Here is a 55,697-nt window from a genome sequence, read left to right on the forward strand (position 1 = left end):
TGTGGATTTTAAGGATGTCTGACGGTCCAGCTAGGCCCGGGGCCTAGTTCCTCCGCGCGTGGGTTTCCCTCCCCGGCGGGGCCCGGGTGCAGATAACCCTCCTGCGTGAACGGCTCCGCCTGCCCGGGTGCCTCGTCCAGACGGCCTGCGGCACGGTAAGGATTCCTGTAAGGGCCGTATAAACACGCCGGTCCTTAGGCTGCGTCCTTTGCAGCCTTAGTACCGCTGCGTGTTTATCCGAGCGAAAGCGTGCCCTATAAGGAACCTTACCGTGCCGCAGGCCGTCCGGAAGAGGCACCCGGGCAGACGGAGCCGTTCACGCAGTAGGTTTATCTGCACGCGGTCCCCGCCGGGAAGGGAATCCGAAGCGGGAAGGTGCGCTCCACAAAGAATAGCTGAACTGCAACATATATGGTATAATTTTTAATGTTATTTTCATATTTCTTCCGTAAAATGAAAAATATAAAGGAGAAGCCTGTTATGCGACTGCTTATTGCCGAGGACGAAAAAGACTTGAACCAGGTCATTACAAAGACCCTGCAGAAAAACCATTATTCCGTGGATTCCTGCCTGGACGGGCAGGAAGCGCTGGATTGTCTGGATATGGCCGAATATGATGCCATAATCCTGGATATCATGATGCCCCGTGTGAGCGGGCTTGAGGTGCTGAAAAAGCTGCGTTCTGCCGGGAATAAGACTCCCGTTCTTCTGCTTACCGCAAGGGACAGCGTCCAGGACAGGGTTGCCGGCCTGGATACCGGCGCCGATGATTATCTTGTGAAGCCTTTCGATTTTGAAGAACTGCTGGCGCGCATCCGCGTGATGCTGCGCAGGGAAGGCGGCCGGGTTGATAACTGTTACCGGATTGCCAATCTGAAGGTGGACTGTGATGCAAGATGCGTTTTCCGGGATGACATCCCCATTGCTCTGTCCTCCAAAGAATTTTCCATTCTGGAATACTTAATCTGCAACCAGGGGATTGTCCTGTCCCGTGAAAAAATAGAACAGCATATCTGGAACTACGATTATGAAGGCGGTTCCAATGTGGTGGACGTTTATATCCGGTATCTCAGGAAAAAAATCGATGACGGCTTTACCCCAAAACTGATCCACACGGTACGCGGCGCAGGCTATGTGCTGAAAGAGGCCTGAACGTATGAAAAATATGTCTATCAAACTGAAAATCACCTTATGGTACACTTTATTCATGACACTGCTTGTTGTGGGAATCCTCTGGCTGCTTCTTTTTATCACCAACAGCCGGCTGCTTTCCAATGCCCGGCTGCGCCTGAAGGATACCGTTACCAGAAGCTTTCACGAAATCGATTATGAAGACGGTGTGCTGGAATTTGATAATGATATTAATTTTCTTGGAGAAGGCATCTATATTTCCGTATATGACGCCCATGGCAAGCTGCTTTACGGAAGGATTCCTTCCCTTTTCAACGGTGCCCCCGTGCTTGTCATGGATGAAATCCAGCAGGTGGATTCCGGCCAGACGCTCTGGTATGTTTACGATTATTGCCAGAAAATCGAAAGCTACGGCAATCTGTGGGTGCGTGGCATCGCTTCCCAGACCCAGACAGACGCCGCCCTCCAAATCGTCGTGAACCTGGCTTTGGTTTTTCTGCCTTTCTTTGTCCTCTGTATCGCTGCAGGCGGTTATTTCATTATCCGCCGGACACTCTCCCCCTTAGCCGACATGACGGAAACCGCCCAGAAAATCAGCAGCGGAAACGACTTATCCCGCCGGATCCGTCTGGGGGCCGGAAATGACGAGGTCCATAAAATGGCCCATACCTTTGATAAAATGATGGATAAGCTGGAGGATTCCTTTGAAAATGAAAAGCAATTTACCTCCGACGTGTCTCATGAACTGCGTACTCCGGTCACAGTCATTCTTTCCCAATGTGAATATGCCCTGCAGGAAGATACTCCTGCTCAGGAAATTAAGGACTGTATCCGTTCCATTGCCGCCCAGGCACGGAAAATGTCCAACCTCATCTCACAGCTGCTCACCCTTGCCCGGGCGGATAAAGGGACACAGAAGCTACATTATGAGCTGCTGAACTTAAGCGAACTGGCGGAAATCATAACGGAAGAACAGAAAGGACTTGCCTCTGAAAAAGGGATTACACTGGAAACCTGCATTCAGCCTGATATCCTTTTCCGCGGGGATGAAACAATGCTGATGCGGCTCTTCATCAATCTGATTTCCAACAGCATCACCTATGGGAAGGAAAATGGCCTGACCCGTATCTCCCTGTCCAGTGACGGAAATCTAATAACCGGTTCCGTCTCCGATAACGGCATCGGCATTGAAAAAGATAAACTGGATAAAATATGGAAACGTTTTTATCAGGTTAATCCTGCCCGGAGCTCCGGCGAGCGGGAAGGCGCAGGCCTTGGGCTTCCTATGGTCAAATGGATTACCGAAGCACACGGAGGGACTGTCTGCGCCGAAAGCACTCCCGGCTCAGGGACCGTCTTTACATTCACCTTTCCTCAAAACAAGTGAATTTCCTTTACATCACTTTCTTCCGGAAGTATAATAAAGAAGCAGGGGAAGACACCCATTACACAAAACGAAGCATAACAATATTACAGCATCATTCAGAGGGGAGGACACCCATTATAAAAAACATTTCTGTGATTGATGCGCAGGGTAACGAATATGAAGCGACCTGGCCCAAACGTGCCAAAGGTCTTGTCAAAAACGGCAGGGCACGCTTCGTCAATGAAACTACTATCTGCCTTGCGTGCCCTCCGGAAAATACGGAGGTTGATTTTATGAATATGGAAAATACTTTTAACCAGACGTCTCAGCCGGATGCTGAACCCGCCGCTGTGCATAATACTATTTTCTCCCCGACTGCTGCAGAACCGGACATGTCTTACATCATCCGGAAAATCGACCAGATAATGGCCGATTCCCAGTATATCAGGGATGCGCTGGCACAGCTTGAGCATGCGGAAGGAGCCGCCGCCATGGCGATTGGCAACATTGTTGAAAACAGAGAGAATACCAACCAACGGATGATTGAGCTGCTGCAGAAATTATTGGACAACCTGAAACCTCAGCAATTGGATACCGATGTGGCAAAGCTGGATCGTATTCAGCAGATATTGGCTGCTGTCGATATGGATGAGGATTATAAATTCGATATACTCAATCAGGTAATCCAGCGGCTCTTCTAAGTTTCATAACAAAAAAGACTGCCGGCCCTAATCATTTTCTGTGATTAGGGCCGGTATTTTAATTTTATCATTAAATTTAATCTTTCTTTAATCTTGACACGTTATGCTTAGTTTATCAAAAGGAAATCACCGAAAGGAGAAACAAATAATGAAAAGAAATTTATATATCCTGCTTCCCGCACTTGGCTTATCAGCCGCCCTTCTGGCCGCCTGCGGCAGCCAGAGCACTCCGGATTCCGTAACACAGCAAATCACCTCCAACCAGGATGCCCTTGCTGCAGGCGCGTCTTCCTCCACTGTCCAGATAACGGAAAACAAAGACGATGATGCCTCGCTGCCCGCAGCAGGTGAGACAGTCCCCCTTGCTGCGAACGCTTCCCTGCAGGCTGCGGCAGACAGCGGACAGACGGCTTACATCAGTGAAGCAGATGCGAAAAAAATAGCTATGGAGCATGCCGGAGTCAAGGAAGAAGATATTTCCTACTTCAAGCTGAAGCTGGATACGGATGACGGGATCGTGGAATACGATATAAAGTTCTATGTGGGGAACACGGAATACGAATATGATATTGACGCCGTTACCGGCACCATCCGCAGCTTTGATACGGAGCTGTCTGAAGAGCACCATCAGAATGGCACCCAGGGCAGCAGTAATGCCGCCGCTCCCGCGGGCTCCATCAGTGAAGCCGATGCAAAGAAAATTGCCCTGGAACAGGTACCCGGAGCCACCGAAAACAATCTTCGGCTCAAAACCGATTATGATGACGGAAGGATGAAATACGAAATAAAGATTGTCTATAATGAAATAAAATATGAATTTGATATTGATGCGGCCACCGGAAAGATACTGGAATGGGAATCAGAATCCATATATGACTGATTCCTCTATACCCTTACTTCTTTGCCGCCGCCCCAAAAATCCCCCTGCCTGCATTTTTCCGCAGACAGGGGGATTTTCTTTTCTCTCCTCTTGTGTTATTGCTTCTGCAAATATGGTAACATAAGCCTGATGACCACATAACAAATATTTCTGCACCATCAAAAAGACATTTCATAACACAGTCCTTGCCCGGAAAGAGGAAATTTATTATGATAAATTTTTACGAAAAGAGGCGGCGCCATGATCAATATAGCAATTTGTGATGATGAAAAATTCATGTCTGATGAATTATCCGGTTTACTTTATGAGTTTTTTTCTCCCAAAAATATAGAAATTAAAATCTGTCAATTTACAAACGGCAGCGCCCTGCTGAAGTCCAATAAACCTTTGGATCTCATTTTTCTTGATATCCGGATGAACGGGACAAACGGCATGGATGTGGCGAGGATATTACGCAGCAGAAATTATAAAGGCTATTTTATATTTGTTACCGTTATGGAGGAGCTTGTATTCGATTCCTTTGAAGTACAGGCATTTGATTATTTTGTAAAGCCGGTTAACCATGAGCGGTTCCATAAAACCATGGAGCGCTTACTTTCCGTTATGCAGAATTCTTCTGAAACAAACCTTTTTATACAAAGAGGAAATGAATGGAGTATTGTTCCCTTTGATGACATTATGTATTGTGAAATTATCAACCGGAAAATTTATCTGCATTTAGAACGGCAGGAGGTTATTGATTTTTATGAAAAGATTGAAAACATGGAAAAAAAATTAGACAATCGTTTTTTCAAGTGTCACAGAAGCTATATAATCAATTTAAAGTATGTAAGGAATTATAAAAAAGATACGGCCTACTTATGCAATGGGGAAGAAATTCCTGTCTCCAGATTACGGAACGAAGAATTTACCAATGCTATATTGCAGTACATGAAAGAATGGAGATTTTGAATGCCTATCTTAATTGATTTTTTCAATATTTTCATAGTTGGTATCGCTGAAAATATCATAGAACTTTATTTTTTTGCAAAATTAAATGGTAAGAAAGCAAAGCTTTCCCATTACATACTGTTATCCGCTATAAACAATTCTTTCGTAAATTTGGTGCCTGCAGCCCTTCCTGCAAAATTGTTGATTAACGCTGTATTACTGGTGTTTTTCGGTGTTTTTATTTATAAGGCGGGCATCAAAACTGCTGTCCTGTATACTATTATCATCGTTGAAGTTATGGAATTATGCTTTGGTATTTTCAACTCCTTAGCCGGAATTTTATCACCATTGCTTTATCCGGTAAATCCGAAGGCTGTCGGCCTGATTTTTATGATTATAAACAGTTTTTGCTCATTGCTGCTGTCCTGCCTTTGCTATTCTGTTATTCATAAATATTTTGTATATTCGGAAACCGAAAAAAACCGGTATATACTTATGCTTTTCATGCCGCTGCTAATGATACTCATGTTAAGTGAATTTATAAGCAATTCCGTTTACAGCAACACAATTGTACTCAGCCGAAGAGGGGAAATGAACAATACAAACCATCTACAGATGCTTGTCATTCAAGGCTTCGGTATTTTAAGCCTGTTCTGCATTATCTATGTCTTCCAAAAATTGATTCACAGCTTCAAAATCAGTATGCAGCTGTCTATGCTGGAGCGGGAAAACCACCATCAGAAGCAGTATGTATCAGAAGCAAAATCAAGGTATGAAAAGACACAATCCTTCCGGCATGATATAAAAAATCATCTGTCTGTCATTCACGGTCTTTTAGAAAAAGGAGAGATTAAAAAAGCAGAAGAATATTTGGAAAATATGGAACCCTTGATGGATGGTTTATCCTTCCCCTGCCATACCAATAATCCGGTTCTTGATATTCTTATCGGCAACAAACTGGGAATCGCAGAAGATAAGGGAATTGCTGTTTCCTGCTCCTTAAAACTTCCTTATCCATGTACCATAACAGACATAGACCTATGTATTATATTGTCTAACGCATTAGACAATGCGATTCACGGATGTGAGAAAGCAACAGCAAATCCCGACAAATGTATTGAGCTTTCAGGACATATGCAGGGAGACTTCCTTTTACTTGAAATAAAGAACAGTTACTACGGAAAAGCTCCATTGAAAAAAGGAATTGGTTTATCCAATATCAAATCCATTGCTGATAAATATAACGGGGCCATGAGTATAAACACCCAAAAAGAATCCTTTTGTCTGAATGTGCTGCTCATCATTCCACAACAGGAAGAAAACATTTCACGTCAAAGGTATTGAATCATCCGTTCTGAGGCTTAAAATACAGGAAAAGGAGGTAATCGCCATGGAAACAGGTGTAATACAGAACAGTACAGTCTTTCAAAAAAATCCATCGGAGCCGGCTATGGCATCCCCTGTCCGCTCTCTTGAGGACAGGGATATTACAGATAAACCGGCTTCCCTCCCATCACCGCATGATGAATATATCAAAAGTGAAAACTCTTCAGATACAGCAAGCGGCCTATACAAGGTTGTTCCGGACGAGAATGGCAGCTATAAAATTTTATATGATGATCCCAAAGCGGAAGCTTCAAAAAGTTCAGAAGAGGAATGTACTGTTAATACCGATAAGGCTGACCGAGAAATAAAAAAAATAAAAGAAAAGAAGGAACAATTGGAACAGCAAATCAACTCCGCTTCCAGTGACGAGGGTAAGGTAAGGGAACTGGAGAAGAAACTGGCTGCCGTAGAAAAAGAACTGGCCCAAAAAGATAATGACGCATACAGACGTCAAAATGCCGTAATTTCATAAAACAATACTTTCCCCGGAAATATAAAAATCATGTATCCCGGGAAAAGGAAGGCCCCTGCCCGCATTCTGCCTGCGGACAGGAGCCTTTTTTCTGTTATTTTCCGATATTCTCTTATTTTTCCGGAGAAATAATATATTTCCCCTTCGCCCGCAGCTGAGGCTGGCTCAGGATATCACCCAGCCGGTCCAGCCCGCAGACATCATAGATCATGCTGCTCACATCCAGACGTCCGGAATCAATCAAATCCAGCGCTCTTTTCTGTGTATAAGGATTAATATAGGAAGCCTTGAGTACAAGCTCCTTCTGGAAAATCTGAAAAGGCTTAACAGCAATGGTTTCTTCCGGTTTGGTAAGCCCGAACATCATCACCACCGCTTTCTTCCCCGCAATTTCAATTGCCTGTTCAATGGTTGACGGACGGCCCACGCATTCAATCACCGTCTGCACCCAATTCATCCCTGCACCAGCCAGAGCCGCCTTTACATCTTCATTGACAGGATCGATGCAGATATCCGCACCCAGCTTCTTTCCCACCTCGCGCTTTCCTTCCACAGGCTCCAGCAGCGCCACCTTAGCCGCTCCGGCAAGCTTGGCAAGCTGCACCATGAGAAGCCCGATCATGCCTCCGCCGATTACCACCACCTGATGTCCCGGCCGGATTTCACACATATCCAGGCCATGCAGACAGCATGCCACAGGCTCGGCCATAGCCCCCTGTTCAAAGGTTGTATTTTCTCCCAGCCGGTAAACCTGCTTGTAATTAACCGCGCAATACTCAGCAAAGCCGCCGTTTACCGTCGTGCCATAGCCCATCATATGTTCACAGAAATGAGCCTCCCCGTTCCGGCAGGCATCACAGGCGCCGCAGTAACAGTTGGGATCAATGCAAACCCTGTCACCGGCCCTGTACTCCGTGACCTTGCCGCCTGTCTTCACCACCACGCCGGAAAATTCATGCCCCAGAATGGTCGGCGGCGTCACCTCCGCGGCCCCCTTGTCCCCTTCATAAATGTGTACGTCCGTTCCGCATATGCCGCAGGCCTTCACCTGAATCAATACGTCCTCCGGCCCCACTTCGGGCTGCGCATACTCTTCCACTCTTAAATCATGTTTTCCATAAAACACTGCACTTTTCATGCTTATCCCCTTTCCTGTCCCTTCTACATTTACTCCTGTAAATTAATCCCACCGCTCCGGAAGAAGCTCATCCAGCGTAAGCACTTTTCCCTTCAGCCGTATCCGGCAGGATAAATTATCATGGTTGATCTGATACATAAACTCCCGGCATCTTCCGCAGGGCGGAACAATTCCCGCATCCTGGCTTACCGCCACAAGCTTCACAATCCGGCTTTCCCCTGCAGTAACCATGGCCGCAATTGCTGCATGCTCCGCACAAAAGCCCATGGAACAGGGCGTATCAATGCATACTCCCCTGTATACATTTCCCAGATCTGTGAGAAGGGCCGCAGCCACACTTCCTGCATAAGAGCTGTCCGACAGTTCCCTTGGATTTAACGTACGGTATGCAATGTCCGTTAACTCATCAAATTCCATTTGTTTTCCTTCCTCCACGCCTTTCCTTTTCCGTCCCCGGTACTTCATAAAACCTGGCTTTTCAGGAACTCCATCAGCTTTTGGTTGACGGAATCGTTCCTTTTTACCGCCTCCAGGCCTTTTCCCAGAATATCGGGACATTCGCCGCAGATATCAATACCGATAATGGTGTGACAGCGGATCAGCAGCCGCAGAATCGCTTCCAGCATGGCAATACTCATATTTCCCTGATCCCAGTCCGTGATCTCCTCCTGGGGCCGAAGCACGTCTTTGTCAATGGATATGTATATGGGCAGCTTCACATGCTCCCCGGCAAAAGCCTGCCAGTCCTTTGTCATTCCCAGGAAATCCGTGGTAAAGCACAGCAGGCGATCGCGGTAGTCTTCCCCGATAGCTTCCAGGGCATGCTTATCCATGCCAATCATGACTACCTTCCGCAGAAAAGGGTTCGTGTCCAGCGCATCCTTTACCCAGGAACCGCAGGACAGCAGCTCCCCGAAGCGGGACGGCTGCATATCTGTATGATGATCAAACAGAACCAATACAAAATCCTCCCGGATTTTGTCCGTCCAGAACTTGCTTATATAGTGGAAATTACCGGAATCGATAAAATGCACTCCCATCGGAGACAGATTCTCTATCCGCTCCCGGATTTCCCTGCCGGCCTCTTCATCACAATACCCGTTCACTCCCTTAAGCCCCGTGAAATCCATCCACAGATGAGGTTCCTTCCGGTAAAAATACTCCTGTTCATAAACATGGGTAAAATTCATCATCACCACAGGCGCAGCTGACTGCTGCCATTTCTTATCCTTATTCCGCATTTTCACTCCTGTCCGGCTCACACATCCCTTCCCGGCCGCACATACATAAGGCTATCCGGCAAGGGGATCCTTCCTGTTGAAAATTTCCACGTTCACCGCATTATCCTGTTTCGCCACAATGGTGGTGCATACTGCGTCCCCTGTAATGTTCACCGCAGTCCTCGTCATATCCAGGATCCTGTCAATCCCCATAATCAGCCCGATTGCCTCAACCGGCAGCCCTACAGAATTGAAAACCATGGATAAGGTTATCAGGCCGACGCTTGGCACGCCTGCCGTTCCTATGGAAGCGAGCGTGGCTGTGGCTATTACCGTGAGAAAATCTGCCGCAGACAGATGGATATGGAATGCCTGTGCCGCAAATACCACAGCCACTCCCTGCATGATCGCCGTTCCGTCCATATTGATCGTAGCCCCCAGGGGAATCGTAAAGGAGGATATTTTCTTACTCACCCCCATTTTCTTATGAAGGGTATCAATAGAAAGGGGAATGGTCGCATTGGAGGTCGCGGTGGAAAAGGCAAACGCCATGACCGGGGCAAATTTTTTCAGGAACTTCACCGGGCTGAGCCCTGTGAACAGCTTCAGAAGCACCTGATATACCACGAGCCCCTGTACCGCCAGTGCCAGGAATACGGCAAACATATATTTCAGCAGGGGAACGAAAGCATCGAGCCCCAGGCCTGCAAAGGTTCTGGCGATTAGGCAGAACACCCCCACAGGTGCCAGCTTCATGACTCCCATCGTCATATCCATCATTATATCATTAAACTGGCTGAAAAAGGAAGAAACCGTATCCGCTTTTTCTCCCCTGTGGGCCAGAATGACACCAAGGATCAGGGCAAAAAGAATAATGGGCAGCATTTCCCCCTCTGCCAGTGCCCCCAGAGGGTTGGTCGGAATGATATTCAATATTGTATCCACGATGCTCGTTTTTTCCGCAATCACCGTTTCCGTCCCCTGGATTTTCCCCAAATCAAGCCCCAGCCCCGGATTGATCAGGCCGGCGAGGAAAATCGCCACACTGATGGCCACCGCCGTGGTCAGCAGGTAAAATCCGATGGTTTTCACGCCCACCCTGCCCAGTCTTTTCGTATCGCCGATAGCCATACTGCCGCAGACCAGGGAACAGAAAACCAGAGGAACCACCAGCATCTGCATCAGCCGGATGAACCCCTGCCCGATCACATAAAAAATGCCGTTCACGATGACGGTATCCCTGAAATACCCCTCAGGAACCCACAGATTTAATACCAGGCCGGTAAACGCCCCGCATAATAATGCAATAAAAATAACCGTAGTGAGGTTCTTTTTCTTTTTTTTCATTTATCCCCATTCCTTTAAAGCATTTTTCATATATTCTTCCAGCGCTGTTTCCCAGGAAACCGGAAGCTCTATCCCATCGAGACGGAGCATCAGATTATCCAGCACCGCATACGAAGGCCTGCCGTTCTCCATATCCTCATCTCCCGCCGCGATTTCCGTATTATTTCCCGCAAGCTCCATGATCCTCCGGGCGAACTCATATCTGCTGCACATGCCGCCGCATACCGCATGATAAAGCCCATAGGCATCCTTTTCCAGAAGCCGGTAAATAACCTTTGCAAGCTCTTTTGCACTGGTGGGCGAGCCCATCTGGTTTTCCTGCACTCTGATCACCTTTTGGGTTTCCGCGCTTTTCAGCAGTCTGGTCACAAAATTATCCCCGTTTCCGTAAACCCAGGAGCTGCGGATGATCAGATAGCGGGGCGCAATGGTTTTCACAAATTCCTCTCCCGCCAGCTTGGATTTCCCATATACGGAAACCGGCGTGGGCACGGAAAATTCATTATAAGGCTCCTCCGCCCTTCCATCGAAAATATCATCCGTGGAAATCTGTACCATTTCCGCATGCACGCTTCTTGCCGCCACGCTTAAATTTCTGGCCCCAATGGCATTCACCTTATATGCCAGATCACTGTTTTCCTCACAAAAAGCAATGCCGCAGATTCCGGCGCAGTTGATGATCACATCGGGACGGTTCATTTCCACATAAGCCCGCACCTCATCCATATTGGTGATATCCACCTCATCCCTGTCTGTCAGAAGCACATCCAGCTCCGTCGTATCCAGCATCCTTGCGAATGCGCTGCCCACCTGTCCCTGGGCTCCTGTAATCCAAATCCGTTCATGTTGTAACAGCATTCTGTCTCTCCTCTTTTATCTCCGCCCGGATGCGTTTTCCCGCAGCCGGCGTCAGGCCCCGTCCCATCGTTTCGGATGGAGTTAAAAGACTCAGGCGTTATTTGCATATCGTCTGAGTCCTCCGAAGCCCGCCGTCCGTTAATCCGGGACGCACAGCTTTTTCTTATTTCCCATACTGTATGGGAAATTGTAATAATTTATTATAAAAAAACAGGCTTTTTACGTCAACTCCTATTTTAAGCTTTTCCATTTGTCTCACTTTCCTGAAAACGTATACTGCTAGTATTTAACTTAATTGCTATTTTTATCCGCCTCACCGTGAACCGGATCTTGCTTTCTCTGTCTTTTTCACATGCCATATCGCCGAAAATCTTTCCAAAATCCGGCCTAAAAGGCGAAAAAATGCCGAAAAATTTAAAAAATGCAAAAAAGTTATCCTTCCTAATAGAAACTGGTGTATAATACAACCAAATTGTTCAGAAAGACAGATGTGTTTCTGTCACAGACAATTGTTCACGACACTAATAAATGAGGAGGAACTAATTATGAAAAAGGCACTTAGTATCTTTTGCGCAGCTGCTATGTGTACCGGTATCCTTGCAGGATGCGGAAACACAGGATCCACTGCCGAGACTACTCCGGCTGCCCCCGCAGAATCCGTACAGGCTGATTCCCAAGCTGCGGAAACTCCTGCGGCAGATGCTGCAGACAACACAGCCGCCGGCGGGGTTTTTAAAATCGGCGGTACGGCACCGCTCACAGGAGCCGCTGCTATTTACGGCAACGCAGTTAAAAACGGCGCGCAGATTGCGGTCGATGAAATTAACGCAGAAGGCGGAGCTGTTCAGTTTGACCTGAAATATGAAGATGATGAAAACGATCCGGAAAAGGCAGTTTCCGCATACAATGCCCTGAAGGACTGGGGAGTCCAGCTTTCACTCGGCTCCGTTACCACAAAACCCTGTGAGGCTACTTCCACAGATCATTTTGCAGACCGTATCTTTTCCTTAACCCCTTCCGCATCTTCCACGGCTGTTACGGAAGGAAAAGATAACGTATTCCAGATGTGCTTCGCAGATCCCAACCAGGGTACTGCATCCGCAGATTATATTTCCGAAAAACAGCTGGGTACAAAGATTGCGGTTATCTATCGTAATGACGATGTTTATTCCAGCGGAATTTATGAAAAATTCAAGGCTCAGGCAGAATCCAACGGCCTGGAAATTGTATCCGCCACCACCTTCACCGATGCAAGCTCCAATGATTTCTCCGTTCAGCTAGGAGAAGCTAAAAATGCAGGAGCGGATCTTCTCTTCCTGCCCATCTATTATCAGCCTGCATCCCTGATTCTGAAGCAGGCAAGCGACATGGGCTACACCCCCACCGTATTCGGTGTTGACGGTATGGACGGTATCCTGACTCTGGAAGGCTTTGATACCTCCCTGGCAGAAGGCGTAATGCTGCTGACCCCCTTCAATGCAGATGCGGAAGATGAAAAAACAAAGAGCTTCGTAAGCAAATATAAAGAGCAGTTCGGCGACGTTCCCAACCAGTTTGCAGCGGATGCCTATGACTGTGTATACGCATACAAGACTGCCCTTGAAAATTCCGGAGCAACAGCCGATATGACGGCAGAGGAACTGTGCGAAAAGATGATCCAGTCCTTTACCTCCATGACCTTTGACGGACTGACAGGCGAAGGTGTAACCTGGGATTCCACCGGCGCAGTTTCCAAGAGCCCTAAGGGTATGATTATCGAAAACGGCGCATATGTGGGTCTGTAATTCAACGGACTGCCCATAATACAAATACCGCAGGGGAGCGCGCTATCATCAGCGATAGGTTGCTCCCTTGTTCCTTTTACAGTCGTTGGTGCAGGGCGGTCGTCTGCCCTGCGGACCATCGCCCTGGGCCAGCGACACCAAGAAAAAGTGAGGTGTATTCCATGACCTTTTTATCTTATCTGATCAGCGGCGTCAGCCTGGGCAGTATCTATGCTATCATCGCACTCGGTTATACCATGGTTTATGGTATCGCAAAAATGCTGAATTTTGCCCACGGTGATGTCATCATGGTGGGAGCATATATTTCCTTCTGTACCACCAGCTATCTGGGCCTTTCCCCTTTTATATCCGTGCTGTTTTCCATTATTGTCTGCACCGCTCTGGGCATTGTTGTGGAGCGGCTGGCATACAAGCCCCTGCGGAAGGCGCCTTCCCTGGCCGTACTCATTACAGCCATCGGCGTATCTTACTTTCTGCAGAATGCAGCCCTGCTGATATGGGGATCCAGCCCCAAAACCTTTTCTTCCGTAGTAGGGAACTGGTCCCTGAAGCTTTTTGACGGAGAACTGACCATTTCCGGTGTCACCATTGTCACCGTATTGGCCTGTATCGTTATCATGATAGCCCTGACCCTGTTCACTACCAAAACCAAGACAGGAACCGCCATGCGTGCCGTATCCGAGGATAAGGGTGCTGCACAGCTCATGGGAATCAGTGTTAACTCCACCATTTCCATAACCTTTGCCATAGGCTCCGGACTCGCGGCTATTGCCGGCGTGCTTTTATGTTCCGCTTACCCCACCCTTATGCCCACCACAGGCTCCATGCCGGGCATCAAGGCTTTTACCGCTGCTGTCTTCGGCGGTATCGGCTCCATTCCCGGGGCTATGCTGGGCGGTATCCTTCTGGGTATCATAGAAATCTTTGCCAAGGCTTATATTTCCACCCAGCTTTCCGATGCTGTGGTTTTTGCCATGCTGATACTTGTCCTCATCGTCAAGCCTGACGGCCTGCTGGGCAAACATATCAATGAGAAAGTGTGAGGTAGATGGTATGAAATCTATAAAAAAACGGATGGCCGGCAGGCGTGACAGCCTGATTTCCTTCGGCATTGTTATCCTCGCCTACATCGTAATACAGATCATGATATCCACCGGAAATATCTCTTCCTCCCTGAAGGGACAGCTTGTTCCCATCTGTGCCTATATTGTAATGGCGGTTTCCTTAAACCTGACCGTAGGCTTTCTGGGCGAGCTGTCGCTGGGGCATGCAGGCTTTATGTCCGTCGGCGCCTTCACCGGCATCGTTGTGACCACCAGCCTTGCCCAGGCGATTCCCTCCGCCCCTCTCCGTCTGGCCATCGCCATGATCATCGGCGGTATTTTTGCCGCTGTGGCCGGGGTTATTGTTGGTGTGCCGGTTTTACGTCTGAAGGGAGACTACCTGGCTATCGTCACGCTTGCCTTCGGTGAAATCATAAAAAACATAATCAATGTGCTTTATATAGGAATGGACGGCAATGGCCTCCATTTCAGCCTTCTGGAACAGCGCTTCGCCCTGGAGGACGGGGGAAAAATGATTATCAACGGGCCCATGGGAGTCAGCGGGGTTACCAAAATTTCCTCCTTTACTTCCGGTATTATCCTTATACTCATCACCCTGTTCCTCATCCTTAACCTGGTTCACAGCCGGACCGGACGCGCCGTCATGTCTGTGCGCGATAACCGTATCGCCGCAGAAAGCATCGGTATTTCCGCCACCCGCTACCGGCTTCTGGCCTTCGTTATTTCCGCAGCCTTTGCCGGTATGGCAGGCACCCTGTATGCCATGAATTTTTCCACGGTAACAGCGAATAAATTCGACTTCAACACCTCCATCCTGGTGCTTGTTTTCGTCGTTCTCGGCGGTCTGGGCAATATCTGGGGTTCCATCATAGCCGCCGCCCTGCTTACGGTTCTGCCTGAGCTTCTGCGCGGCCTTAACGATTACCGCATGCTCATTTATGCAATCCTGCTGATCGTCATGATGATCTTCAACAATTCCGGCCTGAAAACGCGCCTTCTGGAAAAAAGAGCCGCACGCCGCGCCGGTGACCCGCAGAAAAAGACCGAATTATCCGATAAGGAGGAGGTATAACTATGGCAATGCTGGATGTGACAAAACTTAGCATCTCCTTCGGCGGCCTGCGGGCTGTAGATGAATTGACCATGCAGATTGAAGAAGGCGGCCTGGTAGGCCTTATCGGCCCCAACGGAGCCGGTAAAACCACCGTGTTCAACATGCTTACCGGTGTATATCTTCCCACCGAAGGCGGAATCCGCCTGGACGGGAAAAATCTGATAGGCAAAAAGCCCGCGGATATCTGCAAAATGGGCGTCGCCCGTACCTTTCAGAATATCCGCCTTTTCCCAAAACTGTCCGTACTGGATAATGTAAAAGCCGGACTCCATAACCAGGTTACCTACTCCCTGGCAGAAAGCATGCTGCACCTTGGCGGCTATTCCAAAAAAGAAAAGGATATGGATCAAAGGGCACTGGAAATCCTCAGTGTATTCGGGCTTGACAGCTCCGCCAACGATTTGGCGTCCAACCTGCCCTACGGCAAACAGCGTAAACTGGAAATCTCCCGTGCGCTTGCCACCAGCCCCAAGCTTCTCCTGCTGGATGAGCCTGCCGCCGGTATGAATCCCAACGAAACCGGAGAACTGATGGAAACCATCAGTCTTGTCCGTAAAAAATACGGTGTGACCATTCTTCTGATCGAACATGATATGAAGCTGGTACAGGGTATCTGTGAATACCTGTATGTATTGAACTTCGGCAAACTGCTGGCAGAAGGAACGCCTGCCCAGGTGCTGAACGACCCGGCGGTCATCAAGGCCTATCTGGGCGATTAAAGGAGGTCTTAATTTATGTCAATGCTTACCGTAGAAAATCTGAATGTATATTATGGCATGATCCACGCATTGAAGGGCCTGTCCTTCCATGTGGAAGAAGGAGAAATCGTCGCCCTCATCGGGGCCAACGGCGCCGGTAAAACAACGACCCTGCAGACCATCAGCGGTATTCTCCAGGCCAAATCCGGCTCCGTCAATTTCCAGGGCAAAGAGATAACCTCCGTCCCCGGAAACCAGATTGTAAAGCTGGGTATGTCCCATGTTCCGGAAGGCCGGCGTATGTTCTCCAATCTTACCGTTTATGAAAACCTAATGATGGGAGCATATTCCCGCAAGGATAAGAAGCAGATCGCAGAAACTCTGGAAAAGGTATATGAACGTTTCCCCCGGCTGCAGGAACGTACCCGCCAGCTGGCAGGAACTCTGTCCGGCGGGGAACAGCAGATGCTGGCCATGGGCCGCGCCCTTATGGCACAGCCCCGCATTATCCTCATGGATGAACCTTCCATGGGCCTGTCTCCCCTGTTCGTCAACGAAATTTTTAATATCATCACGGAAGTTAACAAGCAGGGCGTTACCATCCTGCTGGTGGAACAGAATGCGAAAAAGGCTCTTTCCATCGCCAACCGTGCTTATGTCCTTGAAACCGGACGAATCGTCAATGAAGGAGACGCCCATGCCCTTCTCGATGACGAATCCATCAAAAAAGCCTACCTGGGTGAATAGTAAATCAGATCAAAGGGGGATTTTATATGGAGAAAATAATTATTACCATTGCCCGCCAATATGGCAGCGGCGGCCGTACTGTGGGAAAAATGCTGGCAGAACGCCTGCAGATCCCATACTATGACCGGGAAATCATCTCAATGGCCTCCGAAGACAGCGGCATCAATGCCGCCCTGTTCCAGGATGAAAAAAAAGTACACAGCCTGCGCGCCCTGCTGACGGGCGGATATCACAGCAATAAGCTGCTCTCCCCGGAAAGCGCCGGCTTCACAAAAGACGATAACCTGTTCACCTACCAGGCCAAGATTATCCGCCAGCTGGCAGAAGAAGGTTCCTGCGTCCTGATCGGACGCTGCGCCGACCATGTCCTGAAGGAAATGCCCGGTGTTGTCCGCGTGTTTGTCCATGCCCCGGCAGACTTCTGTCTCCGTGAGGCCATGAAGGTCAACAGCCAGCCTGAAAATGAGGTGGTGAAGCTCATTGCCAAAACGGACGACTACAGAGCTCGTTATTATAAGTACTATACCGGAAAAGAATGGAAGGATGCCCTGAATTATGATCTGTCCCTGGACAGCTCCAGGCTGGGCTTCGACGGTACTGTGGAGGCAATATTGGCCTACATTGAGGTACGTAAGAAATTCGATCCGCAGATGCAGGGATAACGGTAATTTTTAAATTCAGAGTATAAATTTTACAGCAGCCCCGGTCATGATTTCTCTTCATGTCCGGGGCTACTGGTTAGTTTTTTAGAGAAAGGAATAGTATCACTATACTTTATCCGGAGCTATCCTACGCTCAAATTCCTCTATTGTCTCGGCTTTTGCGGCTAATTTCAGCCATTTGCTGAGGATTTCAGAATCATGCTGATCTAATATCTTTTGCCTTAACTGTTCTGAGACCTTTCCTGTTTCTTCCAATAGTTCCAAAATAGAAGCCGCTTTTCCTTGTTCAATGCCTTGTTCAATGCCTTGTTCAATGCCTTTTTCGATTCCAATCTCAAGAATATTCATCTTCACAGCCTCCCATTCTTCCGATTGCTTCACTTCATTCACTATCTTGTCCAGGCTTTGTATCCTTTTATCATTTACGATTATTTCCGGATTATCCAAAGTCGTATTTTTCATGTACTGCAGGAGACTGATTAATTCAGGCCTTCCATTCCTGCTCGTCATATTCAGAAAAATCTTTTTTGTTCCGTCGTCCAGATGCAGCCCCGGTACTTCTTCACATTGTTCTGTAAATGTATACATGGCTGAATCACATCGGAATATATCATCGCGGGTAATAAAAATAATAATTGTGGACGGCAGATGTTTATATTTCGTCTTCTTTCCCGATTTTAACACTGGTGTATCCAGAAGTCCCTGATAAAAACGAGATCTCTTTCTTAAATTATCCTGCTTTGCATCATTCTGCATTTCCGTATTAATGTGACGGTTCTGTTCATCACGTGCCCAGGCATCCAGGCGTATGGCACGTTTCCCTGATTTATTCAGGACTACCTGCTCCACCTTTACCTCCTTCAGCCTCAGATCCGGCTCATCAAGGATGATGCTCAGAGTGTTTTCGTAAGCTGTCTTGTTCTTCATAACGGACAGAAACAGGGCAAAATCACTCAGGTTAAACGTATAATCCTCCGGCAGAGCCTCCAGGATTGTTTTGTTACTGCTATTTTCGTTCATAGGCGTTCCTCTCTTTCATTTACGCAGAAAGAAGACACGCCGTTTCTCCTCCCTGCTTATTTTGTTGTCAGCAAGGAGTTCATGCATAAAACATGCATTAGATACCGTCCGGCAGTCGATTCACTGCTGCGGCACGGTTCAGAATCTTTCAGAAAATCAGATGGGGTGAATTCATTGCCTGTATAAATTTTAGCATACCAAAATAAGCTGTGCAACGATATTTAAAACATAATTTTATTCAATATATAATTATCATACAGCACAGAAACAGCATATAAAGCAGAAAGCTTTATTGCCCTTCCTCCAATACACCTGTATACTGTATGTAGTAGAAAAGTACAGCCCTTCAGGAGGACAGCCTACGATTTATTTCATGGAGAATAATATTGTCATACGCAGGATGCAGGAAACGGATCCGCAGATTTTCAGCGATGAAGAGTGTGCGCAGGACTGGCATGCTTCGCCTGAAAAATATGATATTTCTTGTAAAAAAAATGATAGAACTAAAATAGGCACCTGTGGATTTCACTGTTGGAACAAGGAAAAATCCAGTGCAGAAGTTGGATATGACTTAAAAGAAGCATTTTGGGGAAATGACCATATGCAGGAAGCATTGAAAGAAATAATAGCATTTGCTGCTAAAAGTATGAATATCAAGAGAATAGATGCAGTTATTTATGTAGAAAATCCTAAATCAATTTCAGTTGTAGAACGATTGGGTTTCTCCTTTGATGGTAAAATAAAGAATGAAATTTTTAGAGATTCGGAGTATTTACATCGTATCTATTCGATTTACTGCACAAAATAAGCATAATTCTTGTGTTTGACTGCGCAATGCTGCTCTTCCCGGAAAGCGCCGGCTTTACAAAAGACGATAACCTGTTCACCTACCAGGCCAAGATTCTCCGCCAGCTGGCGGAGAAAGGCTCCTGCGTCCTGATCGGACGCTGCGCCGACCATGTGCTGAAGGAAATGCCCGGCATGGTCCGTGTATTTGTCCATGCCCCGGCAGACTTCTGCCTCCGGGAGGCCATGAAGGTCAACAGCCAGCCTGAAAATGAGGTGGTGAAGCTCATTGCCGAAACGGACACTACAGAGCTCGTTATTATAAGTACTATACCGGAAAAGAATGGAAGTATGACCTGAATTATGATCTGTCCCTGGACAGCTCCAGGTTGGGCTTCAACGATACTGTGGAGGCAATATTGGCCTATATTGAGGTACGTAAGAAATCCGATCCGCAGATGCAGGATTAACGGGATATCTGAAATTTTAGAGCATAAATATTACACAGCCCCGGCCATGAATTCTCTTCATGTCCGGGGGCTGTTGGTTGGCTTTTAGAAAAAGGGATATTATCACGTAGCTTTATCAGGAGCTATCCTACGCTCAAATTCCTCTATCGACTCGGCTTTTGCGGCCAGCTTCAGCCATTTGCTGAGGGTTTCAGAGTCATGCTGAGCTAATATCTTTTGCTTTAACTGTTCTGAGACCTTCCCTGTTTCTTCCAACAATTCCAAAATAGAAGCCGCTTTTCCTTTTTCGATTCCAATCTCAAGAATATTCATCTTCACAGCCTCCCATTCTTCCGATTGCTTCACTTCATTCACTATCCTGTCCAGACTTTGTATCCTTTTATCCTTTACGATTATTTCCGGATTATCCAAAGTCGTATTTTTCATGTACTGCAGGAGGCTGATTAATTCAGGCCTTCCATTCCTGCTCGTCATATTCAGAAAAATCTTTTTTGTTCCGTCATCCAGATGCAGCCCCGGTACTTCCTCACATTGCTCGGTAAATGTATACATGGCTGAATCATATCGGAATATATCATCATGGGTAATAAAAATAATAATTGTGGACGGCAGATGCTTATATTTCGTCTTCTTTCCCGATTTTAATACCGGTGTATCCAGAAGTCCCTGATAAAAACGGGATCTCTTTCTTAAATTATCCTGTTTTGCATCATTCTGCATTTCCGTATTAATGTGACGGTTCTGTTCATCACGCGCCCAGGCATCCAGACGTATGGCACGTTTCCCTGATTTATTCAGGACTACCTGCTCCACCTTTACCTCCTTCAGCTTCAGATCCGGCTCATCAAGGATGATGCTCAGAGTGTTTTCGTAAGCTGTCTTGTTCTTCATAACAGACAGAAACAGGGCAAAATCACTCAGATTAAACGCATAATCCTCCGGCAGGGCCTCCAGGGTTATTTTGTTACTGCTATTTTCGTTCATAGGCGTTCCTCTCTTTCATTTACGCAGAAAGAAGACACGCCGTTTCTCCTCCCTGCTTATTTTGTTGTCAGCAAGGAGTTCATGCATAAAACATGCATTAGATACCGTCCGGCAGTCGATTCACTGCTGCGGCACGGTTCAGAATCTTTCAGAAAATCAGATGGGGTGAATTCATTGCCTGTATAAATTCTAGCATATCAAAATAAGCTATGCAACGATATTTAAAACATAATTTTATCCAATATATAATTGTCGTTACTGTGCATTTACTGCACAGTACTGAGTGAACAGTAACTAATTGTCATACAGCACAGAAACACCATATAAAGCAGAAAGCTTTATTGCTCTTCCTCCGATACACCTGTATACTGTATGTAGCAGAAAAGTACAGCCCTTCAGGAGGACAGCCTATGATTTATTTCATGAAGAATAATATTGTCATACGCAGGATGCAGGATACGGATCCGCAAATTTTCAGTAATGAAGAATGTGCGCAGGGCTGGCATGCTTCGCCCCAAAAATATGATATGCGCATTTCAGATGAAAAAAAGGGAATCTCTGTCGCACTTACAGCAGAATATCAGAATCATCCTGCCGGCTATATAAATGTATACTGGAATTGTACCGCCGGACCTTTTGCAGATAAAAACATTCCTGAAATAGTGGATTTCGGCGTTCTGGAAAAATACCGTAATAAAGGAATCGGAGGTCTGCTTATGGACACGGCAGAAAAAATAGTACTCACCCGTTCCAAAATTGTATGTATTGGAGTCGGCCTTCATGCAGGGTATGGCAGTGCCCAGCGCATGTATGTAAAAAGAGGATACATACCGGATGGCTCAGGGGTATGGTATCGGGATCAGATTTGTACACCATATGGTGATTGCTGTAACGATGATGACCTGGTTTTATATTTGAGTAAGGAACTGGATTGATTTTAGAAAACTGTATTTATTTTGTAATGTTTAATGCATTATACTGTGAAAACACCTTCAAAATACTGACTATTTTTTCACATTAAGAAAACTAAAACAAAAAAGTCAAAATCATAGGAGATAAAATGATAGGAATATATGATTGCTTTGGCTATGGTACAGGTTATGAAGTGTCATTTGAAGAAAGATATAAATTGATTAAAAATGCCGGTTTTGATTGTGTGATGCTCTGGTGGAGTGATAAATTTGGCAGAGGTATGGGTTATCAAAAAGATGTTCGATATGCAAGAAAGGCAGGATTACATATAGAAAATATCCATACACCAGTTCATGAACAAAACTGTTTATCTTTAGATAATTTAGATGGAGATAGTGTATTTCAAACTTATTTACAATGTGTAAAAGATTGCTTCGAATATAATATACCAACAATGGTTATTCATTTGCCAAATGATGAGAGTCCAATAAACAATTTAGGTATCAAAAGACTGGAAAAGATTATTAGCGAGGCCGAAAAGCTGGATGTCAATATTGCCTTTGAAAATCTGTGTAATATTCAAAATCTCGAGTTGGTATTAGGTGTATTCCACTCAAAGAATGCAGGGTTTTGTTATGATAGCTGCCATCATATGAACTACGCACCTAAAAATGATTTACTGAAACGATATGGAAAGCGCTTAATGGCATTGCACTTGCAAGATAATGGCGGAAAGCATAATCAACATCAATTGCCGTTTGATGGGAATATAGATTGGGTTAATGTTATGAAAGCAATAGCACTTACTGGTTATCAAGGTGCCACAACCTTGGAACCTATGAATTGGGATTATGAGAACCTGTCAATTCAGCAGTTTTTAAACTTAGCTTATCAAAAAGCGAAAAAAATTGATGAGATGAGAATGGCATAAACTTTAATTTTTTTATAGTTTAGGAGATTTCCAATAAGTAAGAATCACAATTATCGCCGCAGTGATAAGTATGCTTCTCATTGTCTAGCCTGCGGCGCAAAATGATACCCAGCTTTACAAAATATTTTTGCTGTATAACCAATAAAAAATATACTTTATAAGAGGATAAAAATGTTACTTAATCAAATCTATCATTCAGAGATACCTTTATTTCTCAGGGAATTCTCAGCCACAGATGCATTGCTGCGCCTGAAGTCAATAGGTATGGACTGCGGTTGTGAGTATTAATTTATCAATCCGGTCAGCTTATGCAGTTACTAAAAAAATACGCAATTTCTTTGGAGGAGGTCTGTAATTACCATATATATCCTATAGCGGATAATAATTCTCCAAAGCTGTCGGCTGACAGGCTGGAATATTCGTTTCGAAAATTTCGGAGTTTCGGTTTAAAATCATTAAATGATATTATTTCTTATTATTCGGATCTTATCATTGGGATGAATGAAGATCAGGAAAATGAAATTATGTTTACATCTTCAGAACTTGCATTGGACTTTTCTTTATGTTCTCTGAAAAATTCAATAAATGACGTATCTGATGATGATCGCTTCGCTATGAAATTCCTTGCAGATATTCTCCATTATGCATTAAATAGAGAAATTCTTACCCGGGAAGATTTATATACCACTGAATCCCAGGTTATATCTAAATTAATGTCTGTTCAGGAAACAAAAAAAGCCTGGGAAATATTTAGAAATCTTTCCCGGACAAAACGTACTTTAGATAATCCCTGCCATAACAATTCTCTTCCTCAAAACATTGTTCCATCCCCTTTTTCTCAGTCAGATTTATCGCCTTCACCTGGTTGGATAACTCTGTCCGCTAAAAAACGATACATTAATCCCTACGTCCAATCCCACGGACGTATAATGGAAATATCAGATAAACTAAATCAGGAGATACAAAAATTTCTTGACCTGAAAATGGATTATTGGATAACAGCCACAACAGATATTCCATAGCTTACTACAGAATAATCTCTCATAACAATGTCACAAAATCAGCAATTTAGCTCGCCAGATTTCTTCTTGGTTTTTCTTTACTTTTTTTCAAATCACTGATATAGTCATGCTTTGCAACCCTCAGTTGACTAAATATACGGTACTGCTTCTGGAATGCAACCACAGCTTTTGTTATCCTGAAACCACAAAATAAGGAGGTACTAATCATGGATATTTCAGAAAAAATCTTAAAATTACGAAAAGCAAACAATTTAACGCAGGAGCAGCTGGCGGAACAGCTTCAGGTTTCCAGACAGGCGGTGTCCAAATGGGAATCAGGCCAGGCTATCCCCGAATCAGATAAGCTGCCGGCTCTGAGCGACTTATTTCATGTAACCATTGACTACCTGCTGAGGCCGTCTGAAATTGATGAGCTTTCCATTAAAACGGAAATCCTGGAAAAACAGCAGAAGGAAATCATACGAAAGGAACGGAAGAAAGATACTTTTTACCATTGCTTATTCAGCTGTCTGGCAATTTATCTTGTAACCTTTGCCGTTTATTTAATCGGTCATTTTTATTTTGAAATCTGGAATCCTTCCGTTATTTTTGCTGAATTTCTGATTGCAACAGCTATTGCAATCTTTGTATGTCTCCGATTCCGCAGTAATAATGCGAAAGAATGCGAGTAAATTTTTCTTAATCGGGAAAAGTTCCCCGCGGATTTGAAATACGATTGACTAAAGGCCATTGATACACAAAATCAGTCAAACTCAAAAATCGTTTCCTCCTGTGAGCACAATGGTGTATAATAGATATTGGTACGAATCTTTCTGCAAAGGACAGATTTACGTTGAGATACCAATTACCAGGAGGAAACATATGCTGAAACAATTATCAATTTATGCCGAGAACAGAAAATCTACTTTAAAAAATATTACCGGAATCCTGGAAGCTGAGCAGATTAATATCCTCGGCTCCGTTACAAACGACAGTGCGGAATACGGCATTGTCCGCATGGTAGTGTCCGAACCGGATAAAGCCGCACAGGCTTTGGAAAAGGAAGGCTATCTCTGTAAGCTTACCGACGTGACCGGAGTGGAAGTAGCCGACGAAATCGGGAATCTGCATCATCTCCTGCAGGCGCTTTCGGAAAGCAATATTAATGTGGATTATGTTTATTTATCCTTTAACCGGAACTCCGGAAAACCAATCCTTATTTTCCATACAGATGATATCACTGAAGTAGAGGCTTGTCTGACCACAAAAGGATTTACTGTGGTACAAGAAGGGCGTTTCTGACATACTTTTATCGTTAAATAATTAAGCCAAACTTCTGAGGTATATGCCATACCATTCCTTTCACGATAAAAATCGCCTTGCTGCAGCAGCAAGACGATTTTTTTAATTTTCTCTATCACAGGGCGGCTCATAAAATGACTCAATATCCACATATCTATTATCCAATTGACTTTCATAAGACATCCAATCCGTGAAAAGATCACATTCACCGTATTCATGGATCCTATACTGTAAATTCAGAAGCATTCTCTCATGAACATCAAAATTAATGGGGGCCATTTCCACCATATCTCCATATTCTCTATGCATTCCATATCCCTGTCTGGCCTTGCTTCTCAGGAAAAATAAATTCTTTGCATAATATTCTTTTAAATCTGCCAAATCAGATACCGTCTCTCCATTATAATTGAGCTTCTCGGAGAAAAAATATTCTTCATCGTTTATAATCCGTTTTCTTATTTCGTACAGGTTCAGTACTTCTCCCGAAGAATCGCAGCAATAGCTTCCATAGGTAGGATCAAGCATTATCCATTTATTCCATTCCGCAATAAAAGCCTCCGCCACCACATGGTTATCCCCGTCATCTGCTGCCTTAGGCATCATATATACCACTCTTGCATAAATCCCCGATGCCAGAAGACATTCGGACAGAATTATGGACATTGACAGACAGTTAATCCCGGTATTATCCTTTTTATAAGCCAGAGTGAGTAAATGCAGGGCATCCTGAGGATCAGAATTATCATAATTTCCTTTATGTCTTATGTTCTTATTCACCCATTCCAACAGATTTACCGCCTGTAAAAATGTGCTGCCCTTTCCGGCAGTTTCACGAATGCCATATTCTTTTTCCAGACTTTCATATTCTTTGCAGCTGAATACATACTTAATCTCAGCCGGATAGTCTGAGCGAAAGCTTTGATTTTCTCCTAACAGCGCCGGATAATCCATCCCCATAACTATTGCCCGCCTTTCTGCTTATTTCCTGTCAGCTCAATTGTAACACAGCAGGGAAGGCCGCACAATTGCAGAGTATATCAAAGCGCAAGGCATAATAAATGCTTTTTATTCTGTACTGTCAAATACTCACTCTATAATCCTCACATCCTGACTGTCCGAAACCAATATAGCCTGCCGGTTGTCAATCCGTATCTCCCCGCAGTTTTCCACGTCTGCAGGCCCGGCCTCCATCCCCTTTTCACAATGCACCCGAACAGGACATTCAAGTATACCCAGGCTGCCCTTCAAATTTCCTGCCGCCGCCAGGCTTCCGGCACTCACCCCGACATATACGCCGCCCTGATCAATAAACATAAGCAGCTGATTCCGAAACCCTTTTTCGTTTATTCGCTCCAGAAGATATTCCGTATTACCCCCACAGACATAGACCGCATCATATCCCATCAGTTCCTCCCGGCTCATATCCGCATGAAGATCATATACCCGGATATTATCCTTAGATATCCCGCAATCCAGCAGATCATGCAGACATTTGGGAAGCACTTCAATCGCGTCCGCGTCAATAGCCGCAGCAGGTATAAAAACCGCTTTTATATCCTCCGGTTTTTTCCCCGTTAAAGCAAGAAATGTTTCTTCAATCCTTTTATTCTCAAATCCGGCTGAAGTCAATAATACTTTCATACCTGCCTCTCCTCCCTATCGGCTCTCCCTTTCATTCCGGCCAGTTCATCTGTTCCTTTGCAACGCCCCGTTTTTCACATTCCCTGCATACTCTTTCCTTATCCGGAAGATTCCCGATTTCATATCGGAGCACCAGCCCGTTAAATACAATATACTTCATATTCCCTGATTTAAAATCTGCAAACCAGGCTTCCCCGCCGTCTGTCCCTCCCGACAGTGCCCCGGACAGCAGTTCCGGAAAATCAGGACGGGAGGAAGTAAAATAGATGGCCGTCCAATACTTCGGATCCCCTCCCGCATTCCAGATTTCCACTTTATTCATGGATACGGCATCCAGAATCTCATCCCGATCAAGGCTCTCTTTGATGATTATCCCCTCATAGATTCCGGATTCAGCATCATTTATGGCATTTAATCCACAGGTGCCGGTCTTTTTCACCCCGTTAACCACAAGTTCATCTTTTAAAAGAACATCCAGAGAAACCTGAAACGTATTTGCAAGAAGCAACAGCCTGTCCGTTTCAGGCAGCGCTATATCCGCCTCCCATTTGGAAATGGATTGTCTGCTGACTTTGCAGATTTCTGCCAGTTCCTCCTGGGAAAGCCCTTTCTCTTTACGCAGTTGTTGTATTTTTTCTGATAGCTTCAATGTTTTATCCCCCTTTCTTTTTCTTATTATAAAGTAAATCTGCAGATTTTCCACCAATTGCAGAGTGCATTTATGCAACCGGGAAGTGACCGGCGGCAGTCATTTCCTATGGCTGACGGATTTCTCTGTACGAAAAAAGCGCTCCGCAGAGCGCCTTTCAGATTTACTAACAATATCCCAGCTGGGAAAGAATATTTTTTGGCTGGTCAATAAAAACCATATCCGCATTGTCATCCAGGAAATGTCTTTCTTTATGAATCATAATAAGCCATTTTCCATGGAAATATTTAATATAATGGGCGAATACCTCCGAATTCAGTGTGGTTCCCAAAAGCAGCAGTACCTGCGCATCATGAATCGCCTGCGAAGCCTGGGAAATCAGATGCGGATCCGTCATTTCACCGAAAAAGAACAGACCGGGACGTATGGGAATGCCGCACTTCTCGCATGCCGGAATTCCTTTCACATGCTTAATATATTCCACAGAATATTCCCTCCCGCAGCGGAGGCAGTAATTGTGATAAATACTTCCGTGAAGATCTATCACATTTTTACAGCCAGCCCTCTGGCTTAATTCGTAAATGTTGCTGCTGATCACGCACTGCAGCTTTCCCGCCTGTTCCATTGCCGCTAAAACTCGTCCGGAATCTGTGGGTTCCGGCGCATTTATAATCATTTCCTCTTTGTAAAAATCAAAAAACTGCTTCGGACGGGTATGGTAAAAAGCGCTGGTGAAAATCTCTTCCGGCGAATGACCATATTTCTTTTCTATATCATAGGCTTTATCCGCATATTTTACTCCGACAAATCCCCCTTCTTCCATCATCCCGGATCCGCATAAAGCAACCGTATAGCTGCTTTCATCCAGAATTCTTCTTAAAATGGCTATTCTATCATCCACTTATTACCTCCCGGGGAATTCCATTCCACCTGTTGCTTGCTAATGAATACTTCTGACTGGGTTATTATATAATTATTTCCCCAATTTTACTATTCATAACATGGAAATGGAAAAAACCGCTTTAGCCTTCGCCGTTTCCTCCCCTCTTTTTTTCCAGCTCCCAGAAAAGGAACAGGGGGATTTTCTGCAGCCAGCCAAGACCGGGAAATTTTTTTATCTGATTTTGTGTTGGGATCGGTTCCGTTAAGTCAGTGACCGAAAAGCCGCATGCAACGAAGGCCTTCACGTAATCCTGAAGTGTCCTGTGCCTCCATATTACAGGCTTATCCACATCCTTATATAAGGCTCTTTCCCATAAAACGGGATGAAAATAATCCTCAACCGTCACTTTCTTTTCCGTATCATCTCCGCTCCAGGTTATTTCCTTTCCATAAAAACAGGGGTGCAGAACGCTGGCGACAAGCTTTCCTCCCGGTTTCAGCACGCGCATGATTTCTCTTAGCGTACCCTGCAGATCTTCACAGTCCATAAGCATCATGGAACAAAGCACTCTGTCAAAGCTCTCTTCCGGAATTCCATAAAGATCGTCGCTGTTCCGCACAAAATGCCTGATGTCCAGGCATTCCTCCAGGGCCTTTTCAGCCGCATATTCAATGAAAAAGGAAGAAGAGTCCACAGAGTATACTCTGGCCCCGGCTGCGGCCAGTTCCCGGGAATAACCGCCTTCACCACAGCCCAAATCCAGTATATCCATTCCTCTTACATCTCCCAGATATTCCAGTGTATAGGGCATAATAAAAAACATCCTGAAATCGTTGGACTGAGCAAGGGCAATCCACTCTTCATCTTCCTGTTTCCACCCGATAGCAGAGCTGTCCTGACGCATAATTCTCTCCTTTCACATATAATTCTGCAGCTATATATTTGATTTCTGTCTTTTTTCTGGCAGGGATATACCGGTACTTCTGATTTGCCGGATATCCTGCCATAAGAGTTCCATATACCTTAGAGCCTTCCGGAATTTCCAGAAGTTCCCAGCATTCCAGCAGAAGATTGAGAAAACGGGTAAGATAGCTAATCTTATGAAGAAGAGGAGGAACTGGAAGCAGCCGCTGCCGCCGCAACAGCAGCGCACATCGCCGCCTGCTGTGCCACAATCATGGATATAGTCCCGTTAATTGCCGCCGTCTGCAGCGTATTTCTTTCCAGATATTCAGCCTGCACAAGCATTCCCGCATACATCAGACGCTGGCGTTTTCCGACGCCGAAAGCGCCGAAGCCCTTCTGCCCGGCCAGGAAATCATCCGCTTCCATCATATCACTTACGATATCCCTTACATCCCCCTCAGACAAAGCAAGAACTCCTAATGTAGGCAGTTCATAGCTGGTGCCATATTTATAGCCTCTCTCTTTCAGCCGATCAAACAAGGCCAGAGTCTTACTGCATTTTTCTGCCGCCATCCCATCTCCCAATGCAAGTACCTGACTTAAAGACTGAACTGCATTTCCTGAAAAGAAATTAGGCTTTAATATCTCATAACACTGCTCCATACCAGTGATCAACTGTTCATTCGGCTTCTGCGACAGAGAAAGAAGCGCGGCAAAGGCACTGTCCTCTCCGGATGTCAGCATAGGATGATTTGCCTTCATTTCTTTGTAAATTTCTTTTGTCCGCCGGGCAATATATTCGTAATTCTGCTCCTCCGCCAGCTGCGCAATTGCCACAGCGGCCACCGGAAGATAATGGGAAGCCATAAAGTTCTCCTTCAAAAGCTCATATACCCGCAGTGTCCGGGCCAATGCGGCATCCGGTTCTTCACTCACTGCCATAATGGATACTACAGGAAGCTTAATAATGCTGCGGAAACCGGAGAACACACCTGTCTGCTGCTTCAAAATCCCCACACAATTCTTCAGCAGTGATCCCTCCGCCTCTTTTTCGTTTAAGGTAAAAATAGCGGCACAAAGGGGATACAGATAGGCGTTTTCCCATCCGAAGTTTTCCTTGATTCTGTCTCTGTTGCGTATAAACTGCTCACATCTTGTCTGAATACTGTCTTTCATACACACTCCTTGTCTGCGTCTGCGCGCCACTCTTCTTTTAATATTCCATATTCATAAGTATCCTGCCATAAAGGCTCCCCTGCTTCATCGCAGAAAAAATAAATATTCCGGATAAGCGTCCCTTCCCTCCTGAAGCCCAGACGTTCCAACAATTTCCAGGAAGACTGATTCTGAGGATTGCACATGGCAACAAGCCTTCTTGCTCCCCACTCTTCAAAAGCCTGGGTAATCAGGGCTGCAGCGCTTTCATAGGCATACCCATTCCCCCAGAAATCACTGTTAAATACGTAACCCAGCTCCCAGGTATCATAATCGCCTTTGGACAAATACAGATTCCCTATTACCTTACCTAATTTCAGGGCAACCGCATAAAAGTCCGGATCCTCCGCCCTGCGGGCCGCCTCTTCTGCCGCTGCCTGTCGGGAATACAGGGTGTAGGGCTCATATTTTACCACCTCTTCCCTGGAAAGATAATCATATAAATCCCCTTTATCTTCCTCAGAAAAATATCTGATAAAAAGACGTTCTGTTTCAAGCAGCATAAATTAAGTCTCCTTTTCTCACAATATCCATGCGACAAGCAAAAGAATACAGGCTGTTTCTACTCATAGAAAGAAAACGCATACAGCAGCGCCAGCATGGACACCCCGCAATGTATTTCTTTATTTTTGAGCATATACATTATATCGCCCCTTTTCTTCCATTTTTTACAATTAACTTCATTTTCATCAAATAACTTTTCTTCCGACTTGACTTTCGCGCCGTAAATATGTATCAGAAGATCCGACATACCGTTATTCGGGTTCTCACTGCACAGATAAACCAGCTCCTCCAGTTCACATCCGGTTTCCTCCATACATTCCCTCCGGGCCGCTTCCTCCGGGCTCTCCCCGTCTTCTATCCTTCCCGCGGGAATCTCCCATTCAAGCTGTCCTGTGATATATCTCTTGGACTGAATGATAAGGATTTCGTCCTTATCATTGCAGATGACTACACAGACTGATTCATGCGGGAAGTGAAGCCTGTGGTAACTGTCGATTATACTGCCGTCCGGCATTTTTACCTTATCTTCATATAAGGAAATCCAATCGCTCTCATAAATAGTTCTGCTGGCAAGTCTTTCCGGCATCATACGGATTATTCTCCTCTTCCTGGCTTATTCATTGACTGCAAAATACGACTGTTGTTCTGCTCTTCAGGTTCTTATCACAACACTATAATATATATTCAAATACATCAAATTCCTGATTTACCCCATCTATTTCTGCTGCCCATTTTGTAACACCTCGAAAACCGCATTTTTCATATAAACGGCGGGCGGGAACATTTTTATAATGCGTATCCAGCCTAAGCGTTTTTGCTCCGGCCTGACGGCAGTAATTTATTCCATATGTTATCATCTGTTCTCCCAGTCCCTTCTTTCTGTATGACGGATTAACGACTAAAGTATGCATGACCATTACTTCTTTATCATCACAATGTATTCCCCATGGGATTTTCCTGTATTCCGGATGCTGCTTATTATCAAGGATAAAGGAACCTTCCAGCTTTCCGCTAAGCTTAAGAACAAATAAAGTATCTTTCTGCAGCGCCTCCAGGGCATCCCTTCTGACGGGATATTTTCCCTTTTGCCAATTGGGAAAGCAATAATTTACATTATCTGAAAAATATGTATTCACCGCATCATATAATTCTGAAATAGAATCGATATCCTCCGATACTGCTTTGGTAATCACTGTTTTTTCCATTCTGTTTTCTCCGTTCTTCCTATACTGAAACCAAATGGGAAAAGAAAATATGATAAAATATTACACGCCCCGTGACTTCAAATCCCGGTCCTCTTCTTCCCTGGCAGCCGCATGGGCTTCTTCCAAATCTATACCGTAACAATCCGCAATACGGATGAGCTGACCAAATATATCAGCCAGTTCGTTCCCTATATTTTTTTCCAGCCCCACAGGCCTTTCTCCCTTGTACGAATAATATTCCTCTTTCAACATGATGCACTTGGATAAATCTCCCACCTGTTTGCTCAGTTCGATCATTGCCCCGTTTACTCCCCACGGCTTTCCTTCCACCTTTTCAAACCTGTGGTATATCCCTCTGTAAAGCTCAATTGCTTCCTGAAATGACATTCCCATACCGATAAACCTCCTTATTTTTTTATTATATATCCATTATCACTAAGGACCCGCAGTGCGTCCTCAAAGTTTTCTTTTTTTGTAAGTATGTAATCTGTGTTATATGTGGATATCGCAAAAACCCCTATTTTATTATCTGCCAGAAGGGTCGTTATCCGGGACAGGATGCCAATCAGGGAAAAATCAAGAACGCCCTGTATCCTGAAGGCCTTCCATCCGTCATCACGGCTAAGGGTATTGTCCGGCACAGATTCGGTGCTGCATACAAGAGACAGTTCCTCATCCGTTTTCCCGATAAAAATGTAATCGTCTTCAAACTTTATTTGTGATAAATTCTCCGGTTTACAAATGGAAAAATCCTGATCTATAACTTTAATTTCCAATTCAGACACCCCTTTCCTTATTTTCGGTTCCTTGCTCCGGATACAGAGTCTCTATATACTCCACAGGAACCTTTTGGGTCAGCCAGACCTGATTTTGGGACAGATAAAATTTATACCCGGCATCCCGCATTCTTCCGGCATAAATTTTCAATATTACCGGATTTCCATGTCGTTTTCCAACGTTTACCGCCGTTTCCGTTGTGGAGCTTAAGTGAACATATATGCGGCTCCGTCCGGTAAGTCCTTCCTCCATAATGGCGTTTAAAAAGCGATCGGCCGTTCCGTGATACAAAATCTCTGGAGGCTCCGCTTCCTTTAATTCTACATCCACCGGAACGGAATGTCCCTGATTCGCACGGATTTGGACTCCTGCCTCATCATAGGAATATCTTCCCTTCTCATCCGTTCTCACTATTTCTGAAAGACACTCTTCATTAAATTCCGGCCATTCTTTTTTTAATGTATGAATCACTTCGGTGACCGGGGTCCATCCATGTTCATCAATGAAATCTTTATCATGTCTCAGTAAATAAGACAATTTTTTGCTTGCTCTTGTCATATCCATATATTTATTCCTCATTTTCTATTTTTCGTCACCCATTTTATTTTTTCCTGTACATAAAAAGCAGCACATGTGCAATGACTTTTGCTCCCGCCATAGTTCACTTATCCGCTCCACCCCAAACCGCCTACTGATTTAGGCCTATTATACACTATTTCGTTCAAGAAAGGAAATTCATTCGATTCATACTTCTTTCCGTTCTTCTCTAATAAATATTGGAAGACATTTTTTCCATAAAAAAATCTTCTTTTCATTACTATGACATACTGTTGTCACACTTTATCCGGTATAATAAAGCTAAATACTCCAGCCGAAAACTATATTCACACAAGAAAGGATCCTGGTAAAAAACTATGCTTACTCTCACAAACAAACAGGCCCGTCAATTTATCCTCCTGAAACACGGGCTGCTTGGCGCCCACAAGTTCATCGGAAAACAGGGTGCGCTGGAATTTGTGCGCCAGGCCGGCTGCATCCAGTTCGATCCGGTTGATTCCTGCGGCAAAAACGCGGAGCTTACCCTGCAGTCCCGTGTCAAAAATTTTACCAAACAGACCCTGTCCGAACTGCTTTATACGGATAGAAGCCTGGTCGATTTTCCCGACAAAAATCTCTCCATCTTTCCGACCGAAGACTGGCCCTATTTCCAGCGCTACCGTCAGGCGGCAAAGGATGGCGGCAGGAATTTTCCGGAACTGGAAGAACTGGAAAAGCAGGCGATAGAATATATCCGTATAAACGGAGCCGTAAGCTCTGATGATTTACCCATGCAGGGTAGCATACACTGGCATTCCTCCATTCACTGGAGCGGTGTCTGGAACGGAAATACCAATGCCGCAAGGGCCGTATTGGAACAGCTCTATTCCACAGGCGTACTCATCATCCATCACAAAAACGGAAGCAGGAAATATTATGATCTGGCCGATAAATACCTGCCCGCACAGCTTTTGGATTCCCCCGATCCCCTGCCGGATGACTTTGCACATAAAAAATGGCGTGTCCTGCGCCGTATAGGGGCTGTCGGGCTTCTATGGAACCGTCCGTCAGATGCATGGCTGAATATCTGGGATATGAAATCACCGGAACGGATTCAGATCTTCAAAGAACTGCTTTCCGAAGAAAAAATTCTTGCCGTTCAGGTGGAAGGTATTTCCGCGGAACTGTATTACCGCGCCGAGGATCACCCTCTTCTGGAAACAGTCCTTGAAAACCGGGATTACAAACCACGCTGCGAATTTCTCGCGCCTCTGGACTGCTTCCTGTGGGACAGAAAACTGATAAAGGCCTTATTCGGCTTTGAATATTCCTGGGAAATTTATACGCCTGCCCCCAAACGCAAATATGGCTTTTACGTACTTCCCATCTTATATGGCGACCGCTTTGCCGGCCGTATAGAAGCGGTTTGCCAGTCGAAAACCAACGTACTGCTGGTCAAAAATATATGGTATGAAGATGGTGTCAGGCAGACTAAAAAGCTGCTGTCGGAAATAGATAAAACGCTGAAACGCTTTGCCCGATTCAACCAATGCGGCAGCATTCAGTTTGAAACGCCTGAACGCCGGGAGCTTTCCTGACAGGAAATATTTTTCTTTCCTGATATTACTATCCATCGCTTCTCATGCCCGGCCATTTCCGGTATGATGAATAAAAAGGGGGATAGTATTATGAAAATACTGTTAGCAGAAAATATACGTTTCTTCCGCAAAGCGTCCGGGCTGACTCAGGAGCAGCTGGCGGAGGCCATGGGTGTCACCGTGGGTGCCGTCTCCAAATGGGAAAGCGGCGCCACCACGCCTGACCTTTCTTCCATCCTGGAGCTTGCGGCCCTATTTGCCGTTTCTGTAGATGTGCTGCTCGGTTATCAGCTGCAAGACACAGATGCCCGTCAGCTGGCAGAAAAAATCCATGCGCTGATGTTAGATAAACGCTATGAGGAAGCCCTTCGGGAATCCAAAAAGGCTCTGTCAAAATATCCTAACCACTTCGATATCGTCTACCGCTCCGCTGACTTATATCACGCAGCAGGGATAGAACAAAGGAATCACGAGCTCCTTCAGCAGGCCCGCGGGTTATTGGAACATAGTCTCCGGCTTCTGAATCAAAATACCAATGCTCAAATCGACGAAGCTGTAATCCAGATTCAAATTGCAAAGCTCTATGCCGCCGCAGGGGAAACAGACCGTGCCCTTACTCATTATAAAAAACATAACTGGGCAGGAATAAATAACGGGCGAATCGGCACTCTCCTTTCCTCTGCAGGCCGCTATGAAGAGGCACGGCCATACCTCTCCGCTTCTGCACTGGAGCAAATCACAGAACTGATCCAGGTAACCATAGGTATGTCTGCCTGTGCCGCTCAAACCGGCGGCCCATCGGAGGCCTTTGAGGTACTGAGTTGGATGCGCCAGGTTCTTGAAGGTTTAAAAATTCCCGGCAAAGTCTGCTATCTGGATAAAGCGGATGTATTTCTGCTTCATCTGCAGGCACAGCTTTGTGCGGATGCGGGAGATCTGCCCGCCGCAAAGGACTGTCTGCAAAAAGCAGTCCGGACAGCCCGTCGTTTCGACGCCGAGCCCGTCTATACCATGAAAAATATCCGTTTTTATCATGAGAAAGAACCCCTGCTCCTTTCCGACAGCTTCGGCGAAACAGCCATGCAGGGGCTGGAAAACAGCATTCTCCACGGAACCGCTGAAAGCAGTCAAATACTGCGGGAGATCTGGAGGGAAATCATAAATGAATCCGAATGACAGGAAACAGCGGCGCAGGGCTCTTACCCGATGCTTTTTCTTCCATAACCGCACAGCCGCCTTTCTGGCAATGTCCGCAGTGATACTGAATATCCCTCTGAACCTGGCCGTTGCCTGGCAGATGCAGCAGCTGATTGATATCGCCGCAGGCTCTCCTTCCGCATTTACCCTTCCTCAAATCAGCGCTGCCCTGGCTCTGTCCTTTGCTGTCATGGCGGCAATCATGGCGCTTGGCAGCTATGCCCGCCCGCTTTTCATAGAACGCGCGGTTCGGCAATACCGGGATTACACCTTTGAACAGCTCACCCGGAAAAGTACAGCCGCTTTTCATACCGAGAATACCTCCGCTTATCTTTCGGCCCTGACAAATGATACGGTAAGTATTGAGACCAATTATCTGCCCGCCCTGTTCACCCTCCCAGGTAATTTACTGCTGCTTATCGGTTCTTTCGCCCTGATGCTTTATTACAGTATTCCCCTGACTCTGGCGGCCGCTGCAGCAGCCCTGCTGCCGCTCGCCGCGTCTCTGATGGCCGGTAGCCGTCTTTCCTGTCAGGAGAAAAAGGTATCGGACCAGAATGAAAGCTTCATGGCCGCCCTTCAGGACATGTTGTCGGGTTTTCCTGTCATAAAGAGCTTCAAGGCCCAACCGGAGGCTGTCCGGCTTTTTTCCCTCCGCAATGCTGCCAGCCTGAAAAGCAAATGCAGCGCCAACCGGACAAGAATTATTCTGCAGAATATTTGTGCTGCCGCCGGACAGCTGGCATTATTTCTCGTTTTTATGCTGGGTGCACTTCTCGCAATAAAGGGATATGGCGTTACCGCCGGTGTGGTTTTAGTATTCGTACAGTTAATGGATACCGCGGAATCATCCATATCACAGCTTCCCCAAATCTGGGCAAACCGCAGTTCCGCCAATGCTCTGATTGACAAGCTGGCAGCCGCCTTATCCTGCGGCAAAGAACAGAATGGGATTCCCGCGCCCCATACGCTTCAGGACTCCATAACCTTACAAAACCTGAGCTTTTCCTACTCACAGGAGATACCGGTGCTACAAAATATCACCTACTGCTTTGAAGCCGGCAAAAAATATGCCATTGTCGGCAATTCCGGCAGCGGAAAATCAACCCTGCTGGAGCTCCTTCAGGGAGGTTATACAGGCTATCAGGGGCAAATCCGGTATGACGGCAGAGAGCTGCGCTCCTTCAGGCCGGATTCCCTGTATAACCTTATTTCCGTCATACAGCAGAACGTATTTCTCTTTAACAGCTCCATCCTGGATAATATCACCATGTTCCGTAATTTTCCCGAAGAAAAAACAGCGCTTGCTGTCCGCCGCGCCGGGCTGGAATCCCTTCTTGCTGCCCGGGGCGCCGATACCCCGTGCGGAGAAAACGGAAGCTCTCTCTCCGGTGGTGAGCGGCAGCGCATTTCCATAGCCCGATGCCTGCTGCAAAGCACACCTGTATTATTGGCCGACGAAGCCACAGCATCGCTGGATTCCGCCACCGCCTTTGAAATAGCCTCCTCCATCCTGTCACTGGACGGAATCACCCGGATACTTGTCACACACCGCCTGGAGGAACCTCTTCTCCGCCGTTTCGACGAAATCCTGGTATTAAAGGATGGACGACTGACAGAGCATGGTTCCTTTGACAGCCTTATGGAAAATAAAGCTTATTTTTATTCCCTGTTTACCATATCCCAGTAAATTGCAATATGATATAATCTTCTAAAGGTTTTCAACAGAGGGTTGGAATGCTTCACAGAAAGGAATCGTGGAAAATGATCCGAATCGGCAGAGGTGGTTTATGGAATAACAGCTATAAGGACGAAATTGTTTTTTGCAAAAAGAATCATTTTGACTTTATACAGATATGGTTTAAAGATGGGGAACTGCTTGTAAATGACCTTCCGTCCCCCAAAGAAGAATATATAAAAAAAGCCGGGTTCCCTGTCATCCTTCATGCGCTTTTCGAGCCTGATGATTTTGAACGATACGGGAACCGGCTGCTGGATTTGGTTTCCTTTTTCGGAGACAAGGAAGTGATTGTACATCCTGTCTGCAAAAAGAAAGCTGTGGATCCGCAAACAGAGTATGAGCTGGCTGAACATGTACTGGATTTTTCTCAAAAAGCCAAAGCAAGAGGTATTATCTGGTATCTGGAAAACAACAGTGTTTTAGACATCTTTCACTATAAAAAAGAAGATCTTGAAATAGTTTATAAAGCCGATTCCTATGTGGAACAACTGCTGGATATCGCCCACATTGATAACTATCAGCACCTGGAAGATATCATATCCGTTAAATTCCCCAGGTGCCTTCACGCCGCCGGAAAACATTTTGCCGTCCCTCATGAACATCTGCCCTTAACCTGCGGAGATATTGACTACAAGCTTGTTTTTCAGAAATATCTGCATGGATACAGCGGCCGGATCATACTTGAGGTGGATGGAAGCGGCGAAGAAATGGAAGCCTCCAAGCGGATCCTGGATAAGGCGGTTTTATATGCGTGACCTTTAATTTACTATATAATCAATCACATACTTAGTTAAATACATATTTTAGGTTACCTTTTACAGTCCCTTTGTGCCTAGTCTGCCCTGCAGACTCTCTGTCGGGTATTACGCTCCACTCAGGAACTTCGTTTTCTGCAGGGAAGGTGGACACTATAGAACTATATTCTCTCTCTTTTACTGAATTCCTGCCTGCCGCTGTAAACAATTTTATTTCATGCAGATATGTATCCAGATTGGAATCGAAGGCTCTTTCCTAGCTATAGGCAGAGTTTGAAAAGAACGAGAAATAATGTCAGCAAGAAAAGGAAAAAACGAGAAAGCGGTGTTGAGCTTTTTTAGTTGACTCCATTATCGATAAAACATATAATATAATTGAACTTAATAGACATTTTTATTTAGGAAGGGATACAAAGAAGGCAGAAACATTGGAAGAATATAGATAATTACAAATGATAGAACAAAACATACCAATCAATATTATTAAACAGTTTATCGGAAATTCCGATGAAGTATTTGGACTCAATCAAGAAATGTATGATAAATTTTAGATACCAATAATCAGACTGAGTATTTATAGATTGAAAAGGGAAATGGAGTATAGATGGCAAATGATAATACCATCTTGATTTATCAGGATGAAAATGAAATAACAAAAATATCAGTTCGGTTTGCTGATGAAGATTTGTGGCTTACCCAAAATCAACTGGCTGAAATCTATGATACGACGCAGCAGAATATCAGCCAGCATATTGAAGGTATTTATCAGGATAAGGAACTCGATAGAAAAGCAACTAACAAGAAATTCTTGTTAGTTCGAACGGAATGAGAATGTTGGAAAGTGATTTTGACAGAGTTGTGAAGCAACTTATGAAAAAAGATAAGTAAATTTATTTGTCCCTAAATTGAATAAATTCTGTAACAATTAAGCAGGTGCGGACAGTTATCCTCCTTCTGTCCGCACCTGCTCTCATTTAATAAAAACCTTCTGGGAGCAGCAGTTTCCTCCCCGCAGAAACGTTTCCACCAGCTCAACCCTGACCGGCCGTTCAAAAATGGTACTCCATACCTTCTGATGAAAGCCCAGCGTACAGTTACAGAAAACCGGTGAATGAACATAACCCGCTCTCACAATAGAACAGTCACAGCCTTTCCCCCTGTTATAGGTCAATAAAAAACCGTCCTCCTCCGGCACACATTCCGCACCCGTGTGCCGGCTGATAATACGCGCAATCTCTTCTATCCGCTCAACCCCGGCCAATTCTTCTTTCAATCCTCCCATACCCGGAAGAGCATTTCTCTCCGCACAGCGCCCTCCGCATTTTTTCAGTAATCCCTGGCAAATCTCCTGGTTTTCATTGCTGCTGATTTCGCCCAGCAAATCTTCAAGCCAATTACCCATTTCATCCATAAAGCAGTTTCCTCCTGATTAAAATACTTTTATAAATGTACCATAAAACAGTTCCTCTTTATCGTTTTAAAAATACTTATCATATTCTCCCTGCAAAATTGCCCCTTCCAACCCTGCCACTCTCGGCCAAAGCCCGGTTTCCGCCACAATAAAGCCCATGATCATCCCCATATGGGTATGCAGATGGCGAAACTGTGCCAGTATCAGCGTAAATTTTGTATACTCGCAGCCCTCCGGCTTTTCCAAAAGCCTGCCGTCTTTCAGGGAACGGACATACTCCTCCGTTTTTTCCCGTATCTGAAAATAGTAGGCGTCAATCTCTTCTCTTTTCAGATGCCTGTCAGATACCACATCAAGATTATTCAGATTTTCCACATGTATGGACGGCTCCTTAAAATCCCTGTCTCTCGGATTGATAAACCACAAATCAAGAGAATGCAGCATATGGTAAATATGTTTCCAAACCGGCATCCCGCAATATTCTTTATTCCAATATTCATCCGGGACACAGTCAATCACATTCTTCACTTCCCACAATGCCCGTTCCGTCTGGTCTGTGATGATATATGTTAAATTGTCCTGTTTCAATATTGCTGCCTCCTTTCTTTTATATCCATACATACTAAATATCAATGGATTTTCCGCATGACAGATAGCCTACATCAGGGAGTTGGCGGGCCAGAAATTGATATGCTTCTGAACCTGTACAGTGGCAAGTATAAAACCGGATTCCATCATATTTCTGCAGCTCCTGTGCTATATTATTTAATAAAGAAACCGGTTCCGTTTTTTTCGTCAATGGATTAAATAAATGAAAACCTCCGATACAGACCTGAGGGCTGAATGCTGCTGCCTTCTCCATGATATTTACGATTCCGGTATGCCCGCAGCCTGTTATAAGCACCGTTTTCTTATCCCTTATAAGCAGATTCTGCTCATGGAGGAAATCATCTTTTCCCGACTTATTATATAACGCATCATTCGCACCGGAATAACACTTATCCCGGCGGCTGACGGTAAACAGGCTCAGTTCTTCATCGATTTGATAATCACCTTCTGTCAGTACAATCTGCGGATTGCTTTTCAGATCCGCATCAAGACCTACATTGACTTTCAGAAAAAGGAATTTACTGTAATGCGGTTCAAAGGCCGTCCTCTGCACATATATCCTGGCTTTTCCATTCACCTGCAGGAAACGTTTCAGCGCCCCTCCGTGATCCATATGTCCATGAGAAATAATAACCGTATCCACCTCGGATAAATCAATATTCATAATTTCTGCATTTTTAAACAGCGTATCGTCCGGGCCTAAATCAAATAATATTTTATGCTTCTGCGTTTCTATGTACAGGGATAACCCATGTTTGGGAATTGTCCTGCCTTCGCTTTTATTTTCAACTAATGCTGTGATTTTCATTTTGGCTCCAATCTAAGTAAGTTTTTATTATAAAAGTGGCCTTATTTTTGATAGTTAATTTCAAGGCAATATGATAAAATATCACTATGCAGCCCTTCATAACAAGGCGGCCATACTTACCTTATTACAATATGGAAAGGACTCCTGAATATGATTTTATCAGATAAAACCATCCTCAAAATGCTTGAAAACAAATCCCTGACTATTACCCCTGTGGAGAAAGAGCAGATACAGCCTGCAAGTGTGGACGTCCGTCTGGGCAACACCTTCAGCATAGTGGAGGATATGTCCCGCGGCATACTTTCCCTGGACAACGAAATCGTATATAAAACAATAACTGCCGATACCTATGTCCTTCTCCCCGGCCAATTCGTTCTCGCTTCTACTATGGAATATTTTGAATTGCCTGATAATCTGACCGCTTTCGTTGAAGGCAGAAGTTCTCTGGGCAGGATCGGATTGTTTATACAAAATGCAGGTTGGGTGGATCCCGGCTTCCGGGGCGAAATCACACTGGAACTGTTTAACGCCAATCGCTGCGCAATCGAACTTAAGGCCGGCCGCAGAGTCGGACAGCTTGTATTCGCCCAGCTGGATGATACTGCACTGAATCCCTATGCAGGAAAATATCAGGGGCAGCGGGGCGCTACCGGCTCCAGGGTATATATGGATATTGAGGCGAAATAATTCATCCTGACAGGTTTGCTCTTCCTTTTACAGAAAAGCCGTTCCGCTGTTTTCCATTTGGCACTACCGCTTATTTATTTCATCTTCTAAAAAAGCTTTCGCTATATCCATAGCTTCGATCATTTTACTAAAGCGAACGTAATGGGTGGAACCGTCCTCAAATTTCAGCCGCGCCTTTTCGCATTTGCTGATAATAGATTCAATTGGGGCAAGCGCCTGCTGCAATTCCTCTTTCCCGTACCCATCACGCTTTTCCTCCCCGGATATCAACGCCTTTGCGATATATAACGCTTTTATTCTGTTTTTAAGAAGGGAATGCTGCGAAGTTCCTTCTGCAAATTTAGGCCAGACCTTTTCGCATCTGCCCACAACAGATTCTATCACGCCCAATGCCTGTTCCTTTTCCGTTTCGGTATATGTATTCATTCCGTATCCTTCTGTTTCTGGCCGGATGGAGTACTAGGTTTCTTTCTTAATTTCAGTACCACACCCTTTCTATCCGCGGCAGCCTGAAAATAACCTGCCGCAGCAGCCGCTTTTTCCTTCCCTGTATTTTCCGGATTTATCTCAGTTTTAATATGCTCCATCACTTCTCTGATATCCTGCAGTTCCAGCAGATTCACCGCAATGCTGTAGAAGGTCTTCCTGCGTCCGTCATTATAATTATCCAGAAGTACTTTCAAAATCTCTGCCTTTTCTTCCTGTTCCGCCTTATAAGCCTCTTTTCCTATTTGTCTGGCTTTTACGCTATCCTGAATCATGTTCTGGTGTGTGATAAAAGAATCGAATTCCGTCGCATGATCATATTTATCACAAGGAAAACTTTCACACATATAGCAAAACTCCACAGAACCATGCTCCCCAGCGCACTTAAAGAACGAGCAGGGCTGGTTTCCCTCTCCTCCTCCGCATCCGGGACAATAACCGCTTAGATGCATGGTACACAAGCTACAGTTCAATCCGCAGAGAGATAAATAGGGATAGGATCTGCCATAATTTTTCATTACTCATTCTCCTTCAAATCAATCATCATAATGTACTCTTCCTCATTTTCATCAATGATTGAAAAACCTGTCTTTTGATACATTCTAACTGCATAATTGTCTTTCTGTACAGCCAGAGAAGCCTTTTCACAGCCTTCCCGCTTCAAAAGTTCAATCATTTGTTCCATCAGAGCCGTCCCGATTCCCTTTCCCCTGAAGCCCCGGCGGATGGAAACTGCAAATTCCGGAATGCTGTCATCTACGCTTCCGTAACCCTTAATAATTCTTGTCCAGACGGCGCCGACAATCACATCGTCCGCCACCGCACACAGACAGTGATCATGCTTCTTTTCTCCAAAATCCTCGATGTAAATTCTCAGCGCAGGCTCCTGAATGATCTCCCTGGGCAAACGGTTGTTTTCATCTCTCTGAAATATAGCTTCATAGAGAAAATCCGAAAGCAGTTCATATTCCGACGGATCCATTTTTCTTATTTTTATTTCCATTTTCTTTTTTCCACTCCATCAGGAACTCCTTCTCCCCGGTTCCTTCCTCTGTCTGCTCCTGAACCATATAAAAGCCTTCCCTTTTGTAAAAACAGACTGCACGCCGGTTTTTCTCATAGACCTGTAACATCAGCGTTTCCCGTTCCTCTTTCACATAATCAAGAAGACGCCTGCCAATCCCATTGCTCCTGCATGCCTTACCGACAAAAATTCCGGCGATATAATTCCCTGTTAGGCCTATGAAGCCTGCTATTTTCTTTGCCTCTTCATAGACATATATCTCAGCCTGCGGCAGCATTTCCTCTACCTTACTGTAATTTTCCTTCCAATAACGGCTGTCTATAAAATCATGGGCCTCTATGTTAGACTCCAGCCACAGTTCCATGACAGCATGCAGATCCTTTTCATCAAATTTTCTAATCATGAAATCTACCGCGATTCCTTTTCTACACGACTTTACATATTTCCATTCCCTTATTCCTGCGGAAGTATCATCTCATCCTCCATCCGGACAAAACCGAATTTTTCATACAGATATCTTCCCGCCTTCGTCGCTTCCAGCGTAATATGGCTGACCCCTTTTTCCTTTGCTTCCTCAGTCAGCAGCTGCAGAACATGGCAGGCGATACCCCTTCTCCGGTAATCCGGATGAGTATACATGTTCATGATATAGGCTTTTTTTCCTGTTGTATTGTGAAAGGTAGGCATCACACGATAAAAGCTGATACCACCCGCTCCGACAAAAATTCCCCTGTCAAAAACAAGAAATGCCGAATGGCTGCCGTCTTTTAAGGCAGTTAAATAATAATCATACGTTTCTTTTTCTACTGCGGACATATCTGCATCTTCTTCCAGTTCATTTGCCGCCCGCAGCACCTGGATCCTTGTTTTGGTGAGTATATCAATATCATCAAATGCCGCTTTTCTGTATGTCAGATTCATTTATTCTTCCTTTGTACTTTCATTCGAATTTATATATGCATCCAGATAATCATCATTCCACAGCTGTACTTCAATATAGCTTCCCGGGTTTCCATAAAAACCGGGCAGGGAGAATATATACTCACCCACTCTTTTCCCTGACTTTTCAATCATATCCAGGAATGCCGTCTTATTCCACACAGTTCCTTCCGTCATTCCCATATCCTTTAAATGCATGCTGTCCCTTGGTGTAAAGCTAATCTCATCAGCGGCAATATCCCTTAACGGAATGCGTATACTGTCCGCCGTTCCGTAAAAGGCCTGAAAGCCTGGATCCTCTCCCAATACAAAATATATGGGGTGCCTGTTTTTCGGCTTCCCGCCGCCCTGACAAAATTTTTCATACAGCCACTCTTCTGTCGCCTTCCTTTTCTGGTAATAGCGCGCAAAATAATCACCGTAACGGTTATTTTTTGAAGTCGTCTTTTCTGCCAATTTCCCCGCAAACGAAAACGCTTCTTCTTCAGGCAAGCGCATAATATTCATTAACGGCAGACCGCCCGCTTCTCTGTAATTGGTGATGTAAAGACTGCCTATATCCAGTGTTTCCATGGATTTCAGGCGTAAATAATCTGAGCGCAGAAGGCCGTAGCACAGCAGATCCGTAATGCCTTTCTTCCCACACCAGGCCCTTCTCAGCCTTCCTTCCCCCTGTAAGCCGCATCTTAATAAAACCTTACCCGCTGTCGGGTTATTTCCCTCACAGCAGGCTGAAATACGTTCAGCCTGCACCTGTTCAAATAAATAAGGTACCACCGCACCTGCAGCTTCCTTCATATATCCCTTATTCCACCATTGCCTGCCCATACAAAAGCTCAATCGTGCACAGTCGGTGTTCTTCTCTATTTCAGCCTGCAGGAAGCCTATAGCCTGCTCCTTTTCTTTTAACGCAATCGCCCAGTGATAGAAATCAGGGTTCTGATATGTCTGGCATACCTGAAGAATATAGCGGCCTGTTTCCTCCATACTTTTATGAGAATTCCATGGTAAATGGGAGGTCACTTCCTCATCCACTGCCCAGTTATGATACATGGCATATGTATCGTTTAAAGTAAACCGGCGCAGTAAAAGCCTGTCCGTCTCTATTTCCTGTGTTCCTATGTTTCTCATATCATCCCTCCTGGAAATCCTCTGTCATTATATAAGTAAGCTTGCTATTCCCAGAGAAAATACCTGAAAAACCGTATCCGTAATATTATAGTTCTTTTACAAGATAATGCCGCTTGCCGGTAACCGGATATTCCTCCCGTACAAATACCTCTTTATATCCCATCTTTTTATAAAACTCAGGAGCCTGGAAACTGAAGGTATCCAGGAACACATATTTACAGCCCCTGTCTGATGCAGCCTGTTCCGCCCGCTTAAGCAGTTTGCTTCCCATATTCTGTCCGCGGAGCGCTTCATCCACAACGAGATATTCCACATCCAGCCAATTCCCATGTGTCATGCCTATTAACCCGCCCTGACAGTTTCCTTCCTCATCTTCCAGAAAAATTCCCAGTTCCCTTGGGTTTTTATCTTCAAGATGAGACAAATTATAAGCAAGAAGCTTGTCAAATACATTCTTGCGTTCCTCTTTGGTAATTTCCTCTGTTTCCCTGTAAATCATAGCATTATCCTCCTTATGCCTAACCTGCTTGTTTGTTTTCATTCAGTCCGGGTAAATTTCCTTTGCATCCTCCGGCAGCCGGCGTACATGCTCCAAATAAGCTCTGCCGTTTTCTGCCTCGGTATCATCATAGGGATATTCCATTGCCTCAGAAAGCTCTGCAGCAATTTCATGGAACAAATCACACATCCCTAAAACAGAATCCCATATGGCTTCCGTTTCTGCGGAGGAATATGTAGCAAGATATCTCCTGTAAATATCTTCCGAAACATACCGCTCCATATATTTCGCACATTTTCCCGCACTGACCGAAAAATGGTTATCAACACCTATTTTCCATTCTACAATCCGGGTGAGCATGGGGCGGACATATATATTCACCATATCCATTACATAAGGTATTTCTTTTCGCCAAAGACCTTTTGCCACATTGTTAAGGCACCACCAGAACTCATTGCAGGTATCATGGAATTGTTCCGGAGTGGGTTTCTTTACCCAATATATCTCTTCTGATTTTACCGGTTCGGACGGCAGCAGATTATCCTTATCCACCAAAACCCGATATAATTCCAGATCTCTTTTCACCGTTTCCATTGTACATACATGCAAATCCAACCGGTTCCCATCGGCAAACTGCATCAGCCACCCGTAACAGTTTTCCACGTCAGAAGGGAAATAGGCACTGTCCTCCGGATACTGCATGTAAAGACGCTTCCCGAAACGGTCAATCCAGGAGGGATCCTCACGGAAGGTTTTGGTTTCTTCCACCACATAGACAACATCATAATCCTGAAAAATATCCGCCTGCACAGTTGGATTGACACGTGATCCTTCCAAATATGCGGCACGGATTCTTGGATCCTCATTCGCTGTATTTATAATTAAATCAAGCATTTCTTTTTCTGAACGCATATCTTAATCCTCCATAAACCAAACCTTGTATCGTATCATAATTTCTTTTCCATACATACGGAATCATTCATAACCTTATACTGGCCATAGTTATTTATTATGTGAAATCCAAACTTCATATATAACTTCATTGCCGCTGCCAATGGTCTTCCTGTTTCCAAAATTATTTTTCTGAAGGCTTGTTCTTTTGCCTTATTTTCTAATACAGATAATATTTCTTTTCCTATTCCATAGCCTCTGAACTCTTCCTTAATAAACATTCTTTTTATTTCTGCTGTTTCCTTCAGATTTCCTTCCCCTTCTTCAGGAATATATCTTTTAAAACTCCCGCATCCTACGGGTATCTTTTCCCTTTCCTTTATTTCATAGGCAATTACTATATCATGAATATTATCCGTTAAATTGTATTGAAGATATTGAGAACGCTGAATCTCCCCTCCTACAATATCATTCAGGTATTTATCTAAAAGGGAACATAGAAATACAAAGTCGTTATTCGGTATCTTTACATACTCATATGCAATTTTCAAGTTCTTACCCCACTTACTGTTTAAAATAAAAGCAATGCTTTAATGCCGCTGCCATTCCAAAGCACACTCATCAATCCTGCGTACCACACTCTTGGTATAAACTTCAAAATATTTAGGCCAGAACACATTTGCCGTAGGATTAAAGCTCTCATAATCCACACCCAGGCGGCGGAAGCCTTCCTTCTTCAGACAAAGAATCATATAATCCAGCAGTCCCTGATAAATATTCCTTCCCCGGTATTCCGGCAGACAATAAGCACCGCAGATATTCCGCATATCCTTTGCCTGTGTGGCAAAATTCTCCCCACTGTCCGTCACCTCCACATAGGCTGCCACCTTTTCACCATCCATGGCTGTAAAAATTCTGGAACCGCTTTTTTCTTCCTGAAGCTGTTCCGAATTCTCCTCCTCTTCCCGGACAGGATACCCCATAAAACAAGGACTCTTGCCCATGTGTTCCTTCAGCATTCTGTGAAGTCTGTTCACCTGCTCTTTTTCCTTCCCGTCCTCTTCCTGAAAGGTAATTCCGACCGACGGAGTATAATTCCCCAGCGGTTCCATCATACGTATCGCATCCGCACAGCGGCGACCGAAACCATAGTCAAAAAAAGCGGAAAGAGCCGTTTCTTCATGGGCATACAAAGCTATGGAATGATAGGCAATTCCCTTTTTCACCCACTTTTCAGCAGCGGCCTGATACATCCTCTGATACACTTTTCCTCTGTTCTCTTTTACAGAACCATGCGCATGTATCGGTGAAAAAGTTCCTTTTGCCAGTGATTGGAATGCATGCTCCCATGGTTCATGACAGCATAAAAATCCCAGCATTTTTTCTCCTTCGAATGCTGCCACTCCCAGACAGTTATCCGCAAAAGGTGTTAAATCCGGCAGTTCTGTTACCTCCGGTAAGGAGGGTACTTTTCTTCTCTCGTCCTCATAACCGGCCATCGCAAGTTCAGCGGCGGCCTCCGCATGCTTCCTCTCAAAATCCACTATTATCATAAATTATCTTTCCCCTCTTTATCGTGTCACTCTTCTTCCGGTACCCTCTCCAGCATAAATACCACCGGACGGACTCCGTCTGTACAGCACTCTATGGACTTATTTTCATGCTTGTACCAATATTCCTTCCCCGGCTCTCTCGGTACTCTGTCAATCGACATCCTGCTTATCCCGGCATATAAGTCCACCCAGGCCCACGGGCAAAAGCCCGCCGGCATGACAGCCTCTTCCGAAGATTTGTAAAGAAAAGTATCTCCTTCCTTTAAAATCGGACATGGCCCCACCGCCTTTCCTTCCGATAAATATTCCTCCGCTATATCTTCATAAAACTCTGTTTTTATTACTTTTATCCGTACATCCATTCCGTTTTCCTCCTATATCTCTATTCTACAAGATACCTGCTATCCCCATTACAACCCCAATCACAAAAAACAGCCCGCCGATACCGATAAAAATACCGCAGAATAATTTTTTCATCCCTTCATCCCGCTCCGCCCAAATCTGTTCCGGCTTTTGGGTATTGTAATGAATCTCCACTTCTTCTCCTTCCTTATAGCGGCAGGGACTGCTGCCAAAAGAGGAGGTTACCCGCCTTACGCATCCATTTGCATAATATTCGAATATCGGATAATAACAGCCTCCTCTGTCATTTCCTCTTCGCCATTCAATACCTGCCACCCTCGCGGTGGTGATTGCTGAAGCATTTTCCCTTCTTTTGCGAAAGAAAACCACCGCAATGAATCCAATAACTAAAAACAATAAGCCTATCCCGCCAAAAATTACCGAAATAAAAATCCTTGCATCCAACATATAAATCCCCTCTCATTTCCGGCGCAGTCCGATTACCCGCCCTGTCTTTTTCATCTGGAAATTCCCGCAACATGGTTAACCTGTATCCGGTAATTCCGTTTCTGCATTTCACGGACAAATCCTGCCTTATCCTTTAACGCTATCACCATTTCCTGTCTTTTCCCCTTAATGACCAGCCGGTCCAGAGAAGCGGCACTGGAAGCAATGGGATTATGGGAACCATGGATTTCCTCTATGTTTTCAATTGCCATGGAATCCTTGAAAAGCCCAAAATACAGTACCAGATTTAATTCATCAATAACCACATAATTGCGTATGAGCATCGGCAGATAAATAACATTACAGAATATCAGCACTCCTAAAAGAAGCACGATACTGTCTCCGCTGAAAAACAATTCATAAAGCAGCAGCGCATTCGTCCCAATAACGATAAGCCAGTACCACCATGCAATTTTCCCTTTGAATACTATGTTTTTTCCGGTTTCCAAATCCTGCATTCCCATATTACTCCTGTTCTGCCATGAAACACGCGTCTTTTCTTTCCAGTATACCAAAAGTTTATGCGTAATACTATGAACTTTTACATAAAAAAGAACAGGTGAGTAATTCACCTGCTCTGTCCGTCCTTCTTATTTCCCGGTACCGGATAACCATTCCCCTGGGCATCCGTAGTGAGGTCATTCACCTCTCTGCTGTTATTCTTTCTCAGCTCCCGGTTCATAGCCCCGGCCTCATATGATCCTTCCGGAATGGTCTGAAGCCTTTTATCATCCTTTGCTTTTTTCATCAGCACCTCCTTATTTCTTTTATGTCTACAGTATTCCCGTTTTTCAGGAAATAATAAATAAGGTGCTGCCATAATATTTCTACCTGTTTTCCTCAATCGCGTCTATGGCATCAATCACTGTTCCGCGGAAACCTCTTTTTTCCAGTGCGCTCACTCCACGGATCGTGGTTCCTCCCGGAGAACAGACCATATCCTTCATTGCTCCCGGATGTGTTCCCGTTTCCAGATAAAGCTTTCCTGTGCCGACTATCATCTGTGCGGCCATACGGTATGCCGTCTCTCTGGAGATTCCGTATTTTACACCGGCGTCTCCCAAGGCCTCCAGGTACATGGCTGTCAAAGCAGGCGTACAGCCGCTGAGTGTCCCGGCGGAAGAAAGGTGGACGGAATCCACAAATTCAATCAAAGATATTTTCTGAAAGAGGGAGACAAAGGCATCCAGCTCTTCTCCGGAAAGAGAATGCCTGCTTTCGCATACAAAAATTCCTTCGCATACCGAAACCGGGGTATTAGGTATTGTACTGATATGATGGGTTCCCGGCTCCAGAATTTCCTCATAGCGTTCAAAATCATATCCGGCAGCTACTGAAATGACTGTTCTCTCCTTGAGCCTGCCCTTTATCGGTTCGACCACCGCTTCCACCATATACGGCTTTACCGCAAGGATAACAAAATCGCTGTTTTCGATTACTTCTTCAGCAGTCCGCAAAGGAACAATCCCCGTTTTTTCCGCATTCCTGCACAGCTTATCAAAATTTCCGGCGCAGGCACACATCCGGCTCCCCGCCGCTGCCTTTGAAGCGATTAAACCTGTGGCTATAGCCTGTGCCATATTCCCATATCCGATAAAACCGATTTTTATTTCCTTCATTTCCTGTTACCATCCTTATCCGCCGCTTTTTGTCTTACTCTTCCTTCACTTGTTTACTGCAATAATTTGTCCAGCTCTGCATTCAGCTTTTGCTTCAGCTCCTGCAGTTCCTCATCGGACGGCAGGTACTGCTCTGCATACATTTCCTCTCTCGGCAGCTTCCAGACAGGGCCCGGCTCCGGAGTATCTCCCTTTCTTCTGGGAAAAATATGCCAGTGCATGTGCACATTTTCTCCCTGGCCCAATAACTCATAATTCAATTTATCCGGGCCGAAAGCATTGTATACCGCTTCCGCCACCAAAGACATTTCATTCAGGAACGTTTCCCTGAAAGGCCTCTCAAGAAAATGGATTTCCGTGGCATGTACTTTACACAGAAATAAGGTATATCCCTTAATTCTCTGATAATCCCCGATTACCACATAACCGGTTTCCAGCTCTCTGACAAAATATCTGTTTTTACCCTCTATGGTTTCCTGGATTGTTTGACACACCCCACACATAAGCTTTTTCCTCCGTCTCACTTTATCTCATATTTAGCAAATGCTTTCTCCGCATCCATATGAACCTCTCTGAAAAATAATACAAGCCAGACAATGTAAGCCCCGACAGCGAAATAACCCGAAAGGAACCAGGAACCAAGGGCGCCGATCAGCATAATAACAGACCAAAGCGCAAAATGATTCCTATAGTCCTTTGCCATCCTTTTCCTGTCATATTTTTCCTGCTTCCATTTCGGAAGGGTATTAAACCCGCTGATCAGTTTTGCCGATTTCTCCTTAAAAACGGCAAAAACCAGCGCCAGTACTGCAAAACACGGAACTAAAATAATACACATATAAAAACCGATAAGCATTTAAACCCTCCTGTATGGAATGTCACCTTTTGAAATTAACAATTTTGGCTTTTTCATATATCTCAAACATATTTTTAAAATAGGAGGGATCCTGCGTTTCCTGCTCCCCATTTTCGGAATCAAAGTATGTATATGAAGCATTTCCGTCCGTATCAAAATTTTCATTTACATATTTAACAGCTACCAGCTGTTTCTGCGAATCATCGACTGCATATTGTGCTGCGAAGTGGCCGCCGGCAGCATAGATCCAGTTTTCATCATATCTGACAGGATAAGCCGTTCCCAGTGATTCTACCGTCCCGATTTCCTTCACTTCCCCGTCCCACGCATAATAGACTCTGCAGGTCATTGCCGCCTCAGTATCCTCATCGTAGCTGTAGGTCCCTTCCGCAATCAGCAAAACAGGCAGGCCGCCCTCCGGGCGCTCCACATAGGCATAGGCCTCATCCTCCGACATCGCTCCTATTACAGAAGAATAGACCTTTTCCGTTTTTTCCTTTCCGCATCCGATTAAGCCAAGCATACTGATTAATAAAATAATTATAATCCCTTCTCTATATCCTCGTTTCATAATCCTCTTCCTATCATATCCAAATTTTTCATCCGCCTTTTTCTTACCGGAATATTATTTCCTTATTACCGCACAAATCGTCTCGTCCCTGCCTGTAAAAGCTTTACCTGCCGCATCATCGTAAAATTCCGGTGCTGAAAATCCGGCATTCCTGATTTCCGCCTCCAGCATTTCCCTGGAATACACCTGGTTCCAGATATTATAGCATTCACAATTCTCTTCCGTAACCACCACATATTGCTCCAGCGTATTCTGCGAATCATGATAAACAGAATTTCTCTGAATAACCGCATAGGGCTTTTCCGACCAGAAACCGCTCTCTTCATATCCTACGGAATCCTTTTCCTCAAAAGCACTGAGAAACCTATCCGTCCATCCGTCCAGGAACAGAATGCCTCCATCCTTCAGGGCCTTTCTGCACTTCTTCAGCAATACAGCCCTGTCCTCCGGCGCCAGCACGCCAAAATCACAATAGATTAAAATGATAACGTCAAACTTCTCCTGATAATCAATTTCCAGATAATTCTGATATTGATACCGGATATTCATCTGTTTCTCCGCCGCGTGCTGCTTCGCATATTGTATGGAACGCGCGGAAAAATCAATGCCTGTCACACAGAAGCCTTTTTCTGCAAGAAGCTCTGCATAAATACCTGGTCCGCAGCCCAGATCAAGCAGTGTTTTTCCTGTCCCTCCACCGCAATATCCGCAAATCCAGTCGACTGATTTCCTGACGAACTCCATTTTCCTTGTCGCACCGTCCTCCTCCTGATTGAGATGTGCTTCCAGCATATACTTTGAAATATTTTCATCATCCCAAAAAGCAGACGAACTTTTTTCATATAACTTAGGTTTTTCTTTTATATAACGTAAAAAATTATGATTAACCTCGCTCATTAACTAACTTCCTTCTTTCTTTTTCCTTCCGGAATTCCGAAAGCCTTATCCCCTCTTTTCCTGACTGCAGGCCAGATGCTTTGCCAGAAAAAGACAGGGATTTGCCTCATCCCAGAGCAAAGGGAAAACCTCCAGAGGGATAAATCCCATTTTTTCATAAAACCGTCTGGTCCGTTCATACGGTTCAAAATCCACAGAACCATCCAGGGTTTTTACCGTAAGATAAACAAATCCCTTCTGTTGACAATACTCTTCCGCACGTTCCATCAGCTCCGATCCAATGCCCATTCTATGGTATTCTTTCAGAATCCCCATGACACATACCTCGGCTGTGAATGCATTATGTATCTTAACCGCCAAAAAGCCAACCGGCCTTTCTCCGTCGTATACCCCGTAAAACGGCATCTCTTCCACCAGGCTGACATATTCCGCTATGGATTCTTCAATGCCAAACCATTCCGGCAGCCTGTGGAGAACAGTATCACAGATTTCCTTTTTTGCATTTCCGTCTCCTACTTCTCTTATCTCCATCACTATTCTCCTCTCCACGGTAAACAGGCAGGATATTGTTTGCTCCATTATACCCTCTAAAGGAATGAGGTACAATGGCTTTCTTTTTTTCTGCTGAAAAAACATAGCCGTACCAGCTTGCCCCGCTGATACGGCTGTGTTTACCAGAAAGCTTTATTTACTGCTCATTCGTCCCTGCCGATTGTATGGTTTTGTCCATAGATTCTCTTTTTAACGGCATTTATTTTATAGATAATATTACTTGTATATATCACTGCGGTAATCAGCATTCCGAAGGACACCCCTTCGCAAAAATCTGCAATATTTCCGGTAATACCTTTATCCGCAAGGCCTGTTCCCTCCAAAATTAAAAAAGCAATAAAGCTAATTACTCCAATCCAGGCAAAAATATGGAGTTTCTTCATCATACGCATCTTTTCATCATTGCTGTAATCGGCCGCCTTTAATACGGTTTCTTTCATATCCTTATCCATTTTCCCGCTTTCCCTTTCTCCATTCAATAATTCCTTCAATTCCACATTGTAATACTCTGATATCATTACTAAGATATCCAGATCCGGCATGTTGCTGCCGGTTTCCCATCTCGAAACAGTTCTGCCCGATACATTCATTATTTCTGAAAACTGTTCCTGTGTGAGTCCTTTCTCTTTTCGAAGCTCCTTTAGAAAGCTTCCAATCTTCTGCTGATTCACCAGGCATACCTCCTTTCAAAAGCAATCGTAAAACAGAACTGGTGAAAAAAACACGACATAAAGCGGGAAATGGCGTATTTTTTATAACCAGACACAAAATGTCCGGAGTCAGCCGTCAAAGCCAACCCCGGACACCATTCTTTTTTATCTCACTATCTGTTATTCCGGCTGCCATGATTTGCCAAACCCTCTTCTAGGCTTCATTCATCCTTGCGAGTTTTGCACTTTGGTCGGCTGCTATAAGGCTGTCAAGGAGTTCATCGATATCACCGTTCATAATATCATCAATCTTGTAAAGCGTAAGTTTAATCCGGTGATCCGTTACACGTCCCTGAGGGAAATTATAGGTACGGATTTTTTCCGAACGATCTCCGGTTCCGATCTGGCTTCTTCTCAGCTCCGCCTCAGCATCGTGGGCCTTCTGCTGTTCGATGTCATACAGCTTCGCACGCAGCAGGGCAAAAGCCTTGGCCTTATTCTGAAGCTGGGACTTTTCCGTCTGGCTGTATACCACAATTCCTGTGGGATAATGGGTCAGACGCACCGCGGAGTCCGTAGTATTAACGCACTGTCCTCCGTTTCCGGAAGCACGCATAACATCGATTCGGATGTCCTTATCATCAATAACCACATCCACGTCCTCCACTTCCGGCATGACCGCCACGGTGATGGTGGATGTATGGATACGTCCGCCGGATTCCGTTTCCGGCACACGCTGTACACGGTGAACCCCGCTTTCGTATTTCAGGCGGGAATAGGCTCCTTTTCCGTTGATCATGAAGCTGACTTCCTTCATGCCGCCGATACCGATTTCGTCCGCTCCGACCAACTCCACCTTCCAACGGTTTCGTTCCGCATATTTCACATACAAACGATACATTTCCGCTGCAAAAAGCGCGGCTTCATCTCCGCCCGCACCCGCACGGATTTCCACAACAACGTTTTTATCATCATTAGGATCCTTGGGGAGCAGCAGGATCTTCATTTCCTGTTCCAGCTCCTGGATACGCCTTTTGGCTTCACTGTTTTCTTCTTTCAGAAGCTCCCGCATTTCCTCATCGGACTCGGATTCCAGCATGATCATACTGTCCTCCGCATCCTGTTTCACTTTTTTATATTCCTTATAGGCCTC

At 45.0% G+C, this 55,697-nt stretch carries 70 protein-coding genes (1 of these 70 running past the window's edge); 26 read left to right on the forward strand and 44 right to left on the reverse strand.

Translation table 11 applies throughout. The features are described 5' to 3' along the window. Positions 1–480: 480 nt before the first annotated feature. From BLA28_RS31110 to BLA28_RS34015, 7 genes are all read left to right on the forward strand, one after another. Positions 481–1,152: a response regulator transcription factor gene (locus tag BLA28_RS31110; RefSeq protein ID WP_069155457.1), complete on the forward strand. Its 672-nt coding sequence runs from the start codon at positions 481–483 to the stop codon at positions 1,150–1,152. 4 nt (positions 1,153–1,156) lie between these two features. Next, positions 1,157–2,518: a sensor histidine kinase gene (locus BLA28_RS31115; protein WP_069155456.1), complete on the forward strand. Its 1,362-nt coding sequence runs from the start codon at positions 1,157–1,159 to the stop codon at positions 2,516–2,518. A gap of 272 nt (positions 2,519–2,790) precedes the next feature. Next, complete coding sequence (locus BLA28_RS31120; RefSeq protein WP_169897327.1) at positions 2,791–3,198, forward strand: hypothetical protein; 408 nt, start codon at positions 2,791–2,793, stop codon at positions 3,196–3,198. A gap of 148 nt (positions 3,199–3,346) precedes the next feature. Beyond that, the gene (locus tag BLA28_RS31125; protein ID WP_009253973.1) at positions 3,347–4,078 is read left to right on the forward strand and encodes a PepSY domain-containing protein; all 732 of its coding nucleotides are present in this window, start codon (positions 3,347–3,349) and stop codon (positions 4,076–4,078) included. A 240-nt stretch (positions 4,079–4,318) separates the two neighbouring features. Continuing rightward, on the forward strand, positions 4,319–5,029 hold the full coding sequence (locus tag BLA28_RS31130) for a LytR/AlgR family response regulator transcription factor (protein WP_069155454.1): 711 nt from the start codon (positions 4,319–4,321) through the stop codon (positions 5,027–5,029). Next, entirely contained in the window at positions 5,030–6,352 is a 1,323-nt protein-coding gene (locus tag BLA28_RS31135) for a sensor histidine kinase (protein ID WP_069155453.1), read from the forward strand. A gap of 46 nt (positions 6,353–6,398) precedes the next feature. Further along, positions 6,399–6,866 (forward strand): hypothetical protein, encoded by a 468-nt coding sequence (locus BLA28_RS34015; RefSeq protein ID WP_069155452.1) that lies wholly within the window; start codon positions 6,399–6,401, stop codon positions 6,864–6,866. A gap of 112 nt (positions 6,867–6,978) precedes the next feature. Here BLA28_RS34015 and BLA28_RS31145 read toward each other — a convergent pair whose 3' ends face one another. Genes BLA28_RS31145 through rfbD form a run of 5 tightly spaced genes read right to left on the reverse strand, consistent with a single transcriptional unit; the run spans position 6,979 to position 11,429 of the window. Then, on the reverse strand, positions 6,979–8,004 hold the full coding sequence (locus BLA28_RS31145; RefSeq protein ID WP_069155451.1) for a zinc-dependent alcohol dehydrogenase family protein: 1,026 nt from the start codon (positions 8,002–8,004) through the stop codon (positions 6,979–6,981). 42 nt (positions 8,005–8,046) lie between these two features. Then, the gene (locus BLA28_RS31150; protein WP_009253978.1) at positions 8,047–8,421 is read right to left on the reverse strand and encodes a cytidine deaminase family protein; all 375 of its coding nucleotides are present in this window, start codon (positions 8,419–8,421) and stop codon (positions 8,047–8,049) included. Between the two features lie 44 nt (positions 8,422–8,465). Next, positions 8,466–9,245 (reverse strand): arginase family protein, encoded by a 780-nt coding sequence (locus BLA28_RS31155; RefSeq protein WP_069156522.1) that lies wholly within the window; start codon positions 9,243–9,245, stop codon positions 8,466–8,468. A gap of 51 nt (positions 9,246–9,296) precedes the next feature. Further along, a complete protein-coding gene (locus tag BLA28_RS33565) occupies positions 9,297–10,571 on the reverse strand; it encodes a dicarboxylate/amino acid:cation symporter (protein ID WP_009253980.1) in 1,275 nt (424 codons plus the stop codon). Further along, positions 10,572–11,429, reverse strand: coding sequence for a dTDP-4-dehydrorhamnose reductase (gene rfbD, locus BLA28_RS33570; RefSeq protein WP_009253981.1), 858 nt, complete (start codon positions 11,427–11,429; stop codon positions 10,572–10,574). It lies immediately after the preceding gene. A 545-nt stretch (positions 11,430–11,974) separates the two neighbouring features. On the opposite strand from rfbD, the gene BLA28_RS31175 reads away from it, so the two are divergent. From BLA28_RS31175 to BLA28_RS31200, 6 genes are all read left to right on the forward strand, one after another. Then, on the forward strand, positions 11,975–13,213 hold the full coding sequence (locus tag BLA28_RS31175; RefSeq protein ID WP_069155450.1) for an ABC transporter substrate-binding protein: 1,239 nt from the start codon (positions 11,975–11,977) through the stop codon (positions 13,211–13,213). Between the two features lie 161 nt (positions 13,214–13,374). Next, positions 13,375–14,256 (forward strand): branched-chain amino acid ABC transporter permease, encoded by an 882-nt coding sequence (locus BLA28_RS31180; protein WP_009253983.1) that lies wholly within the window; start codon positions 13,375–13,377, stop codon positions 14,254–14,256. Positions 14,257–14,266: 10 nt separating this feature from the next. After that, positions 14,267–15,349, forward strand: coding sequence for a branched-chain amino acid ABC transporter permease (locus BLA28_RS31185; RefSeq protein WP_044972052.1), 1,083 nt, complete (start codon positions 14,267–14,269; stop codon positions 15,347–15,349). Positions 15,350–15,351: 2 nt separating this feature from the next. Next, on the forward strand, positions 15,352–16,110 hold the full coding sequence (locus BLA28_RS31190; RefSeq protein ID WP_009253985.1) for an ABC transporter ATP-binding protein: 759 nt from the start codon (positions 15,352–15,354) through the stop codon (positions 16,108–16,110). Positions 16,111–16,125: 15 nt separating this feature from the next. Continuing rightward, positions 16,126–16,836, forward strand: coding sequence for an ABC transporter ATP-binding protein (locus tag BLA28_RS31195; RefSeq protein WP_069155449.1), 711 nt, complete (start codon positions 16,126–16,128; stop codon positions 16,834–16,836). Positions 16,837–16,862: 26 nt separating this feature from the next. Next, positions 16,863–17,498 carry a cytidylate kinase-like family protein gene (locus BLA28_RS31200; RefSeq protein ID WP_009253987.1) on the forward strand — a complete coding sequence of 212 codons (636 nt, stop codon included), beginning with the start codon at positions 16,863–16,865 and terminating at the stop codon, positions 17,496–17,498. A gap of 105 nt (positions 17,499–17,603) precedes the next feature. Here BLA28_RS31200 and BLA28_RS31205 read toward each other — a convergent pair whose 3' ends face one another. Further along, positions 17,604–18,518 (reverse strand): Rpn family recombination-promoting nuclease/putative transposase, encoded by a 915-nt coding sequence (locus BLA28_RS31205; protein WP_081329757.1) that lies wholly within the window; start codon positions 18,516–18,518, stop codon positions 17,604–17,606. Between the two features lie 373 nt (positions 18,519–18,891). On the opposite strand from BLA28_RS31205, the gene BLA28_RS31210 reads away from it, so the two are divergent. Together BLA28_RS31210 and BLA28_RS31215 are read left to right on the forward strand one after the other, a co-directional pair. Beyond that, positions 18,892–19,326 (forward strand): GNAT family N-acetyltransferase, encoded by a 435-nt coding sequence (locus BLA28_RS31210; RefSeq protein WP_069155448.1) that lies wholly within the window; start codon positions 18,892–18,894, stop codon positions 19,324–19,326. A gap of 11 nt (positions 19,327–19,337) precedes the next feature. Then, on the forward strand, positions 19,338–19,664 hold the full coding sequence (locus tag BLA28_RS31215) for a cytidylate kinase-like family protein (protein ID WP_242880536.1): 327 nt from the start codon (positions 19,338–19,340) through the stop codon (positions 19,662–19,664). Positions 19,665–19,876: 212 nt separating this feature from the next. Here BLA28_RS31215 and BLA28_RS31220 read toward each other — a convergent pair whose 3' ends face one another. Next, positions 19,877–20,758 (reverse strand): PD-(D/E)XK nuclease family transposase, encoded by an 882-nt coding sequence (locus BLA28_RS31220; protein WP_081329756.1) that lies wholly within the window; start codon positions 20,756–20,758, stop codon positions 19,877–19,879. Between the two features lie 410 nt (positions 20,759–21,168). Here BLA28_RS31220 and BLA28_RS31225 point away from each other — a divergent pair, with 410 nt between their 5' ends. From BLA28_RS31225 to BLA28_RS31245, 5 genes are all read left to right on the forward strand, one after another. Further along, entirely contained in the window at positions 21,169–21,693 is a 525-nt protein-coding gene (locus BLA28_RS31225) for a GNAT family N-acetyltransferase (protein ID WP_069155447.1), read from the forward strand. Between the two features lie 125 nt (positions 21,694–21,818). After that, positions 21,819–22,601, forward strand: coding sequence for a sugar phosphate isomerase/epimerase family protein (locus BLA28_RS31230; RefSeq protein ID WP_069155446.1), 783 nt, complete (start codon positions 21,819–21,821; stop codon positions 22,599–22,601). 497 nt (positions 22,602–23,098) lie between these two features. Next, on the forward strand, positions 23,099–23,623 hold the full coding sequence (locus BLA28_RS31235; RefSeq protein ID WP_141702842.1) for a hypothetical protein: 525 nt from the start codon (positions 23,099–23,101) through the stop codon (positions 23,621–23,623). A 206-nt stretch (positions 23,624–23,829) separates the two neighbouring features. Continuing rightward, a complete protein-coding gene (locus tag BLA28_RS31240) occupies positions 23,830–24,294 on the forward strand; it encodes a helix-turn-helix domain-containing protein (RefSeq protein WP_009253998.1) in 465 nt (154 codons plus the stop codon). A gap of 190 nt (positions 24,295–24,484) precedes the next feature. Next, entirely contained in the window at positions 24,485–24,904 is a 420-nt protein-coding gene (locus BLA28_RS31245) for an amino acid-binding protein (RefSeq protein ID WP_044972560.1), read from the forward strand. Positions 24,905–25,006: 102 nt separating this feature from the next. Here BLA28_RS31245 and BLA28_RS31250 read toward each other — a convergent pair whose 3' ends face one another. The 12 genes from BLA28_RS31250 to BLA28_RS31310 form a co-directional block, all read right to left on the reverse strand. Continuing rightward, positions 25,007–25,861, reverse strand: coding sequence for a transglutaminase-like domain-containing protein (locus BLA28_RS31250; protein ID WP_069155444.1), 855 nt, complete (start codon positions 25,859–25,861; stop codon positions 25,007–25,009). 129 nt (positions 25,862–25,990) lie between these two features. Then, positions 25,991–26,545 (reverse strand): Type 1 glutamine amidotransferase-like domain-containing protein, encoded by a 555-nt coding sequence (locus BLA28_RS31255; RefSeq protein WP_069155443.1) that lies wholly within the window; start codon positions 26,543–26,545, stop codon positions 25,991–25,993. Between the two features lie 31 nt (positions 26,546–26,576). Further along, positions 26,577–27,194: a helix-turn-helix domain-containing protein gene (locus BLA28_RS31260; RefSeq protein ID WP_069156521.1), complete on the reverse strand. Its 618-nt coding sequence runs from the start codon at positions 27,192–27,194 to the stop codon at positions 26,577–26,579. Between the two features lie 166 nt (positions 27,195–27,360). Continuing rightward, complete coding sequence (locus BLA28_RS31265) at positions 27,361–28,095, reverse strand: SIR2 family NAD-dependent protein deacylase (protein WP_069155442.1); 735 nt, start codon at positions 28,093–28,095, stop codon at positions 27,361–27,363. Between the two features lie 121 nt (positions 28,096–28,216). Further along, a complete protein-coding gene (locus BLA28_RS31270) occupies positions 28,217–28,981 on the reverse strand; it encodes a class I SAM-dependent methyltransferase (protein WP_069155441.1) in 765 nt (254 codons plus the stop codon). Between the two features lie 194 nt (positions 28,982–29,175). Further along, a complete protein-coding gene (locus BLA28_RS31280) occupies positions 29,176–30,159 on the reverse strand; it encodes a DUF4003 family protein (protein ID WP_069155439.1) in 984 nt (327 codons plus the stop codon). After that, a complete protein-coding gene (locus BLA28_RS31285; RefSeq protein WP_069155438.1) occupies positions 30,156–30,701 on the reverse strand; it encodes a GNAT family N-acetyltransferase in 546 nt (181 codons plus the stop codon). Before BLA28_RS31285 ends, BLA28_RS31280 begins: the two co-directional genes overlap by 4 nt. Before the next feature lie 59 nt (positions 30,702–30,760). Further along, entirely contained in the window at positions 30,761–31,291 is a 531-nt protein-coding gene (locus BLA28_RS31290; protein WP_069155437.1) for an NUDIX hydrolase, read from the reverse strand. Between the two features lie 82 nt (positions 31,292–31,373). Beyond that, the gene (locus BLA28_RS31295; protein ID WP_069155436.1) at positions 31,374–31,907 is read right to left on the reverse strand and encodes a GNAT family N-acetyltransferase; all 534 of its coding nucleotides are present in this window, start codon (positions 31,905–31,907) and stop codon (positions 31,374–31,376) included. Positions 31,908–31,967: 60 nt separating this feature from the next. Then, positions 31,968–32,300 carry a MazG-like family protein gene (locus BLA28_RS31300; protein WP_044972555.1) on the reverse strand — a complete coding sequence of 111 codons (333 nt, stop codon included), beginning with the start codon at positions 32,298–32,300 and terminating at the stop codon, positions 31,968–31,970. 14 nt (positions 32,301–32,314) lie between these two features. Beyond that, positions 32,315–32,683, reverse strand: coding sequence for an ACT domain-containing protein (locus BLA28_RS31305; RefSeq protein ID WP_069155435.1), 369 nt, complete (start codon positions 32,681–32,683; stop codon positions 32,315–32,317). A gap of 1 nt (position 32,684) precedes the next feature. After that, positions 32,685–33,248 carry an RNA 2'-phosphotransferase gene (locus BLA28_RS31310; protein ID WP_081329755.1) on the reverse strand — a complete coding sequence of 188 codons (564 nt, stop codon included), beginning with the start codon at positions 33,246–33,248 and terminating at the stop codon, positions 32,685–32,687. A 350-nt stretch (positions 33,249–33,598) separates the two neighbouring features. Here BLA28_RS31310 and BLA28_RS31315 point away from each other — a divergent pair, with 350 nt between their 5' ends. From BLA28_RS31315 to BLA28_RS31335, 5 genes are all read left to right on the forward strand, one after another. Then, positions 33,599–34,819: a winged helix-turn-helix domain-containing protein gene (locus tag BLA28_RS31315; RefSeq protein ID WP_069155433.1), complete on the forward strand. Its 1,221-nt coding sequence runs from the start codon at positions 33,599–33,601 to the stop codon at positions 34,817–34,819. 90 nt (positions 34,820–34,909) lie between these two features. Next, the gene (locus BLA28_RS31320) at positions 34,910–35,995 is read left to right on the forward strand and encodes a helix-turn-helix domain-containing protein (RefSeq protein ID WP_069155432.1); all 1,086 of its coding nucleotides are present in this window, start codon (positions 34,910–34,912) and stop codon (positions 35,993–35,995) included. Then, positions 35,982–37,706, forward strand: a complete 1,725-nt coding sequence (locus tag BLA28_RS31325) for an ABC transporter ATP-binding protein (protein ID WP_069155431.1) — start codon at positions 35,982–35,984, stop codon at positions 37,704–37,706. The genes BLA28_RS31320 and BLA28_RS31325 overlap by 14 nt, the downstream gene beginning before the upstream one ends. A gap of 47 nt (positions 37,707–37,753) precedes the next feature. Continuing rightward, positions 37,754–38,512, forward strand: a complete 759-nt coding sequence (locus BLA28_RS31330; protein WP_069155430.1) for a TIM barrel protein — start codon at positions 37,754–37,756, stop codon at positions 38,510–38,512. Positions 38,513–39,116: 604 nt separating this feature from the next. Next, entirely contained in the window at positions 39,117–39,341 is a 225-nt protein-coding gene (locus BLA28_RS31335) for a hypothetical protein (protein ID WP_069155429.1), read from the forward strand. A 141-nt stretch (positions 39,342–39,482) separates the two neighbouring features. Here BLA28_RS31335 and BLA28_RS31340 read toward each other — a convergent pair whose 3' ends face one another. The 3 genes from BLA28_RS31340 to BLA28_RS31350 all read right to left on the reverse strand — a co-directional run bounded on the left by BLA28_RS31340 (position 39,483) and on the right by BLA28_RS31350 (position 41,340). Next, a complete protein-coding gene (locus BLA28_RS31340) occupies positions 39,483–39,923 on the reverse strand; it encodes a hypothetical protein (RefSeq protein WP_069155428.1) in 441 nt (146 codons plus the stop codon). 66 nt (positions 39,924–39,989) lie between these two features. Then, the gene (locus BLA28_RS31345) at positions 39,990–40,511 is read right to left on the reverse strand and encodes a DinB family protein (RefSeq protein WP_069156520.1); all 522 of its coding nucleotides are present in this window, start codon (positions 40,509–40,511) and stop codon (positions 39,990–39,992) included. A gap of 34 nt (positions 40,512–40,545) precedes the next feature. Then, the gene (locus BLA28_RS31350) at positions 40,546–41,340 is read right to left on the reverse strand and encodes an MBL fold metallo-hydrolase (RefSeq protein ID WP_069155427.1); all 795 of its coding nucleotides are present in this window, start codon (positions 41,338–41,340) and stop codon (positions 40,546–40,548) included. 150 nt (positions 41,341–41,490) lie between these two features. On the opposite strand from BLA28_RS31350, the gene dcd reads away from it, so the two are divergent. Continuing rightward, the gene (gene dcd, locus BLA28_RS31355) at positions 41,491–42,027 is read left to right on the forward strand and encodes a dCTP deaminase (protein WP_009254021.1); all 537 of its coding nucleotides are present in this window, start codon (positions 41,491–41,493) and stop codon (positions 42,025–42,027) included. A gap of 63 nt (positions 42,028–42,090) precedes the next feature. On the opposite strand, the gene BLA28_RS31360 is transcribed toward dcd, so the two are convergent. From BLA28_RS31360 to prfA, 22 genes are all read right to left on the reverse strand, one after another. Beyond that, positions 42,091–42,453 (reverse strand): hypothetical protein, encoded by a 363-nt coding sequence (locus tag BLA28_RS31360; RefSeq protein ID WP_044964025.1) that lies wholly within the window; start codon positions 42,451–42,453, stop codon positions 42,091–42,093. Continuing rightward, entirely contained in the window at positions 42,450–43,031 is a 582-nt protein-coding gene (locus BLA28_RS31365; protein ID WP_069155426.1) for a DUF3795 domain-containing protein, read from the reverse strand. Before BLA28_RS31365 ends, BLA28_RS31360 begins: the two co-directional genes overlap by 4 nt. Further along, complete coding sequence (locus tag BLA28_RS31370; protein WP_069155425.1) at positions 43,031–43,516, reverse strand: GNAT family N-acetyltransferase; 486 nt, start codon at positions 43,514–43,516, stop codon at positions 43,031–43,033. Before BLA28_RS31370 ends, BLA28_RS31365 begins: the two co-directional genes overlap by 1 nt. Further along, positions 43,476–43,940 (reverse strand): N-acetyltransferase, encoded by a 465-nt coding sequence (locus BLA28_RS31375; RefSeq protein ID WP_069155424.1) that lies wholly within the window; start codon positions 43,938–43,940, stop codon positions 43,476–43,478. The genes BLA28_RS31370 and BLA28_RS31375 overlap by 41 nt, the downstream gene beginning before the upstream one ends. Positions 43,941–43,990: 50 nt before the next feature. Then, positions 43,991–44,458, reverse strand: coding sequence for a GNAT family N-acetyltransferase (locus BLA28_RS31380; RefSeq protein WP_069155174.1), 468 nt, complete (start codon positions 44,456–44,458; stop codon positions 43,991–43,993). Beyond that, positions 44,459–45,607: a GNAT family N-acetyltransferase gene (locus BLA28_RS31385; RefSeq protein WP_069155422.1), complete on the reverse strand. Its 1,149-nt coding sequence runs from the start codon at positions 45,605–45,607 to the stop codon at positions 44,459–44,461. A gap of 85 nt (positions 45,608–45,692) precedes the next feature. Then, complete coding sequence (locus BLA28_RS31390) at positions 45,693–46,106, reverse strand: GNAT family N-acetyltransferase (RefSeq protein WP_069155421.1); 414 nt, start codon at positions 46,104–46,106, stop codon at positions 45,693–45,695. A gap of 42 nt (positions 46,107–46,148) precedes the next feature. After that, complete coding sequence (locus BLA28_RS31395; RefSeq protein WP_069155420.1) at positions 46,149–47,018, reverse strand: aminoglycoside 6-adenylyltransferase; 870 nt, start codon at positions 47,016–47,018, stop codon at positions 46,149–46,151. 35 nt (positions 47,019–47,053) lie between these two features. Continuing rightward, positions 47,054–47,548: a GNAT family N-acetyltransferase gene (locus BLA28_RS31400; protein ID WP_069155419.1), complete on the reverse strand. Its 495-nt coding sequence runs from the start codon at positions 47,546–47,548 to the stop codon at positions 47,054–47,056. Between the two features lie 39 nt (positions 47,549–47,587). Continuing rightward, on the reverse strand, positions 47,588–48,550 hold the full coding sequence (locus BLA28_RS31405; protein WP_069155418.1) for a GNAT family N-acetyltransferase: 963 nt from the start codon (positions 48,548–48,550) through the stop codon (positions 47,588–47,590). Positions 48,551–48,576: 26 nt separating this feature from the next. After that, the gene (locus BLA28_RS31410) at positions 48,577–48,912 is read right to left on the reverse strand and encodes a TIGR04076 family protein (RefSeq protein ID WP_069155417.1); all 336 of its coding nucleotides are present in this window, start codon (positions 48,910–48,912) and stop codon (positions 48,577–48,579) included. 25 nt (positions 48,913–48,937) lie between these two features. Further along, positions 48,938–49,360: a DUF3592 domain-containing protein gene (locus BLA28_RS31415; RefSeq protein ID WP_069155416.1), complete on the reverse strand. Its 423-nt coding sequence runs from the start codon at positions 49,358–49,360 to the stop codon at positions 48,938–48,940. 50 nt (positions 49,361–49,410) lie between these two features. Continuing rightward, positions 49,411–49,857: a PH domain-containing protein gene (locus tag BLA28_RS31420; RefSeq protein ID WP_050018489.1), complete on the reverse strand. Its 447-nt coding sequence runs from the start codon at positions 49,855–49,857 to the stop codon at positions 49,411–49,413. Between the two features lie 110 nt (positions 49,858–49,967). Next, complete coding sequence (locus BLA28_RS31425) at positions 49,968–50,147, reverse strand: hypothetical protein (RefSeq protein WP_044964049.1); 180 nt, start codon at positions 50,145–50,147, stop codon at positions 49,968–49,970. 79 nt (positions 50,148–50,226) lie between these two features. Continuing rightward, on the reverse strand, positions 50,227–51,018 hold the full coding sequence (gene proC, locus BLA28_RS31430; RefSeq protein WP_069155415.1) for a pyrroline-5-carboxylate reductase: 792 nt from the start codon (positions 51,016–51,018) through the stop codon (positions 50,227–50,229). 53 nt (positions 51,019–51,071) lie between these two features. Further along, positions 51,072–51,521, reverse strand: a complete 450-nt coding sequence (locus BLA28_RS31435; RefSeq protein WP_044964053.1) for an HIT family protein — start codon at positions 51,519–51,521, stop codon at positions 51,072–51,074. A gap of 17 nt (positions 51,522–51,538) precedes the next feature. Next, positions 51,539–51,874 carry a DUF3784 domain-containing protein gene (locus BLA28_RS31440; RefSeq protein ID WP_009254041.1) on the reverse strand — a complete coding sequence of 112 codons (336 nt, stop codon included), beginning with the start codon at positions 51,872–51,874 and terminating at the stop codon, positions 51,539–51,541. A gap of 22 nt (positions 51,875–51,896) precedes the next feature. Next, a complete protein-coding gene (locus tag BLA28_RS31445; RefSeq protein ID WP_141702841.1) occupies positions 51,897–52,445 on the reverse strand; it encodes a hypothetical protein in 549 nt (182 codons plus the stop codon). 54 nt (positions 52,446–52,499) lie between these two features. Further along, positions 52,500–53,342: a class I SAM-dependent methyltransferase gene (locus tag BLA28_RS31450; protein ID WP_069155413.1), complete on the reverse strand. Its 843-nt coding sequence runs from the start codon at positions 53,340–53,342 to the stop codon at positions 52,500–52,502. Between the two features lie 45 nt (positions 53,343–53,387). Continuing rightward, positions 53,388–53,873 carry a GNAT family N-acetyltransferase gene (locus BLA28_RS31455; RefSeq protein ID WP_169897328.1) on the reverse strand — a complete coding sequence of 162 codons (486 nt, stop codon included), beginning with the start codon at positions 53,871–53,873 and terminating at the stop codon, positions 53,388–53,390. Positions 53,874–54,037: 164 nt separating this feature from the next. Further along, on the reverse strand, positions 54,038–54,565 hold the full coding sequence (locus tag BLA28_RS31460; protein ID WP_044964065.1) for a helix-turn-helix domain-containing protein: 528 nt from the start codon (positions 54,563–54,565) through the stop codon (positions 54,038–54,040). Positions 54,566–54,758: 193 nt separating this feature from the next. Continuing rightward, a protein-coding gene (prfA, locus tag BLA28_RS31465; RefSeq protein WP_009254046.1) for a peptide chain release factor 1 crosses the window boundary here: on the reverse strand, positions 54,759–55,697 show its 3' portion. The gene runs 135 nt beyond the window's last position; the window shows 939 of its 1,074 coding nt (coding positions 136–1,074); the start codon falls outside the window, past its right edge — the gene reads right to left on this strand; its stop codon occupies positions 54,759–54,761.

This window comes from Eisenbergiella tayi (assembly GCF_001881565.1).
In the GTDB taxonomy this organism is placed as follows: Bacteria; Bacillota; Clostridia; order Lachnospirales; family Lachnospiraceae; genus Eisenbergiella; species Eisenbergiella tayi.

Excerpts from the sequence above, each read along its gene's own strand:
- BLA28_RS31110 (WP_069155457.1), top strand. The coding sequence starts at position 481 with ATGCGACTGCTTATTGCCGAGGACGAAAAAGACTTGAACCAGGTCATT.
- BLA28_RS31115 (WP_069155456.1), top strand. The coding sequence starts at position 1,157 with ATGAAAAATATGTCTATCAAACTGAAAATCACCTTATGGTACACTTTA.
- BLA28_RS31120 (WP_169897327.1), top strand. The coding sequence starts at position 2,791 with ATGAATATGGAAAATACTTTTAACCAGACGTCTCAGCCGGATGCTGAA.
- BLA28_RS31125 (WP_009253973.1), top strand. The coding sequence starts at position 3,347 with ATGAAAAGAAATTTATATATCCTGCTTCCCGCACTTGGCTTATCAGCC.
- BLA28_RS31130 (WP_069155454.1), top strand. The coding sequence starts at position 4,319 with ATGATCAATATAGCAATTTGTGATGATGAAAAATTCATGTCTGATGAA.
- BLA28_RS31135 (WP_069155453.1), top strand. The coding sequence starts at position 5,030 with ATGCCTATCTTAATTGATTTTTTCAATATTTTCATAGTTGGTATCGCT.
- BLA28_RS34015 (WP_069155452.1), top strand. The coding sequence starts at position 6,399 with ATGGAAACAGGTGTAATACAGAACAGTACAGTCTTTCAAAAAAATCCA.
- BLA28_RS31145 (WP_069155451.1), bottom strand. The coding sequence starts at position 8,004 with ATGAAAAGTGCAGTGTTTTATGGAAAACATGATTTAAGAGTGGAAGAG.
- BLA28_RS31150 (WP_009253978.1), bottom strand. The coding sequence starts at position 8,421 with ATGGAATTTGATGAGTTAACGGACATTGCATACCGTACGTTAAATCCA.
- BLA28_RS31155 (WP_069156522.1), bottom strand. The coding sequence starts at position 9,245 with ATGCGGAATAAGGATAAGAAATGGCAGCAGTCAGCTGCGCCTGTGGTG.
- BLA28_RS33565 (WP_009253980.1), bottom strand. The coding sequence starts at position 10,571 with ATGAAAAAAAAGAAAAAGAACCTCACTACGGTTATTTTTATTGCATTA.
- rfbD (WP_009253981.1), bottom strand. The coding sequence starts at position 11,429 with ATGCTGTTACAACATGAACGGATTTGGATTACAGGAGCCCAGGGACAG.
- BLA28_RS31175 (WP_069155450.1), top strand. The coding sequence starts at position 11,975 with ATGAAAAAGGCACTTAGTATCTTTTGCGCAGCTGCTATGTGTACCGGT.
- BLA28_RS31180 (WP_009253983.1), top strand. The coding sequence starts at position 13,375 with ATGACCTTTTTATCTTATCTGATCAGCGGCGTCAGCCTGGGCAGTATC.
- BLA28_RS31185 (WP_044972052.1), top strand. The coding sequence starts at position 14,267 with ATGAAATCTATAAAAAAACGGATGGCCGGCAGGCGTGACAGCCTGATT.
- BLA28_RS31190 (WP_009253985.1), top strand. The coding sequence starts at position 15,352 with ATGGCAATGCTGGATGTGACAAAACTTAGCATCTCCTTCGGCGGCCTG.
- BLA28_RS31195 (WP_069155449.1), top strand. The coding sequence starts at position 16,126 with ATGTCAATGCTTACCGTAGAAAATCTGAATGTATATTATGGCATGATC.
- BLA28_RS31200 (WP_009253987.1), top strand. The coding sequence starts at position 16,863 with ATGGAGAAAATAATTATTACCATTGCCCGCCAATATGGCAGCGGCGGC.
- BLA28_RS31205 (WP_081329757.1), bottom strand. The coding sequence starts at position 18,518 with ATGAACGAAAATAGCAGTAACAAAACAATCCTGGAGGCTCTGCCGGAG.
- BLA28_RS31210 (WP_069155448.1), top strand. The coding sequence starts at position 18,892 with ATGGAGAATAATATTGTCATACGCAGGATGCAGGAAACGGATCCGCAG.
- BLA28_RS31220 (WP_081329756.1), bottom strand. The coding sequence starts at position 20,758 with ATGAACGAAAATAGCAGTAACAAAATAACCCTGGAGGCCCTGCCGGAG.
- BLA28_RS31225 (WP_069155447.1), top strand. The coding sequence starts at position 21,169 with ATGATTTATTTCATGAAGAATAATATTGTCATACGCAGGATGCAGGAT.
- BLA28_RS31230 (WP_069155446.1), top strand. The coding sequence starts at position 21,819 with ATGATAGGAATATATGATTGCTTTGGCTATGGTACAGGTTATGAAGTG.
- BLA28_RS31235 (WP_141702842.1), top strand. The coding sequence starts at position 23,099 with ATGAATGAAGATCAGGAAAATGAAATTATGTTTACATCTTCAGAACTT.
- BLA28_RS31240 (WP_009253998.1), top strand. The coding sequence starts at position 23,830 with ATGGATATTTCAGAAAAAATCTTAAAATTACGAAAAGCAAACAATTTA.
- BLA28_RS31245 (WP_044972560.1), top strand. The coding sequence starts at position 24,485 with ATGCTGAAACAATTATCAATTTATGCCGAGAACAGAAAATCTACTTTA.
- BLA28_RS31250 (WP_069155444.1), bottom strand. The coding sequence starts at position 25,861 with ATGGGGATGGATTATCCGGCGCTGTTAGGAGAAAATCAAAGCTTTCGC.
- BLA28_RS31255 (WP_069155443.1), bottom strand. The coding sequence starts at position 26,545 with ATGAAAGTATTATTGACTTCAGCCGGATTTGAGAATAAAAGGATTGAA.
- BLA28_RS31270 (WP_069155441.1), bottom strand. The coding sequence starts at position 28,981 with ATGCGTCAGGACAGCTCTGCTATCGGGTGGAAACAGGAAGATGAAGAG.
- BLA28_RS31280 (WP_069155439.1), bottom strand. The coding sequence starts at position 30,159 with ATGAAAGACAGTATTCAGACAAGATGTGAGCAGTTTATACGCAACAGA.
- BLA28_RS31285 (WP_069155438.1), bottom strand. The coding sequence starts at position 30,701 with ATGCTGCTTGAAACAGAACGTCTTTTTATCAGATATTTTTCTGAGGAA.
- BLA28_RS31290 (WP_069155437.1), bottom strand. The coding sequence starts at position 31,291 with ATGATGCCGGAAAGACTTGCCAGCAGAACTATTTATGAGAGCGATTGG.
- BLA28_RS31295 (WP_069155436.1), bottom strand. The coding sequence starts at position 31,907 with ATGGAAAAAACAGTGATTACCAAAGCAGTATCGGAGGATATCGATTCT.
- BLA28_RS31300 (WP_044972555.1), bottom strand. The coding sequence starts at position 32,300 with ATGGGAATGTCATTTCAGGAAGCAATTGAGCTTTACAGAGGGATATAC.
- BLA28_RS31310 (WP_081329755.1), bottom strand. The coding sequence starts at position 33,248 with ATGGATATGACAAGAGCAAGCAAAAAATTGTCTTATTTACTGAGACAT.
- BLA28_RS31315 (WP_069155433.1), top strand. The coding sequence starts at position 33,599 with ATGCTTACTCTCACAAACAAACAGGCCCGTCAATTTATCCTCCTGAAA.
- BLA28_RS31320 (WP_069155432.1), top strand. The coding sequence starts at position 34,910 with ATGAAAATACTGTTAGCAGAAAATATACGTTTCTTCCGCAAAGCGTCC.
- BLA28_RS31325 (WP_069155431.1), top strand. The coding sequence starts at position 35,982 with ATGAATCCGAATGACAGGAAACAGCGGCGCAGGGCTCTTACCCGATGC.
- BLA28_RS31330 (WP_069155430.1), top strand. The coding sequence starts at position 37,754 with ATGCTTCACAGAAAGGAATCGTGGAAAATGATCCGAATCGGCAGAGGT.
- BLA28_RS31335 (WP_069155429.1), top strand. The coding sequence starts at position 39,117 with ATGGCAAATGATAATACCATCTTGATTTATCAGGATGAAAATGAAATA.
- BLA28_RS31340 (WP_069155428.1), bottom strand. The coding sequence starts at position 39,923 with ATGGATGAAATGGGTAATTGGCTTGAAGATTTGCTGGGCGAAATCAGC.
- BLA28_RS31350 (WP_069155427.1), bottom strand. The coding sequence starts at position 41,340 with ATGAAAATCACAGCATTAGTTGAAAATAAAAGCGAAGGCAGGACAATT.
- dcd (WP_009254021.1), top strand. The coding sequence starts at position 41,491 with ATGATTTTATCAGATAAAACCATCCTCAAAATGCTTGAAAACAAATCC.
- BLA28_RS31360 (WP_044964025.1), bottom strand. The coding sequence starts at position 42,453 with ATGAATACATATACCGAAACGGAAAAGGAACAGGCATTGGGCGTGATA.
- BLA28_RS31365 (WP_069155426.1), bottom strand. The coding sequence starts at position 43,031 with ATGAAAAATTATGGCAGATCCTATCCCTATTTATCTCTCTGCGGATTG.
- BLA28_RS31370 (WP_069155425.1), bottom strand. The coding sequence starts at position 43,516 with ATGGAAATAAAAATAAGAAAAATGGATCCGTCGGAATATGAACTGCTT.
- BLA28_RS31375 (WP_069155424.1), bottom strand. The coding sequence starts at position 43,940 with ATGATTAGAAAATTTGATGAAAAGGATCTGCATGCTGTCATGGAACTG.
- BLA28_RS31380 (WP_069155174.1), bottom strand. The coding sequence starts at position 44,458 with ATGAATCTGACATACAGAAAAGCGGCATTTGATGATATTGATATACTC.
- BLA28_RS31385 (WP_069155422.1), bottom strand. The coding sequence starts at position 45,607 with ATGAGAAACATAGGAACACAGGAAATAGAGACGGACAGGCTTTTACTG.
- BLA28_RS31390 (WP_069155421.1), bottom strand. The coding sequence starts at position 46,106 with ATGATTTACAGGGAAACAGAGGAAATTACCAAAGAGGAACGCAAGAAT.
- BLA28_RS31395 (WP_069155420.1), bottom strand. The coding sequence starts at position 47,018 with ATGCGTTCAGAAAAAGAAATGCTTGATTTAATTATAAATACAGCGAAT.
- BLA28_RS31405 (WP_069155418.1), bottom strand. The coding sequence starts at position 48,550 with ATGATAATAGTGGATTTTGAGAGGAAGCATGCGGAGGCCGCCGCTGAA.
- BLA28_RS31410 (WP_069155417.1), bottom strand. The coding sequence starts at position 48,912 with ATGGATGTACGGATAAAAGTAATAAAAACAGAGTTTTATGAAGATATA.
- BLA28_RS31415 (WP_069155416.1), bottom strand. The coding sequence starts at position 49,360 with ATGTTGGATGCAAGGATTTTTATTTCGGTAATTTTTGGCGGGATAGGC.
- BLA28_RS31420 (WP_050018489.1), bottom strand. The coding sequence starts at position 49,857 with ATGCAGGATTTGGAAACCGGAAAAAACATAGTATTCAAAGGGAAAATT.
- BLA28_RS31425 (WP_044964049.1), bottom strand. The coding sequence starts at position 50,147 with ATGAAAAAAGCAAAGGATGATAAAAGGCTTCAGACCATTCCGGAAGGA.
- proC (WP_069155415.1), bottom strand. The coding sequence starts at position 51,018 with ATGAAGGAAATAAAAATCGGTTTTATCGGATATGGGAATATGGCACAG.
- BLA28_RS31435 (WP_044964053.1), bottom strand. The coding sequence starts at position 51,521 with ATGTGTGGGGTGTGTCAAACAATCCAGGAAACCATAGAGGGTAAAAAC.
- BLA28_RS31440 (WP_009254041.1), bottom strand. The coding sequence starts at position 51,874 with ATGCTTATCGGTTTTTATATGTGTATTATTTTAGTTCCGTGTTTTGCA.
- BLA28_RS31445 (WP_141702841.1), bottom strand. The coding sequence starts at position 52,445 with ATGAAACGAGGATATAGAGAAGGGATTATAATTATTTTATTAATCAGT.
- BLA28_RS31450 (WP_069155413.1), bottom strand. The coding sequence starts at position 53,342 with ATGAGCGAGGTTAATCATAATTTTTTACGTTATATAAAAGAAAAACCT.
- BLA28_RS31455 (WP_169897328.1), bottom strand. The coding sequence starts at position 53,873 with ATGGAGATAAGAGAAGTAGGAGACGGAAATGCAAAAAAGGAAATCTGT.